Annotated in this window: 57 protein-coding genes and 1 pseudogene; 23 read left to right on the forward strand and 35 right to left on the reverse strand. The window is 66.7% G+C overall.

Translation table 11 applies throughout. From position 1 onward, the window contains the following. From Q8M82_RS04980 to Q8M82_RS04995, 4 genes and pseudogenes are all read left to right on the forward strand, one after another. Positions 1–141: pseudogene (locus Q8M82_RS04980) on the forward strand (IS5/IS1182 family transposase); the annotation flags it as partial. Between the two features lie 35 nt (positions 142–176). Further along, positions 177–674, forward strand: coding sequence for a MaoC family dehydratase (locus Q8M82_RS04985; RefSeq protein ID WP_305690274.1), 498 nt, complete (start codon positions 177–179; stop codon positions 672–674). Between the two features lie 4 nt (positions 675–678). After that, positions 679–1,557, forward strand: coding sequence for an HpcH/HpaI aldolase/citrate lyase family protein (locus Q8M82_RS04990; protein WP_305690275.1), 879 nt, complete (start codon positions 679–681; stop codon positions 1,555–1,557). A gap of 19 nt (positions 1,558–1,576) precedes the next feature. Beyond that, on the forward strand, positions 1,577–1,783 hold the full coding sequence (locus Q8M82_RS04995) for a heavy-metal-associated domain-containing protein (protein ID WP_305690276.1): 207 nt from the start codon (positions 1,577–1,579) through the stop codon (positions 1,781–1,783). A 124-nt stretch (positions 1,784–1,907) separates the two neighbouring features. Here the strand turns inward: Q8M82_RS04995 and Q8M82_RS05000 are convergent, their stop codons facing one another. Together Q8M82_RS05000 and Q8M82_RS05005 are read right to left on the reverse strand one after the other, a co-directional pair. After that, on the reverse strand, positions 1,908–2,513 hold the full coding sequence (locus Q8M82_RS05000) for a flavin reductase family protein (protein WP_305690277.1): 606 nt from the start codon (positions 2,511–2,513) through the stop codon (positions 1,908–1,910). A 4-nt stretch (positions 2,514–2,517) separates the two neighbouring features. Next, the gene (locus Q8M82_RS05005; protein ID WP_305690278.1) at positions 2,518–3,087 is read right to left on the reverse strand and encodes a nitroreductase family protein; all 570 of its coding nucleotides are present in this window, start codon (positions 3,085–3,087) and stop codon (positions 2,518–2,520) included. Positions 3,088–3,191: 104 nt separating this feature from the next. Between Q8M82_RS05005 and Q8M82_RS05010 the strand changes: the two genes are divergently transcribed. Continuing rightward, positions 3,192–4,142 carry a hypothetical protein gene (locus Q8M82_RS05010; protein ID WP_305690279.1) on the forward strand — a complete coding sequence of 317 codons (951 nt, stop codon included), beginning with the start codon at positions 3,192–3,194 and terminating at the stop codon, positions 4,140–4,142. A 26-nt stretch (positions 4,143–4,168) separates the two neighbouring features. On the opposite strand, the gene Q8M82_RS05015 is transcribed toward Q8M82_RS05010, so the two are convergent. From Q8M82_RS05015 to thrS, 5 genes are all read right to left on the reverse strand, one after another. After that, positions 4,169–5,011, reverse strand: a complete 843-nt coding sequence (locus Q8M82_RS05015) for an SGNH/GDSL hydrolase family protein (protein ID WP_465248070.1) — start codon at positions 5,009–5,011, stop codon at positions 4,169–4,171. Further along, positions 4,933–6,141, reverse strand: a complete 1,209-nt coding sequence (locus Q8M82_RS05020; protein WP_305690281.1) for an OpgC family protein — start codon at positions 6,139–6,141, stop codon at positions 4,933–4,935. The genes Q8M82_RS05015 and Q8M82_RS05020 overlap by 79 nt, the downstream gene beginning before the upstream one ends. A gap of 220 nt (positions 6,142–6,361) precedes the next feature. After that, the gene (locus tag Q8M82_RS05025) at positions 6,362–6,994 is read right to left on the reverse strand and encodes a GDYXXLXY domain-containing protein (RefSeq protein WP_305690282.1); all 633 of its coding nucleotides are present in this window, start codon (positions 6,992–6,994) and stop codon (positions 6,362–6,364) included. Further along, positions 6,991–8,280 carry a DUF2157 domain-containing protein gene (locus Q8M82_RS05030; RefSeq protein WP_305690283.1) on the reverse strand — a complete coding sequence of 430 codons (1,290 nt, stop codon included), beginning with the start codon at positions 8,278–8,280 and terminating at the stop codon, positions 6,991–6,993. Before Q8M82_RS05030 ends, Q8M82_RS05025 begins: the two co-directional genes overlap by 4 nt. Before the next feature lie 196 nt (positions 8,281–8,476). Further along, complete coding sequence (gene thrS, locus Q8M82_RS05035; protein WP_305690284.1) at positions 8,477–10,486, reverse strand: threonine--tRNA ligase; 2,010 nt, start codon at positions 10,484–10,486, stop codon at positions 8,477–8,479. Positions 10,487–10,761: 275 nt separating this feature from the next. On the opposite strand from thrS, the gene Q8M82_RS05040 reads away from it, so the two are divergent. Continuing rightward, positions 10,762–10,998 carry a cysteine rich repeat-containing protein gene (locus tag Q8M82_RS05040; protein WP_305690285.1) on the forward strand — a complete coding sequence of 79 codons (237 nt, stop codon included), beginning with the start codon at positions 10,762–10,764 and terminating at the stop codon, positions 10,996–10,998. Here the strand turns inward: Q8M82_RS05040 and yidD are convergent. Continuing rightward, positions 10,982–11,347: a membrane protein insertion efficiency factor YidD gene (yidD, locus tag Q8M82_RS05045; protein WP_371126236.1), complete on the reverse strand. Its 366-nt coding sequence runs from the start codon at positions 11,345–11,347 to the stop codon at positions 10,982–10,984. The two genes, Q8M82_RS05040 and yidD, sit on opposite strands and share 17 nt — an antisense overlap. Before the next feature lie 34 nt (positions 11,348–11,381). Between yidD and Q8M82_RS05050 the strand changes: the two genes are divergently transcribed. Beyond that, positions 11,382–12,128 carry a phosphatase PAP2 family protein gene (locus Q8M82_RS05050; RefSeq protein ID WP_305690287.1) on the forward strand — a complete coding sequence of 249 codons (747 nt, stop codon included), beginning with the start codon at positions 11,382–11,384 and terminating at the stop codon, positions 12,126–12,128. A 16-nt stretch (positions 12,129–12,144) separates the two neighbouring features. Here the strand turns inward: Q8M82_RS05050 and Q8M82_RS05055 are convergent, their stop codons facing one another. Continuing rightward, positions 12,145–12,594, reverse strand: coding sequence for an iron-sulfur cluster assembly scaffold protein (locus tag Q8M82_RS05055; protein ID WP_305690288.1), 450 nt, complete (start codon positions 12,592–12,594; stop codon positions 12,145–12,147). A 185-nt stretch (positions 12,595–12,779) separates the two neighbouring features. On the opposite strand from Q8M82_RS05055, the gene folE reads away from it, so the two are divergent. From folE to Q8M82_RS05070, 3 genes are all read left to right on the forward strand, one after another. After that, entirely contained in the window at positions 12,780–13,421 is a 642-nt protein-coding gene (gene folE / locus Q8M82_RS05060; RefSeq protein ID WP_305690289.1) for a GTP cyclohydrolase I FolE, read from the forward strand. 89 nt (positions 13,422–13,510) lie between these two features. Continuing rightward, the gene (gene hisI, locus Q8M82_RS05065) at positions 13,511–13,915 is read left to right on the forward strand and encodes a phosphoribosyl-AMP cyclohydrolase (protein WP_305690290.1); all 405 of its coding nucleotides are present in this window, start codon (positions 13,511–13,513) and stop codon (positions 13,913–13,915) included. 95 nt (positions 13,916–14,010) lie between these two features. Next, the gene (locus tag Q8M82_RS05070) at positions 14,011–14,982 is read left to right on the forward strand and encodes a patatin-like phospholipase family protein (protein WP_305690291.1); all 972 of its coding nucleotides are present in this window, start codon (positions 14,011–14,013) and stop codon (positions 14,980–14,982) included. A gap of 12 nt (positions 14,983–14,994) precedes the next feature. Here Q8M82_RS05070 and Q8M82_RS05075 read toward each other — a convergent pair whose 3' ends face one another. Both Q8M82_RS05075 and Q8M82_RS05080 read right to left on the reverse strand, forming a co-directional pair. Continuing rightward, the gene (locus Q8M82_RS05075; RefSeq protein WP_305690292.1) at positions 14,995–15,426 is read right to left on the reverse strand and encodes a CBS domain-containing protein; all 432 of its coding nucleotides are present in this window, start codon (positions 15,424–15,426) and stop codon (positions 14,995–14,997) included. A 162-nt stretch (positions 15,427–15,588) separates the two neighbouring features. Further along, on the reverse strand, positions 15,589–16,410 hold the full coding sequence (locus Q8M82_RS05080; protein ID WP_305690293.1) for a rhomboid family intramembrane serine protease: 822 nt from the start codon (positions 16,408–16,410) through the stop codon (positions 15,589–15,591). Positions 16,411–16,820: 410 nt separating this feature from the next. Between Q8M82_RS05080 and Q8M82_RS05085 the strand changes: the two genes are divergently transcribed. The 4 genes from Q8M82_RS05085 to Q8M82_RS05100 all read left to right on the forward strand — a co-directional run bounded on the left by Q8M82_RS05085 (position 16,821) and on the right by Q8M82_RS05100 (position 19,711). Further along, complete coding sequence (locus Q8M82_RS05085) at positions 16,821–17,393, forward strand: PAS domain-containing protein (RefSeq protein WP_305690294.1); 573 nt, start codon at positions 16,821–16,823, stop codon at positions 17,391–17,393. 62 nt (positions 17,394–17,455) lie between these two features. Beyond that, entirely contained in the window at positions 17,456–18,070 is a 615-nt protein-coding gene (locus Q8M82_RS05090; RefSeq protein ID WP_305690295.1) for a PilZ domain-containing protein, read from the forward strand. An 83-nt stretch (positions 18,071–18,153) separates the two neighbouring features. Beyond that, positions 18,154–18,906 carry an HAD hydrolase-like protein gene (locus Q8M82_RS05095; protein WP_371126237.1) on the forward strand — a complete coding sequence of 251 codons (753 nt, stop codon included), beginning with the start codon at positions 18,154–18,156 and terminating at the stop codon, positions 18,904–18,906. 175 nt (positions 18,907–19,081) lie between these two features. Further along, entirely contained in the window at positions 19,082–19,711 is a 630-nt protein-coding gene (locus Q8M82_RS05100) for a transglutaminase-like cysteine peptidase (RefSeq protein WP_305690296.1), read from the forward strand. 167 nt (positions 19,712–19,878) lie between these two features. Here Q8M82_RS05100 and Q8M82_RS05105 read toward each other — a convergent pair whose 3' ends face one another. Together Q8M82_RS05105 and Q8M82_RS05110 are read right to left on the reverse strand one after the other, a co-directional pair. Further along, complete coding sequence (locus Q8M82_RS05105) at positions 19,879–20,409, reverse strand: gamma carbonic anhydrase family protein (RefSeq protein ID WP_305690297.1); 531 nt, start codon at positions 20,407–20,409, stop codon at positions 19,879–19,881. A gap of 59 nt (positions 20,410–20,468) precedes the next feature. Further along, the gene (locus Q8M82_RS05110) at positions 20,469–20,795 is read right to left on the reverse strand and encodes a DUF6949 family protein (RefSeq protein ID WP_305690298.1); all 327 of its coding nucleotides are present in this window, start codon (positions 20,793–20,795) and stop codon (positions 20,469–20,471) included. Positions 20,796–20,966: 171 nt separating this feature from the next. Between Q8M82_RS05110 and Q8M82_RS05115 the strand changes: the two genes are divergently transcribed. Then, on the forward strand, positions 20,967–21,737 hold the full coding sequence (locus Q8M82_RS05115) for a hypothetical protein (RefSeq protein WP_305690299.1): 771 nt from the start codon (positions 20,967–20,969) through the stop codon (positions 21,735–21,737). 139 nt (positions 21,738–21,876) lie between these two features. Here Q8M82_RS05115 and Q8M82_RS05120 read toward each other — a convergent pair whose 3' ends face one another. From Q8M82_RS05120 to Q8M82_RS05140, 5 genes are all read right to left on the reverse strand, one after another. Continuing rightward, positions 21,877–22,089, reverse strand: a complete 213-nt coding sequence (locus Q8M82_RS05120) for a DUF3126 family protein (protein ID WP_054141925.1) — start codon at positions 22,087–22,089, stop codon at positions 21,877–21,879. Positions 22,090–22,313: 224 nt separating this feature from the next. After that, positions 22,314–23,033: a Crp/Fnr family transcriptional regulator gene (locus tag Q8M82_RS05125; RefSeq protein WP_305690300.1), complete on the reverse strand. Its 720-nt coding sequence runs from the start codon at positions 23,031–23,033 to the stop codon at positions 22,314–22,316. Between the two features lie 1,049 nt (positions 23,034–24,082). Then, positions 24,083–24,595 (reverse strand): hypothetical protein, encoded by a 513-nt coding sequence (locus tag Q8M82_RS05130; protein WP_305690301.1) that lies wholly within the window; start codon positions 24,593–24,595, stop codon positions 24,083–24,085. Then, a complete protein-coding gene (locus tag Q8M82_RS05135) occupies positions 24,574–25,950 on the reverse strand; it encodes an HD domain-containing protein (protein WP_305690302.1) in 1,377 nt (458 codons plus the stop codon). The genes Q8M82_RS05130 and Q8M82_RS05135 overlap by 22 nt, the downstream gene beginning before the upstream one ends. Before the next feature lie 806 nt (positions 25,951–26,756). Beyond that, a complete protein-coding gene (locus Q8M82_RS05140; RefSeq protein ID WP_305690303.1) occupies positions 26,757–28,079 on the reverse strand; it encodes a serine hydroxymethyltransferase in 1,323 nt (440 codons plus the stop codon). Positions 28,080–28,207: 128 nt separating this feature from the next. Here Q8M82_RS05140 and Q8M82_RS05145 point away from each other — a divergent pair, with 128 nt between their 5' ends. Next, entirely contained in the window at positions 28,208–29,098 is an 891-nt protein-coding gene (locus tag Q8M82_RS05145) for a LysR family transcriptional regulator (RefSeq protein WP_305690304.1), read from the forward strand. 207 nt (positions 29,099–29,305) lie between these two features. Here the strand turns inward: Q8M82_RS05145 and cysE are convergent, their stop codons facing one another. Together cysE and Q8M82_RS05155 are read right to left on the reverse strand one after the other, a co-directional pair. After that, positions 29,306–30,154: a serine O-acetyltransferase gene (gene cysE / locus Q8M82_RS05150; protein ID WP_305690305.1), complete on the reverse strand. Its 849-nt coding sequence runs from the start codon at positions 30,152–30,154 to the stop codon at positions 29,306–29,308. 177 nt (positions 30,155–30,331) lie between these two features. Continuing rightward, positions 30,332–31,099, reverse strand: coding sequence for an alpha/beta fold hydrolase (locus Q8M82_RS05155; protein ID WP_305690306.1), 768 nt, complete (start codon positions 31,097–31,099; stop codon positions 30,332–30,334). Between the two features lie 96 nt (positions 31,100–31,195). Here Q8M82_RS05155 and Q8M82_RS05160 point away from each other — a divergent pair, with 96 nt between their 5' ends. The 4 genes from Q8M82_RS05160 to Q8M82_RS05175 all read left to right on the forward strand — a co-directional run bounded on the left by Q8M82_RS05160 (position 31,196) and on the right by Q8M82_RS05175 (position 34,397). Further along, entirely contained in the window at positions 31,196–32,179 is a 984-nt protein-coding gene (locus tag Q8M82_RS05160; protein ID WP_305690307.1) for a heparan-alpha-glucosaminide N-acetyltransferase, read from the forward strand. A gap of 284 nt (positions 32,180–32,463) precedes the next feature. Beyond that, the gene (locus tag Q8M82_RS05165; protein ID WP_305690308.1) at positions 32,464–32,715 is read left to right on the forward strand and encodes a zinc-finger domain-containing protein; all 252 of its coding nucleotides are present in this window, start codon (positions 32,464–32,466) and stop codon (positions 32,713–32,715) included. Between the two features lie 96 nt (positions 32,716–32,811). Further along, on the forward strand, positions 32,812–34,005 hold the full coding sequence (locus Q8M82_RS05170) for an FAD-dependent monooxygenase (RefSeq protein ID WP_305690309.1): 1,194 nt from the start codon (positions 32,812–32,814) through the stop codon (positions 34,003–34,005). A 74-nt stretch (positions 34,006–34,079) separates the two neighbouring features. Next, positions 34,080–34,397: a hypothetical protein gene (locus tag Q8M82_RS05175; protein ID WP_305690310.1), complete on the forward strand. Its 318-nt coding sequence runs from the start codon at positions 34,080–34,082 to the stop codon at positions 34,395–34,397. Positions 34,398–34,407: 10 nt separating this feature from the next. Here Q8M82_RS05175 and chrA read toward each other — a convergent pair whose 3' ends face one another. The 3 genes from chrA to Q8M82_RS05190 form a co-directional block, all read right to left on the reverse strand. Further along, complete coding sequence (gene chrA / locus Q8M82_RS05180) at positions 34,408–35,802, reverse strand: chromate efflux transporter (protein WP_305690311.1); 1,395 nt, start codon at positions 35,800–35,802, stop codon at positions 34,408–34,410. Continuing rightward, positions 35,799–36,632 (reverse strand): sulfurtransferase/chromate resistance protein, encoded by an 834-nt coding sequence (locus tag Q8M82_RS05185; RefSeq protein WP_305690312.1) that lies wholly within the window; start codon positions 36,630–36,632, stop codon positions 35,799–35,801. Before Q8M82_RS05185 ends, chrA begins: the two co-directional genes overlap by 4 nt. Before the next feature lie 131 nt (positions 36,633–36,763). Continuing rightward, the gene (locus tag Q8M82_RS05190; protein WP_371126239.1) at positions 36,764–38,026 is read right to left on the reverse strand and encodes a hemolysin family protein; all 1,263 of its coding nucleotides are present in this window, start codon (positions 38,024–38,026) and stop codon (positions 36,764–36,766) included. A gap of 131 nt (positions 38,027–38,157) precedes the next feature. Here Q8M82_RS05190 and Q8M82_RS05195 point away from each other — a divergent pair, with 131 nt between their 5' ends. Continuing rightward, positions 38,158–38,832, forward strand: a complete 675-nt coding sequence (locus tag Q8M82_RS05195; RefSeq protein ID WP_305690314.1) for a DUF938 domain-containing protein — start codon at positions 38,158–38,160, stop codon at positions 38,830–38,832. Positions 38,833–38,995: 163 nt separating this feature from the next. Here the strand turns inward: Q8M82_RS05195 and Q8M82_RS05200 are convergent, their stop codons facing one another. The 11 genes from Q8M82_RS05200 to Q8M82_RS05250 form a co-directional block, all read right to left on the reverse strand. Beyond that, the gene (locus Q8M82_RS05200) at positions 38,996–39,487 is read right to left on the reverse strand and encodes a hypothetical protein (protein WP_305690315.1); all 492 of its coding nucleotides are present in this window, start codon (positions 39,485–39,487) and stop codon (positions 38,996–38,998) included. 289 nt (positions 39,488–39,776) lie between these two features. Then, positions 39,777–43,961 carry a phage tail tip lysozyme gene (locus Q8M82_RS05205; protein ID WP_305690316.1) on the reverse strand — a complete coding sequence of 1,395 codons (4,185 nt, stop codon included), beginning with the start codon at positions 43,959–43,961 and terminating at the stop codon, positions 39,777–39,779. Positions 43,962–44,049: 88 nt separating this feature from the next. Then, positions 44,050–44,424 carry a hypothetical protein gene (locus tag Q8M82_RS05210; protein WP_305690317.1) on the reverse strand — a complete coding sequence of 125 codons (375 nt, stop codon included), beginning with the start codon at positions 44,422–44,424 and terminating at the stop codon, positions 44,050–44,052. Positions 44,425–44,503: 79 nt separating this feature from the next. Continuing rightward, positions 44,504–45,487 carry a hypothetical protein gene (locus tag Q8M82_RS05215; RefSeq protein WP_305690318.1) on the reverse strand — a complete coding sequence of 328 codons (984 nt, stop codon included), beginning with the start codon at positions 45,485–45,487 and terminating at the stop codon, positions 44,504–44,506. A gap of 42 nt (positions 45,488–45,529) precedes the next feature. Further along, entirely contained in the window at positions 45,530–45,802 is a 273-nt protein-coding gene (locus Q8M82_RS05220) for a hypothetical protein (RefSeq protein ID WP_305690319.1), read from the reverse strand. A gap of 145 nt (positions 45,803–45,947) precedes the next feature. Next, positions 45,948–46,100: a hypothetical protein gene (locus tag Q8M82_RS05225; protein WP_305690320.1), complete on the reverse strand. Its 153-nt coding sequence runs from the start codon at positions 46,098–46,100 to the stop codon at positions 45,948–45,950. A gap of 312 nt (positions 46,101–46,412) precedes the next feature. Then, positions 46,413–47,048: a hypothetical protein gene (locus Q8M82_RS05230; RefSeq protein WP_305690321.1), complete on the reverse strand. Its 636-nt coding sequence runs from the start codon at positions 47,046–47,048 to the stop codon at positions 46,413–46,415. A gap of 155 nt (positions 47,049–47,203) precedes the next feature. Then, positions 47,204–47,491, reverse strand: a complete 288-nt coding sequence (locus Q8M82_RS05235; RefSeq protein WP_305690322.1) for a hypothetical protein — start codon at positions 47,489–47,491, stop codon at positions 47,204–47,206. Positions 47,492–47,598: 107 nt separating this feature from the next. Further along, positions 47,599–47,913, reverse strand: coding sequence for a hypothetical protein (locus Q8M82_RS05240; RefSeq protein WP_305690323.1), 315 nt, complete (start codon positions 47,911–47,913; stop codon positions 47,599–47,601). Between the two features lie 259 nt (positions 47,914–48,172). Then, a complete protein-coding gene (locus tag Q8M82_RS05245) occupies positions 48,173–48,484 on the reverse strand; it encodes a MarR family winged helix-turn-helix transcriptional regulator (protein WP_305690324.1) in 312 nt (103 codons plus the stop codon). A 210-nt stretch (positions 48,485–48,694) separates the two neighbouring features. After that, complete coding sequence (locus Q8M82_RS05250; protein ID WP_305690325.1) at positions 48,695–49,339, reverse strand: recombinase family protein; 645 nt, start codon at positions 49,337–49,339, stop codon at positions 48,695–48,697. 100 nt (positions 49,340–49,439) lie between these two features. Here Q8M82_RS05250 and Q8M82_RS05255 point away from each other — a divergent pair, with 100 nt between their 5' ends. Together Q8M82_RS05255 and Q8M82_RS05260 are read left to right on the forward strand one after the other, a co-directional pair. Beyond that, complete coding sequence (locus Q8M82_RS05255; RefSeq protein ID WP_371126238.1) at positions 49,440–49,889, forward strand: BRO-N domain-containing protein; 450 nt, start codon at positions 49,440–49,442, stop codon at positions 49,887–49,889. Positions 49,890–49,953: 64 nt separating this feature from the next. Further along, positions 49,954–51,063, forward strand: a complete 1,110-nt coding sequence (locus Q8M82_RS05260; RefSeq protein ID WP_305690326.1) for an FRG domain-containing protein — start codon at positions 49,954–49,956, stop codon at positions 51,061–51,063. Positions 51,064–51,089: 26 nt separating this feature from the next. Here the strand turns inward: Q8M82_RS05260 and Q8M82_RS05265 are convergent, their stop codons facing one another. Continuing rightward, positions 51,090–51,587, reverse strand: coding sequence for a site-specific integrase (locus tag Q8M82_RS05265; protein WP_305690327.1), 498 nt, complete (start codon positions 51,585–51,587; stop codon positions 51,090–51,092). Between the last annotated feature and the right edge of the window lie 254 nt (positions 51,588–51,841).

Raw genomic sequence — 51,841 nt, forward strand, 5'->3', positions numbered from 1 at the left:
GCCGTCGAGCGCTTCTTCAACAAACTCAAACACTTCAGGGCCGTCGCCACCCGCTACGACAAGCGAGACGACAACTTCCTCGCCTCAGTCCAACTCGCTTCAATCCGAATCTGGCTGCGAAGTTATGAGTCGGTCACCTAGAGTGCCGGAATCGATCGGGGCATGGAGACGCCAGGATGCCAGAGCTGAAGCGCCATAAGCGCGGCGGAATCTATTTCGAGGATTTCGAGGTCGGCGCCGTCATCGAGCACGGCCTGACGCGCACCGTCACCCAGATGGACAACATGCTGTTCTCCAACATGACGCTGAACCCGCAACCGCTTCACATCGATGCGCATTTCTGCGCGACCGAGACGGAATGGGGCCAGCCGCTGATGAACTCGCTGTTCACGCTTGGTCTGATGATCGGCATTTCCGTGAACGACACCACGGTGGGCACCACCATCGGCAATCTCGGCATGACCGACGTCACCTTCCCGGCCCCGCTCTTCGAGGGCGACACGATCAACGTCACGACCGAGATCGTGGCCAAGCGCGAATCGCGCTCGCGGCCGGATGCCGGCATCGTCGAGTTTCACCACCGCGCCTACAAGCAGGACGGCACGCTGGTCGCCCAGTGCCGCCGCCAGGCCTTCATGCGCCGGCACCCCGCCCCCGTCGCTGTGGACGTCTGACCCGATGCGCTCGCTCCTCTTCGTTCCCGGCGACAGTCCCCGCAAGCAGCAGAAGGGCCTCGCCAGCGGTGCGGATGCCCTGATCCTCGATCTCGAGGATTCGGTCGCGCTCGACGCCAAGGCTCAGGCGCGGGAGATCACCCGCGCCTTTCTCGCCGAGGCGCGCGCCGTGCAGCGCCGTCCCCGCCTGATCGTCAGGGTCAATGCGCTGACCACCGGACTGACCGAGGCCGATCTCGATGCCGTCATGCCGGGCGCGCCTGATGCGATCATGCTGCCGAAATCCGAGAGCGGCAGCGATGCCGGCCATCTCGCTGCCAAGATCGCGGTGCGCGAGGCCGAGTGCGACCTGCCCGACGGCGGCACGCGGATCATCCCGATCGCGACCGAGACGGGAAAAGGTATCTTCGGGCTCGGCAGCTATGCCGGCGCCACCCACCGGCTCGAAGCCCTGACCTGGGGCGCGGAGGACCTCTCGGCCGATCTCGGCGCCGAGACCAACCGCCTGCCGGACGGCCACTACACCGATCCCTACCGGCTCGCCCGCTCGCTGACGCTGTTTGCGGCGGCCTCCGCCCAAGTCGACGCGATCGACACCGTCTTCACCGCCTTCCGCGACGCCAAGGGCTTCCGGGCCGAATGCCTGGCGGCGCGGCGCGACGGGTTCACGGGCAAGATGGCGATCCACCCCGATCAGGTCGCGACGATTAACGAGGTCTTCTCGCCCTCGCCGGAGGCTCTTGCCCGGGCCCAGGCGATCATCGCACTGTTCGAGGCCAATCCGGGTCTCGGCGTGATCGGGCTCGATGGCGAAATGCTCGATCGTCCCCATCTGATCAGGGCGCAGCGCCTCGTCGCGCGTGCTCGCAAATGGGATGAATGAACCGCTGGAGGCGATTCGGATGACTCAGGTTTTCGAAGTTTCGGGCATGCACTGCGGCGGCTGCCTGTCGCGCGTCCAGACGGCGGCCGACAAGCTCGCGCCGGGCACCACGGTAACGCTGGAACCACCGCGGCTGACCCTGCCGCAGAACGCGACGCTCGACGCCACCGCGATCAACGCGGCGCTGGCCCCGCTCGGCGACTATCGCGTGAAGCCGGCAGGCTGATTGGGCCTCACGCCAGCCCGACACGTCATTACGAGCGCAGCGAAGTAATCCAGGGGCGGCAATGCTCGACGTCCCCCTGGATTGCTTCGCTGCGCTCGTAATGACGGTAAACGTATCGCCCCCCTCAGCCGCCCGGCGGGCGCTGGATCGAGAACAGGTGGTCGACCTCGGCATAGTCGGCATAGCCGCAGCGCGCGACGGGATGCGCCGCGGCGGTGTCGAAGCGGCCGTCGCGGATAAAGGCGTCGTCCATGAAGATGCCGACGACCTGCCCCAGAACCATCCAGCGCTCGACGCTGCGGCCTTCGAGATCGACGAGCTGCTGCACCGAGAGCAACTTGCATTCGAGCGCCGCCGGGCTGCCGGCCACGCGCGGCGGCTTCACGAAGCGCGACGGCGCCATCTCCAGCCCGGCATGACCATATTCGCTGGTGCCGCGCGCCAGCGGCGCCGAGGTCAGGTTCATCGCGCCGACCAGCGCCTTCGTCACCATCGAGCAGGTGAACTCGCCCGTCTCCTCGATGAAGGCGATCGCGTCCTTCTTGCCCTCGGACGAGAACATCACGATATGCGGCCGCGTCGAGACGGCGTTGAAATAGCTGTAGGGCGAGAGGTTGACCTCGCCCTTGGCGCTCAGCGCCGTGATCCAACCGATCGGGCGCGGCGTCACGATCGCCTTGAACGGGTCGTGCGGCAGGCCGTGATCCTGCGCGGCGGGCGAATAGATCATGGGCTCAGGCTCCGTAATGGCTGACGATGTCGGCCAGCACGGGCCGCTCGCGATCGGCCGGCACCGACGACGCCGTGCCGAGATGGATGAAGCCGGCGATGCGCTCCTCGGCTTCGAGCCCGAAGGCGGTCAGAACGCTGCGGTCGAAGGAGAACCAGTTCGTCAGCCAGCAGCCGGCAAATCCCATCGCCTGCGCCGCGACCAGCATCGTCATGCAGACGGCGCCGGCCGTCAGCTCCTGCTCCCATTGCGGGATTTTCACATGGGGCGCGGCGCGGGACACGACCGCCACGATGACGGGCGCGTATAGCAGTCGCTTGCGCTCGAAGGCGACCTGATCCTCGGCAGCCTCGGGAGTGCGGTTGCGGAAGGCCTGCGCCACCACATCGGCCGCAGCCTCGCGCGCCGCCCCGGAAAAGACGATGAAGCGCCAGGGCACCAGCTTGCCGTGATCCGGCACACGGGACGCGATGGTCAGCAATTCGTCGAGCTGGGCGCTGTCGGGGCCGGGTGCAGCGAGGAATTGCGGCGGCACCGATCGGCGCAGCTTGAGCAGGGAGAGCGTATCGGTCATGAAGCATCCGGATGCGAGGAACCCGACCAGACCTAGTCACTCGCCATGATCGCGACAAGCGAACCTGCTGAGACATGGGCGCAAGGGTACCGAGGGCTGGGATCATGTTTGAATTCGAGGGTTTCGAGAGACGACGGCTGGCGATCGGCCTGCTCGCGGTCGCGCTGACGCTGCCGTTCGGCGCCGCACGCGCGCAGGCCCCTGCGACACCCGCTCCTCTGCCCATCCCGGCTCCCGCGCCGACACCGACCATCGGCGGGACGGTCGACCCGATGCCCGTCCAGCCCGGCCCGGCTCCGTCGGCCCGCCAGGCCGCCCTGCGGGTTGCCGCCCAGTTCGCCGGCGATCGCAAGCCGATCCGCTCCGGGCTGGTCTGGCGCGTTCTGAGCGAGTCGGCGGACGGCTCGCCGCCACGCATCGTCGCGCGCTCGTCCGAGCCCGAGCCCGCCTTCACCCTCGATCCCGGCACCTATCTGCTGCACGCGGCCTATGGCTTCGCCAGCGGCACCAAGCGGGTCACGCTCGGCCCGCTGGGGCTGCGCGAACAGGTCGCGATCAGCGCCGGCGGCCTGTCGCTCGCGGGCTCGATCGGTGACGCGCCGATTCCCCCCGCCCAGCTCGGCTTCCAGATCTTCGTGCCGCTCCAGGGCAATTCGGAGGGGCGCCTCGTCACCAATGCTCGCGGCGGCGAACTCATCCGGCTGCCGGAGGGCACCTATCACATCGTTTCGACTTACGGTGATTCCAACGCGATCCAGCGGGCCGACGTGAAGGTCGAATCCGGCAAGATCACCGACGCCACGCTGCATCACCGCGCGGCCCGCGTAACGCTGAAACTCGTCGCGGCGGCAGGCGGTGAGGCCTTCGCCGGCACCGCCTTCAGCGTGCTGACGCCGGGCGGCGACGTCATCCGCGAGGCGATCGGCGCCTTTCCGCAAGTGATCCTGGCCGAGGGCGATTATGTCCTGATCGCGCGCCAGGAAGGCCAGGTCTTTTCGCGGGACTTCAAGGTCGAATCCGGCCTCGATCGCGATATCGAGGTCCTGGCGCGCTGAGGGTCGGGCGCGCCGACCCGGCTCTGTCAGTGGCTGGCGCCGCGAACACCCGGCTCGCCGCTCCCCGAACTCGTCAGCGCGCTTGCGATGCCGTCGGCGATGCGGATCGCCAGGCAGCGATAGCCGGCTTCGACCAGCTCCGTTCCGCGCATGCCGATCAATTCCTCGGGCGTGAAGCGCCGCGACAGCGCCCACTCCTTCATCACGCCATAGCGCGGAAACACCGGGACGCCATATTCCTTCGCGGTCACCTTGAGGAGCGTGCGGTACGACTCGTAGTGAGGATAGCGGCCCTCGCGCGGAAGCCAGAGCAGATCCATCATGATCATGTCGATCCCGGCGCCCTGGACCTTGCGGATGCCCTTGCGCAGAATCTTGGCGAGCTTCTCTTCCCCGATGTCGCTCACCGCCTCGTTGACGACGGTCTGCCAGATCACGATCGACGGTTTCTGCTCGATCACATCGGTGTCCATGCGCAACACCATGTCATAGGCCGACTGTCCGCCGACGCCCTTGTTGACGACGTTGACGTTAATCTGCGGCAGACGGCGGCGCAGTTCCTCCTGCAGCACGGCCGGATAGCTCTTGTCATCCGATCCCGCGCCGGCGCCGGCCGTCGTCGAGGACCCGATCGCGACGATCGTCAACGCCCCCGTTTCGCGCATCGCGGCTTTGGCGGTCGGAAGCGACGGCTGAAACGGATGACGAGCCGCACCCGCGCGACAGCGCAGATCGGCGGTATCGGCGAGTCCGAGCGGCCCGGCCGAAACGGCGGAGCCACAGGCCAGGGTCAGCGCGGCGAGGGCGAAGCCTGCTGCGCGGAGACCCGCATTTCTCGAGCGCCGGAGAGCGTGATCGATTGATACCACGTCAAGAACATCCCTAGCCCGACCAGCAAGGTAACGCCGGCGAGACTGTAGAGCAACTGGGGCAGCAGCGCGAAGCCGGTCTCCGCCAGAACGATCTGTCCCAGGATCGACAGCACCGTGCCGGCACAGAACACGTCGAGCGCGTGACGGCCGACTGCCGCCAGGCCACGGCCGATCGCTGGGCGCAGCAGCGCGCCGCCCGCCGGAAGCCAACGCATCGCCAGCCATGCGAGGGCGAGCACATGCATCAGCCGGCTCCAGGCCAGGTTGGTCTTGTCGGTCCCGAGCTGCACGGAGTCGAACCAGTCGTTCAGCACGGCGAGACCGAGCGGGTTGCCGGACGAGACCTTGGCGACCAGAGACAACAGGACGTAGCCGAGCGCCACCGCATCGAGCCACCACAGGCGCGGCACCGAAACGCCGCGCTGCACCCCCAACCCCAGCACGACCCCACAGGTGAAGATGACCTGCCAGGCGAACGGATTGAAGAACCAGCCTGCCGCATGCGCGTTCGGCAGGTTGAGGCCGAGCCCGACGGCTCCCTGCCACAGCGCGATCGACGCCACCAGCGTCAGGGCCGGGCTCCGGCGGGCGGCGCAATAGATCAGCGGGAACCCTGCCAGCAGGACGATATAGAGCGGCAGAATGTCGAGATAGGATGGCTGGTAGCGCAGCAGCAGCGCGTCGACCAGAGCCGAGAATGTGTCGCTGAAGAAGGGCTGGATGTTGATCGCTTCAACATAGACGGGATTTTGGGTCCGCGTCACCGCCGCCGCCACGACGCCGCAGACGATGATGAACATCGCGATATGAGCGATGTAGAGCGTCCAGAGCCGCGCGCCGATCCGCAACCCTGCGATGGCCAGCCCGCGCTTCTCCACGATCCCGCCGAAGGCCAGGGTCGCCGACACGCCCGCCAGCAGCACGAACACATCCGCGGCATCGGAGAAGCCGAAATTATGGGGCGTGTATCCCGCCAGCACGTTGCCGGGCATGTGATTGATGAAGATGATCAGGAGGGCGAGCCCCCGGATCACGTCGATCCGCGCATCCCTCTGGACCTCGACGGGACCTTGGCCGGGTCCGCGACCCAGCAGCAGGAAATGCAGGATGGAAAAAGGCGGTGTCACCAGTGGCACCCGGCAAAGGATTGCGACGCGCTTTGTGAACGTCCGATGGCGGACCGGGTTCCCCCGCGGCGGCGCCCGGCATCGATTTCGTTCATGTGGCGTTCATAAAACCGGCGCGGTTAACCGTCACTAAATATCGCATCACAAGCCTGTGTGAGCGATGCAAGCGTGCGTGCGGAAGGGGTCTGCGAGGGCGCCCGCGGGGCCGCGGCGACACGCCTCAATAAGGCGGCTCGGCATAGACCAGTTGGCTGTCGATCAGCAGGCGCTTGATCGCGGCCGCTCCGTCAGCGGACACCGCCGCCACCACCTCGATCCGCGCCTTTGGCGTGGTCTCGATCCGGCGCCCCTCCCCCTGAGGCACGAAATAGCTTTCGAGCCCATAGGCGACGCGCAGACGGCCCGCTCCGGCGCCGCAATCGGCCTGCCCGGCCTCGTTCAGCGCGCAGGCGCCGGTGGACTGGACGCGCCCGGCGATCACCACCTCGCCCTCGCCGACAGCGGGACGCATCGCAGCGACGGCCTTCGCCTGGGCAAAGCCCTCGGCATCGCGCGCCAGCGTCACATAGACCCTGTCGCCGCGCCGCAGGCCTTTCGCCTCGCCGGCAGCGGCGGCGACGGTGCTCATCGGATAGGAGAGCACGACGTAATCTCCGCGGAACAAATCGCGCGGATCGACCGGCACCGTCCGAAGCCGGATCTCGGTGCCGCTGCGCAGGATCGCGGCGCGGCTCTCCACCAGCGCCAGCAGTCCGCCACAGAGCAGCAGCATCGCCGCCAGCATGCGGCCGATGAGCGGAACACGTCTCAGCAGCAGATCTGCGTTCGGCAACTTGGAAGCCGTCGTCTTCATGACGAAGCCTCCCCCGCCGGCCGGGCCAGCTTGGCAAAGAGCCGCCGCGCGCCGCTGGCGAGGCCGAGTAGCACACCGCCCGCCACCAGGAAGAACAGCGACTGGTCGAGCAGCGTGCCGATCGTCTGCCAGAGCAAAATCAGGATCGCGAGGCCGAACATCCCCGAGCCCGCCAGCGTCAGCCGCCTGACCCCGCCGGTCACGCCCGCCACGACGAGTGCGATCGCCGAGGCCAGCACGAGGCTCGCCACCACGACCTTGCCCGGCAGGCCGACCGCAAGCCCGCTCCAGAACACCAGCGGCACGGCGAGGCCGAGCACCAACGACAGCGCCAGCGGCCAGGCGAAACGCCGGTCGCGGGCGAAACCGGCGCAGGCGGCGATTGCAGCCAGCGCCGCGGCATAGGCCGCGTAATTCACCCACAGGGCCCGCCCCGCACGCGAGCCATATGTATCGAGGATGCGGATCAGTTCGAGATCGAGCATCAGCACGAAACCGAACAGACCCCAGGGCAGGCAGCAGCCCAGCAGCGCAGGTCCGCCGCGATCGAGCGCGATGGCCCCCAGCGCGACGAAGGCGGCCGCGACGGCCAGTCCATAGGCGAGCAGCCCGTAATCGAAGCCGCGGGCGATCCAGTCTCCCGGCAGCACCGCCAGCCACAGGCCCAGCGCCAGCACGGCGAGGTGGTGAACCAGCCGGTTGCTCCGGTTCGCGGCCAGCCACAGCGCCGGCAGATAGATCAGGAAGAACGGCAGGTGGAGGGCGCCCTGGCTTTCCTGCCAGCGCCCGCCGCTCCAGGCGCAAAGCGCGACGAAGGCCACCACCAGTGCGCCGTTCGAGCCCATCAGCGCGGCGACGGCGAGCCCGCCGAGCGCCACCATCAGCGCCCCCGCCGGCCAGTCGGCGGGCAGATGGTACATCTGCCCGATCAGCGCGATTCCGGCGGCGAAGATGAGCACGCCGCAGGTCGCCGCGGCGTCGGCCCCGGCGGCGGAACCCTGGCGCTCCAGCCGCGCCGCGATACCGAGCGCCCCGACGACGCCGGCCAGGATCATCGCGAGCTTCAGAAGCCGCGGCATCGCCTCCCAATTGGCGGCGACGAAGGCGGAGACGCTGGCGGCGATCAAAAGCCCACCGAACAGACCCAGCAGCGCCGGCAGGCGAAAGCCGCCTTCGGCCGCAACAGAACGGCGAATGGTGCCGGCAGCTTCCACCGTTACCAGACCCTCCCCGACCCAGCGTGTCAGGTCGGCCTCGAGCCGCTTGCGATAGGACCCCGTCAGCATGGCCGGCAATCTGGCATGGGAGGGTGACGTCTGGCGAGGGGGCGGGTCTCACGAAGCACAAGCCGCGTCATCCCGGACAAGCCGCGAAGCGGCACAGATCCGGGATCCATCGTAGAGCGCAGTGCCTTCCGATGGATCCCGGCGCTCCGCTTCGCTAAGGCCGGGATGACGCGGTGTTTCAGAGGAGAACGGGCTATCAGCCCGCCGCCTTCGCCGCCCGCACCGCCTTCACCCGCTTCAGGTCCGGCGGCGTCGCCTCGTCGGTCATCGCGGCCAGCATGGCGTCGAGGCTCATCACCGTCTGAGCCTGGCTGCCGAGACGGCGCACGGTCACGGTCCGCTCCTCCGCCTCGCGCTTGCCGACGGCGAGGATCACCGGCACTTTCGCCAGCGAGTGCTCGCGGACCTTGTAGGAGATCTTCTCGTTGCGCAGGTCGGCGCGGGCCCGCAGGCCGGCCGAGAGGCAGGCCATGGTCACGTCCTCGGCATAGGCATCCGCCTCGGAGGTGATCGGGCAGACCAGGATCTGCTCGGGCGCCAGCCAGAGCGGGAAGTGGCCGGCGAAGTTCTCGATCAGGATACCGGTGAAGCGCTCGAGCGAGCCGCAGATCGCGCGGTGCACCATGACCGGCTGCTTCTTCTCGCCGTCCGAGCCGATATAGAAGGCGCCGAAACGCTCCGGCAGGTTGAAGTCGACCTGCGTCGTGCCGCACTGCCAGTCGCGGCCGATGGCGTCGCGCAGGACATATTCGAACTTCGGCCCGTAGAAGGCGCCCTCGCCCGGATTGACCTCGGTCTTGATCCGGTTGCCGGACTGCTTCGCGATCGTCTCCAGCACATGGGTCATGACGTCCTCGGCATGGTCCCAGACCGCGTCGGAACCGACACGCTTCTCGGGCCGCGTCGACAGCTTGATGACCAACTCCTCGGTAAAGCCGAAATCCTCATAGACCGAGAGGATCAGGTCGTTGATCGCCAGGCACTCGGCGGCGAGTTGCTCTTCCGTGCAGAAGACATGCGCGTCGTCCTGGGTGAAGCCGCGCACGCGCATCAGCCCGTGCAGCGCGCCCGAGGGCTCGTAGCGATGCACATTGCCGAATTCCGCCAGCCGGATCGGCAGATCGCGGTAGCTCTTCAGCCCGTGCTTGAAGATCTGCACATGGCCGGGGCAGTTCATCGGCTTGAGCGCGAAGACCTTTTGGTCCTTGGTCGCATCGTTCGGATTCTCGAAGGCCGAGGCCGATTTCACCGCGAACATGTTGTCCTGGTACCAGCCCCAGTGGCCCGACGTCTCCCAGAGCGACTTGTCGAGGACCTGCGGCGCGTTGACCTCCTCGTAATCGGCGGCGAGCCGGCGACGCATATAGGTCAGGATCTCCTGGAACAGCCGCCAGCCCTTGGAGTGCCAGAACACGACGCCCGGCCCCTCCTCCTGGAAGTGGAACAGGTTCATCTCGCGCCCGAGCTTGCGGTGGTCGCGCTTCTCCGCCTCCTCGATCTGGTGGAGATGCGCGTCGAGCTCTTCCTGCTTGGCGAAGGCCGTGCCGTAGATCCGGGTCAGCATGGCGTTGTTGCTGTCGCCGCGCCAATAGGCGCCCGCCACCTTCATCAGCTTGAAGGCGGTGCCGACCTTGCCGACCGAGGTCATGTGCGGGCCGCGGCAGAGATCGATCCACTCGCCCTGCTTGTACATCTTTAGGGTCTGGTCTGCGGGAATCGCATCGACGAGCTCGACCTTGTAGGCTTCGCCCTTCGCCGCGAAGAACGCCTTCGCCTGGTCGCGGCTCCACTCTTCCTTGCTGAAGGGCGCGTCCCTGGCGATGATCTCCCGCATCTTCTTCTCGATGACCGGCAGGTCGTCGGGCGTGAAGGGTTCGTTGCGGGCGAAATCATAGAAGAACCCGCCCTCGATCACGGGGCCGATCGTCACCTGCGTGCCGGGCCAGAGCGCCTGCACGGCTTCCGCGAGCACATGCGCGCAGTCATGCCGGATCAGTTCGAGCGCACGCGGATCCTCGCGTGTCAGGAACTCGATCTTCGAATCCGTCGCGATCGGATCGCCGAGATCGACGACCACGCCGTCGATGGCCATGGCCACGGTGCGCTTCAGCAGGGAGGGGGAAATGCCGCCGGCGATCTCCTTTCCGGTGATGCCGGAGGGAAATTCGCGCTTCGCGCCATCGGGAAAGGTCAGGGAGATCGTCATCGATCGTCGCTCCTGCTCACTCGGGGATACGAACCCCGTAAGACAAGGCCGGATACTGGGGATGGCTGGACCAGGGCTGGACCGGCACGGCGCTGTCCGTATCCGGGGGAGGACAGCGCCGGGAGCGCTCGGCCTATACGAGCGCGCCGCGGCAGGCAATCGCGGCGTCGGGCGGAACCTGCCAGTTTGGTCATGTTTTGCTCATCACCCGGCAAGGTCTCGCCGCCATGATGGAGACTGCCCTCATCACACTCGTGCCATCGGGAGCCGCCAGCATGAACCGCCTTTTCGCCTCGGCCTGCGCCGCATCGCTTTTCTTGATCCTCGCCGCGCCGCCGGCCTCCGCACAGGACCGCGCCGCCGCGCTGCGCGATGCCTGCGGCAAGGACATTGCAACCCACTGCCCCGATGTTCAGCCCGGCGGCGGCCGGATCGCGGCCTGCTTCAAGCAGAACGCCGCCAAGCTCTCAGAGGCTTGCCGAACCGCGCTGAAGTCTAGCGCGGCGGACTGACGCCGTCGGGCGGCGCGTTGACCCCGCGCCAGCGGCCATAGGACCAGGGCCGGTACCAGGCGGCATCGGGCGGCAGTTCCTCGCAGACGAGATCGATGCCGCTGGTGCCCAGCGGGGTGCAGCGGCAGATTCGCGCCACGCCGACCCAGCCGCCGCGCCAGAGGCCGAAACGCAGGATCGCCTCGTCGGTATAGGCCGAGCAGCTCGGCCAATGCCGGCAATGGCGCCCGATCAACATCGAAAGACTGAGCTGATAGCCGCGGATCGCCCAGTGGGCGGCCTGCCGCGGCGCCTGCTTGACTGACGCCGCCTGAGCGAAAAGACGTGACAAGCGCTGCTGCGATGCCATTTCATCCGGCTCGTCATCCAAGCCGAGATTCGCCATGCCCCGCCCCGTTTCGCGACCCCGTTTCATCCGTCTGGGCGCCGCCGCGTTGGGGCTCGCTGCGGCCCTTTGCCTGTCGTCGGCACCGGCGGCCGCCCAGCAGCGCGCCAATCTTCTGTGGCTCGAGCCGGGTAAGGTCGACATCGCCTCGCTGATCGGCCTGCCGCCGGCGATGAACTCGCCCGAGCAGAAGCGGGAGTTCGACGAGGTGCTGCAGATCACACTCGCTCGCACGCCCGAGCGCGAGAAGGCGGCGATCGCCGACCAGTACCAGACGCTCGCCCGCTTCCTCGAAGGGGCGGACATCCCCTTCGCCGGCAACGAGCACCGCGAGGTCCGCCTGCTTTATCGCGAGGCGCAGATCGAGATGGGCATCGTGCTGCTCGGCGTCCGCCGCCTGACCAACCGGCAGAGGCCCTTCACGGTCTGGAACAAGGTGCGGGTCAAGCCCTGCCCCGGCGGACGCCCGGAAGGGACGTCCTTCCCCGCCGGCCATGCCGCGACCGCAGCGCTCTACGCCGAACTCCTCAGTGTCGCTGCGCCGGAAATGGCCGCTCGATTCGAGGAGCGGGTCAAGGACTATGGCGAGAGCCGTCTCGTCTGCGGCTTTCATTATCGCAGCGACCTCGCGGCGGGGGACAAGGCCGGCCGCGCCGTCGCCCAGGCGCTGCTCGCCGACCGCGCCTTCAGGGCCCGCTTCGACGAGACCCGCGCCGAGACCCGGCTGGCGCTCGGCCTGAAGTGAGCCGGCGCGCCGCCGCTCACGCGACCGCGGCGGCCTGGCGCCGCTGCTCGATCTGGCCGATCGCCTCCACCACCGCGTCGAAGGTCAACATCGTCGAGGCATGGCGCGCCTTGTAGTCGCGCACCGGCACCAGCACCGAGAGATCCGCCCACTTGCCCTCGGGCGGCTCGGCCTGGTCCTTCAGGATGGCGCGGGCCTGCTCGCGTACGCGGCGCAGTTCCTCGGCCGTCGACCCGACCACATGCCGCGCCATGATCGACGACGAGGCCTGCCCCAGCGCGCAGGCCTTGACGTCGTGGCCGAACGCAGTGACGACGTCGCCCTCCATGGACAGGTCGACGGTCACGGTCGAGCCGCAGAGGCGCGAATGTGCCTTGGCGGTCGCGTCCGGCTGCGGGAGCCGGTCCAGCAGCGGGATGTTTGCCGCGAGTTCGAGGATGCGCTTGTTGTAGACGTCGCTCAACATATCGTGCTCTCCACCGGCTCTGGAGTGACCGGCGCCCGGCGTCAATATAGGATGCTTGCTCCCCCGGCGGGAGAGCATCCGCGGTCGCGCCCCGCCCCAGCGAAAAAAAGCGCGTCGTCGTGCCGGCCGCGTGGTCCAACCGGGATCGCGCGACGTAACGGAATTACCATAACGGGAGGCACCACATGAACCCTGTGGTTAAGTCCTTGTCGGTCGAGCGGGCTCTGGGGCCCTCCGCGGACAAGTTTCTGATCAAGCAGCCGACGCAGGAGCAGGCGGAGGAGGCGGTCCGGACCCTTCTTCTCTGGGCCGGGGACGACCCGTCGCGCGAAGGCCTGCAGGACACGCCGAGGCGCGTCGCCAAGGCCTACAAGGAATTCTACAAGGGTTACCAGGAGGATGCGGCCGAGATCCTCGACCGGGTCTTCGAGGAGGTCGAGGGCTATCGCGACATGGTCCTCGTCCGCGACATTCCGTTCTACTCGCATTGCGAGCACCATATGGTGCCCTTCGTCGGCAAGGCCCATATCGGCTACTACCCGGCCAAGGGCGTTGTCGGCCTGTCCAAGCTCGCCCGCGTCGTCGATGTCTATGCGCGCCGGCTGCAGACGCAGGAAACTATGACGGCCCAGATCGCCGACGTCATCGACCGCGTGCTCGCACCGCGCGGCGTCGCCGTCCTGATCGAAGCCGAGCATATGTGCATGTCGATGCGCGGCGTGCAGAAGCAGGGCTCCTCGACCATGACGACGCGCTACACCGGCCTCTTCAACGAACCGGCCGAGCAGGTGCGCTTCTTCACCATGGTGAAGTCGCCGGGCCTCTGACCGGGGCTCTTTGCGATTGGCCCGCGCCGCGGGCGCCTCTACAAGGGCGCATCCTTCTGGATGCGCCCTCATTCGTTCCGGAGCCCGGCATGCCGCCCTTCCCCGCCGCCCCCGACAAGCAGGCCCTCGAGGAGGGCACGACCTTTGCCCCACGCTTCGACGCCAGCGGGCTCGTGACCTGCGTCACCACCGATGCCGACACCGGCGAAGTGCTGATGGTGGCGCATATGAATGCACAGGCGCTGGCCCGCTCGATCGAGACCGGCGAGGCCTGGTACTGGTCGCGCTCCCGCGGCGAGCTCTGGCACAAGGGCGCGACCTCCGGCCAGGTCCAGACCATCGTCGAGATGCGGGTCGATTGCGACCAGGACGCGCTCTGGCTGAAGGTGCGGGTCGCCGGCGATGGCGGCTGCTGCCACACCGGGCGCCGCTCCTGCTTCTACCGCGTGCAGCCGCTGCGCGAGGCGACTGGCGCCCCGCTGCGCTTCGTCTGACGCCGGGATGGCGCCGCCGTCACGCGGCGGACACGAAGCACTGGCAGGCGAATTGCCTCACCGTCGCCAGGGCGAGCGTGGCAGGGATCCGACCCATGAACGATGCCGGCATGTCGAAGGTCAACGGGAACGGCCGGCCCAAGATCGGCCTCGCGCTCGGGGGCGGCGCCGCGCGCGGCTGGGCCCATATCGGCGTGCTGCAGGTTCTGACCGAGGCGGGGCTGCAGCCGGACGTGATCGCCGGCACCTCGATCGGCGCCGTCGTCGGCGGCTGCTTCGCCGCCGGCAAGCTCTCCGAACTCACCGATTTCGCCACCAGCCTGACCAAGCGCCGCGTCGTCGGCCTGATGGACTTCCACATCGGCGGTGCCGGATTGATCGGCGGCGGGCGGCTCAGGCGCCTCCTGGAGCGTGACCTCGCCGGGCTGCGAATCGAGGACCTGTCGACGCGCTTCGTCGCGATCGCGACCGAACTCGGCACCGGCCACGAAATCTGGCTGACGCAGGGCGCACTGGTCGATGCGCTCGGCGCCTCCTATGCCCTTCCGGGCGTGTTCGATCCGGTGAAGCTCGGCGGCCGCTGGCTGATGGACGGGGCGCTGGTCAATCCCGTCCCGGTCACGGCCGCCCGCGCGCTCGGCGCCGACATCGTGATCTGCGTCAATCTGAACAGCGACCTCGCCGGCCGGGGCACGATCATCCAGCAGCACAGCGCCGATCCCGATCCGGAGATCGTTCCCGAGCTCGACGTCCGGCCGACCTCGCGCTGGCTCGGCGGCATCACCGGCGCCGCCCGTCGGGTGCGTGGGCTCGTCGGCCGCCAGAGCGAGACGCGGCCGGGGCTCGCCGGTGTGATGATTGACGCCTTCAACATCACGCAGGACCGGATCTCGCGATCGCGCCTGGCGGGCGATCCGCCCGATGTGATGGTCGGCCCCAAGCTCGGCCGCACAGGCCTGTTCGATTTCCACCGCGCGCAGGAGACGATCGAACTCGGCCGCCAAGCCACGCTGCGCTGCCTCGACGACATCGAGACGGCCATCGCCGGCAGCCGACTCTCCCTCTGAAGCGCGGTCGTCTCAGGCCATGGCGATATAGTCGCGCATCGCCCGGCTCTCGGCCTCGATCGCCGCGACGCGGTGTTTGACGACGTCGCCGATCGAGACGAGGCCGACGACGCGACCGGCCTCCACCACCGGCACATGCCGGAAGCGGCCAGACGTCATGATTTCCATCAGCTCGTCGACGCTGGTCTGGGCCCGGCAGGTCACGACCTTGGCCGTCATCACCCGGGAGACCGGGCTGTCCAGCGCGGCAGCGCCGCTCTCCCCGAGTGCGCGGATGATGTCGCGCTCGGAGAGGATGCCCACCAGCGCCCCGTCCGCGCCCATCACCACGACGGCACCGATCCGCTTCTCGCTCAGTGTCTTCACCGCCTCGCCCAGCGTGCGATGCGGCTGGACCGAGATGACCTCGCGTCCCTTGTCCCCCAGAAGCTGCTCGACATTCATGGCGTCGTCCTCCTTGCGGTGGCGCCGTTAGCCGGCGCGCGAACTCGTCCTGTTCCCACCATCGGGGCCGGACGAGACCGCCCGGCGCGACCGCGGAAACGAGGCTAAGGCGAAGAGTGTGGGCGAAGACGCAGGCGCAAGCAAGGCGACCGCGGGGCAGCCTCAGCGCCGCGTCGCGCCCCGGTCGAACAAGGGAAACAGCAAGAGTCCCACGAGGAATCCGCCGATATGCGCCTCCCAGGCGATGCTCGTCTCCTCGCCCAGGATCGGCACCAGCCCCGCCCCGAACAGGATGTTCGTGGCGAACCAGATCACGATGAAGAGCACGGCGCGCGAATTGCGCCAGAGTTCGCCCAGCGGTTCGGCGGGAATCGCCCGCACCACCGTATCGTCGGCGAGCGAGCCGAAGCGCAGGCCCGGCGCGAAGACGAAGCGGATCGCCGCCGCCGTCGCACCTGACACCGCCGCCGAGGCGCCGACCAGCGGCAGCACGTCGAGATCGCGCGCGAACCAGTGCAGCAGCGCGCCGCCGATCGTCGACAGGCCCATCAGGCTGAGGAAGCGACCGCTCCCGAGCCGGCGCGCCACAGGGCTGCCGAAGGCCGCGAGCCAGATGACATTGGTGATGAGATGCACCCAGGAGCCGTGCAGCAGGCCGTAGGTCAGCAGGGTCCAGAGCCGCGGCCCGCCATCGGCCAGCAGCAGCCGCACCAGTTGCAGCCGGTCGGCCACATTCTGCCCCGCCGCGGAACCCGCCACCGCGGAGACCATCTCTTCGAGGCGATCGGGCGCGAGCCAGAGGCTCAGCCTCGCCGGAACGAAGGCGAACCAGGACAAAAGGACGTAGTCGTCATAGGCCGACAGCAGCTCCCGCCCGCCCTGGATCAGGGCGAGGAGTGCGGTCAGCCAGACGATGACGGCCGGGAGATTGAGGATCGGCTCGCGCTGGACGGGAGCGGGATGGCCGGGAGCAGGATGGGACATGTGCGCCAACCCTTGCCGAAGCCGCCTCCGCTGGCAAGCGAGCGCGCAGGGCGGCGATGAAAAAAGGGGAGCGGCCTTGCGCCGCCCCCCTCGCCCCGGCCGATCGGGCGCGAGCCAGCCGGCTCGACGCCACGTTCACATCCCCGCCGGCCCCTCCGTCTGCGGGGCTGAAGCCGCCCCACAAAAACAGACAATTTGATAATCATTTTAGTGGGTTATCCACAATCGAAAGGTCTTGTTAACCCTAACGCACCGTTTACCCGAACAGCCAACGGCCGGCATGGCAAGACGGCATGGCGCCTGCGTCCTTCGCCGATCGAAGGGCCGATTCGTCCCGCCTCCTGACGGTTCTGCGCCAACGCGGGACGGCGGGTCGGCAGTGGCGGCGGCCGGCAGCACTGGATACCGGAATGAAGAATTCAAGCACGCGCCTCGTCTTCGAGTACTGGGACGCTCTCCGTGGAGAGCGTTCGGCACCCGAGCGCGGCGAGATCGAGCCGGGCGCCCTGCGTCATGCACTGGCCGACACCTTCGTCCTGGAGAATGAACCGATCGGACCTGTCTTCAGGCTTGCGGGCACGCGGCTCTGTGCGCTGCTCGGCCACGAGCTTCGCGGTCGCGCCTTCACCGCGCTCTGGTCCGACGTCGAGTCGCAGGCCGAGATGCGCCGCCTCGCCCAGACCGTGATGGACGAGACGGCCGGCGCGGTGGCGGGCCTGACCGGCGAAACCCGCACAGGCGCGCCGGTCTATCTCGAACTGCTGCTGCTGCCGCTGCGCTACCGCGGCCGCACCCATGCCCGCATGCTGGGCTCCCTGTCGGCTGCCGCAACCCCGGAATGGCTCGGCCTCGACACCATCGAGTCGATGCGGATGATCTCGCTGCGCATGCTCTGGCCCGGCCTCGCACCGCGCCAGCCGACCCCCGTTCCGGCACGCGGGCGGCCACCGAAATTCATGGTCCTGCCGGGCGGACGCGCCTGACGAACACACCATGCGTTAACCAGATGGCTTATAGGATCGGCCCGAAAGCAGGCTGACCCTTGATGTTGAGCGCCCTACAACCGCCCCGGACGGCTGCACGCACTGCCGAGCGCAGGCGCCATCATCGCATGAAGGTCGTCCTTCTGGGCCGCTACATGCTGCCCAACCGCATGGAATACCCCTGCCAGTCGATCGATATCTCGCCCGGCGGCGTGCACCTGGCCGCTCCGGCCCGGGCCAACCCGGGCGATCGCGTCATCGTCTATCTCGAACATCTCGGCCGCATCGAGGGCACCTGTGTCCGCACCACGATGGAGGGCTTCGCGATGACGATCACCGCGACCAGCCGCAAGCGCGAGAAATTCACCGCCCAGCTGACCTGGCTCGCCAATCGCGAGGAACTCGGCCTGCCCGAGGATCGCCGCCACGAGCGCATCGTGCCGCGCAACCCGCGCGCTGTCGTGGCGCTCGAGGACGGCACGGAACATGTCGTGCGCCTGATCGACATCTCGCTCTCGGGCTCCGCCTTCACCAGCGATCTCGACCTGCCGATGAACACGCCGCTGCGCATCGGCTCGACGCCCGCGAAGATCGTGCGTCGATTCGACGGCGGCTATGCCGCGGAATTCCGCTTCCCCCTCTCGGCCGACCTCCTCGACGAAAACCTCGAGCTCTGACGCAAGACGACCGCGCCGCCGCTGCCGACGCCGCCTTCGGCACGAACCCTGCTTGCGCCGGCCAACCGCAGCCGCCATAGCCTGTGGGTTCTGCAACGCTGCGCCGGCCGGGCATGCCCTACAAGCTGATCATCTTCGACTTCGACGGAACGCTGGCGGACACCTTCCCCTGGTTCACGGGCGTGTTGAACGATGTCGCGGCGCGCTACCGCTTCCGCCGCGTCGAGCTGCACGAGGTCGAGCGGCTGCGCGGCCTCAGCGCCCGCCAGCTCGTCGTTCATCTCGGCATCCCCGCCTGGAAGCTGCCCTTCATCGCCCGCCACATGCGCCGTCTCGCCACGGATGACGGCGAGCCCGCGCCGCTCTTTCCCGGCAGCGAGGCGATGCTGCGCGACCTGCGCCAGGCTGGCCTCGTGCTGGCCATCGTCAGTTCCAACACCGAGCGCAACATCCGCCGCGCGCTGGGCCCGGAGACGGCCGCGCTGTTCAGCCACTATGCCTGCGGCGCCGGCCTCTTCGGCAAGGCGGGCAAATTCCGCCAGATCGCCAGACGTGCGGGCGTCGAGCACAGGCATTGCCTCTGCATCGGCGACGAGATCCGCGACTTCGAGGCGGCGTCCGATGCCGGGATGGACTTCGGCGCCGTCACCTGGGGCTTCACCAGCCGCCCCGCCCTGCAGGCCCTCGATCCGGCTTTCCTGTTCACGCGCATCGACGAGATCGAGGCGCGACGGCTGGTCGACGCCGGTCTGCCCGAGCAGCCCGAAGGTGCCGGCCGCCGCAAGGCCCCCCTGCCACGCATGGTTAAGCAGACCCTACCCGAGGCTGATCGATAGTTAACAGCCGCTGAATTGATCCTGCCGATTTGCTGACGACTGCTTTCTTGGCGATTTAGACTAAGATTCATTGCCGGGAGACATCGGCGAATTCACTAGAATTGTTCGCTTTCATTTCAAGTCAAATCCATGAGCCGACGGCATCGTCCTCCCCAGGGACCAGAAAGGGGACGACATGCCTTCGAAGACCACGACCACTCTCGGCGTTGCTTTTGCCTGCCTGCTCATGACCGGCCTCGCATCGGGCGCGTCTGCCCAGACGGCGGGCGTGCCGGTCGCCAGCCTGCCGGCGGCGGCGTCCGGCGATGCCCGGGCTCCTTATGCCTGGAACGATCTCTGCCGCCGCACCCCTGCGGAATGCCGGGTCGACCTCCGCGAGCCCGAGATCGTCGAGATGACGCCGAAGCTCTGGAAGACGATCGTGGCGGTGAACACCCGGGTCAACCGCGAGATCGAAGCCGTCACCGACGAGGACCATTGGGGCGTCGTCGACCGCTGGGACCTGCCCACGGACGGCAAGGGAGACTGCGAGGATTTCGCGCTGCTGAAGCGCAAGCGCCTGGCCGAAGCCGGCGTCCCGCGCCGCGCCATGGTGATGACCGTGGTGATCGACGAGGAGAATGCGGGCCATGCCGTGATGATGATCCGCACCGACCGCGGCGACTTCATCCTCGACAACAAGCGCAACGCCGTCCTGCCCTGGAGCCAGACCGGCTACGTCTACGTCAAGCGCGAGTCGCAGATGCGGACCGGCTGGACCTCTCTCGGCGGCGCGCAGACCTCCACGGTCGCCTCGGTCCGCTGAGATTCTGTCGCGCCGGGACGAGCGCGACGGCTGAACACGGACCGGGTCCCGGTCCGTCTGGACGGCGAGACTTGGTCACGTCCCCACCCACCCGTCCCCAAGGCCGGGTTTCGCCAAGGGCCGGCTCCTTCCCCGGGGGCCGGCCCGCTTCGTTTCCGCAAGATCGTTCAGTCGAGCCGCACGAGCCCCGCTGCGAACTGCTTCCAGCGGGCGGCATAGCCCCGCGCCGAGGCGGCGATGCCCGCCGCTGCGGCCTCGTCCAGCGTACGGATCGCCTTCGCCGGCGCCCCGACGATCAGCGAATTGTCCGGGAACTCCTTGCCCTCGGTGACCAGGGCATTGGCCCCGACCAGGCTGTTGCGGCCGATCTTGGCCCCGTTCAGCACCGTCGCGCCCATGCCGACCAGGCTGTTCTCGCCGATCAGGCAGCCATGCAGGATGGCGCGATGGCCGATCGTGCAGTTGTCTCCGACGACGAGCGGAAAGCCCATGTCGGTGTGCAGCACGCAGCCTTCCTGGATGTTGCTGCCGGCCCGGATCTCGATCCATTCATTGTCGCCGCGCAGCACGGCGCCGAACCAGATGCCGACATCGACGCCGAGCCTGACACGGCCGATCACATGGGCGTCGGGCGCCAGCCACCATTGCCCGTCGCCGGGTGTCTCGGGCGATTGTCCGTCGAGGGCATAGAGAGGCATGGCCGGTCGTCCTTTCGCGCGGTGACGCGCTCAGAAGTGGCCGCCGGCCGCTGGCGCCGTCAAGAGGCGAGCGCGTTGAGCAGATCGAGAACGACGCGGCCGGACAGGATGCTCCAGACCGACGCGATCATGCTGGCGATCATCACGAAGACGATGGGGCGGCCCTCGATACGGCGGCCGCGCACCGTATTGCGCAGGATCAGGAAGGGCGCGCTGAACACCACCACCGGGACGCTCGCGACTGCGACCAGCCCGCCGGCCTGCAACAGCCGGAAATCGGCCCGCTGGGCGGTGAAGAGCTCGAAGGCCGAGGCGAGCAGCCCCGCGAAGGCGAAGCCGATCACCAGCGCCTTCAGCACTTCGATGGCGGCGGGTTCGATCGTCAAGGAAGTCTGCTCCGGCGGTCTCGACGCCGGGACAGTGCCGCATGGTTTACAAACTGTGAAGGAAAGCCTGAAGTAGTGGTTAACGCTGCGGCGTGCCTCGCCGGCCGCCATGGTTTACGCGGCGTTAACGGCCGGATGCTTGACTGGCACGACAGCCAGACGGAATTGGACGTGACCGCCTATCATCCCCAGGATCCCGCCGTCGATCGCGCGCAGCCGGCGCACCACGCTCTGGCGGCCGCCGCGCTCGCAGAGGCGGTACGCACGCGGCTGAAACGCCCGCCCCCGCCGCTGCCGCGCGCCGATGGCGCTCTGCTGAAGGCAGCCGTCGCCATCATGCTGTGCGGCGCGGGCGCGACGGGGCTCGCGCTCTATCTCGGCCATCGCGAGGTCCCGCTCGAGCCGGTGATCTCGCCAGCCCGGATCGGTGCAGTCTCGCTGATGGTGCCGCAGGATCTCACCGGCACGGAAGCCGACGATTCCAGCCGCCTCGTCGGCATGGTCCGCCTCAGGCTCGACTGGCCGAGCCTCGGCCCGGCCCAGACCGGCCCCGGCGCGCTGCAGAACCGCCAGCGCCTCCTCGTCACGCTGAGCCCGCCAGACAAGGTCAACGAGCCGCAGACGCAGCTTTCGGTCTATGCCCGCTTCCTGACGCCGACCGTCTGGTCGAACCCCGGCGGGCTGGTCGTGCGGGGCTTTCGCAAGGGCTCGCCCTATGAAGGCGACGAACTCTATGTCTCGGTGCCCGACGGGCGCGGTTTCGCCGCCCGCTGCCCGATCGAGGCCGCCCGCACCGGGACCCACGATCTCGACGAGCCCTGCCGCGTCACCTTCCGGCATCGCGGCCTGGACGTGAACCTCCGCTTCCCCCGCGCCATCATCGCCGACTGGGAGCTGATGCTCGGCGGCGTCCGCCGCACCATCGACGGCCTGATCCGCTGACGGTCACACGCAACGCCGGGATTTCGCCAGGACGAGCCGGCTGGCGTGGCCGGCGAGAACCGTAAGCGCAGCGGACATCTGTCGGTGAGCACCGGAAGCGCAGGCGGTCGCGTCGGACGGCCGCCCTCGCGAAATCCCGTCAATCCTCGAGGTCGACGTCCAGGATCGCCATGGTGAAGTTGAACGAGCGGTCGCCATCCTCGTCGTCGACATGGATGATGCCGATGAACTCGTCGGCGAGATAGACCTCGGCCGAATCGTTCTTCTTCATCCGCGCGCGCACGCTGATGCCGTGATTGTTGAAGGTGCGCCGCAGATAGCCCTCGAGCTTGGCGAGTTCGGTCTTGTCCATGGGACGGATCCTTTCAAAGTGGCCGGACGGATGCCATGGCCGGCGGGTGAGGGCAAGCCGGCAAGCCGCTTCATCCCCTTCTGCCGCAAGGGCCCGGCGGCCGCGACGCGGCTCGTGCCGCCATGCCGAAGGCCGATCGCCGGTCGGGAACAGGCTGGAGGCGGTTCAGGGCCCGTGCCGCGCAACCCCCTCTCTGCCAGCCGCCGAAAGAAGCGGCGACAGGGTCAGCGCGGCAGCTTGATGAGGTTGAGATAGGTCCCGTCGAACTGGGCCGTCCGGACCAGCTCGGCCCAGTCGTGGATGACGACCTCGTGGCTCTCCCAGTCGACCAGTCCGCGCGCGCGCAGTTCGCGCATCGACCGGTTGATGTGGACGGGCGACATGCCCAGGCAATCCGCGAGCTGGGCCTGGCTCAAGCCGAACTCGAACCGGTCGCCGGAGGCCTGCCCCACCATCCTCATGCGGAGATAGATCTCGCACAGCACATGGCTGAGGCGAGCCAGCGCGTCGCTGCGGCCCAGGGCAGCGATCCAGGCGCGCTGGATCGACCCGTCCACGACGGTGCCGAGCCAGAGCAGCCGCGCCAGATGGGGCGAGGCTTCGGTGATCCGCTTGATCTCGCCATGGGGGATGAAGGCTGCCTTGCACCGGGTCAGCGTGACGACGGAATGGTCGATCTGCTTGAGGATGAAGGATGGGGCGTCGACGATTTCGCCGGCGAAATGCAGGGCGCTGATCTGCCGCGTGCCGTCGGCCTTCGACAATTCGCGGCCGGCGATGCCTTCCACCAGGAGGCAGCTTTCCTTCGGCCAGCTCTGGGCCTGAACCAGTTCATGGCCCTTGTCATAGGACCGGACATGCAGCGGCAGGGAGCGCAGGAGCTGGACGTCCAGCTCCGTCAGATCGTCGCGCGCCGACAGATGTTGGATCATCGGTTCGATCATGAGCCTGCTCCCGATCACGATGTTCGGTGGGACTCCGCGTTTGCGAGCGAAAGCGAGGGTTATCATCGATCCCTGATGGCTGCGAGAGGTCCGGGAAACCGGAGCACCCACGCTGGCGCGGGCGAGCCATGCGCGCCGCGCCCGAGCGCCAACGGTCCACGGCACAGCCCTCCTCCCTGTGGGCAAGGGGGGCGCGCGGCGTGGGTCATGCACCCAGCCGACATCTCCGCCGGCGCTTCCACGCAGGCGTCGTGAGTGAGGGGCAGCGGAGCGCCGCGAGGCGCGTAGCCTGAAATCCGCATCCGTTGAGCCAGGATGCGGCGCGGATGGATTGAGCCACCATCCGCACGCCCCGTGGCGCTCCGCTTGTCGGCGTTTTTCGTCTCCGGGCCGCGCTTATCGGGTCGAAGGCCATCCTCCGCCGCGAGCCCTAGACGCCAGTTCCCCTCATCGGGTTGTCGCGCCGTCCGGCATGGGACGAAGGCGTGATGCCAGCCACCTTTCCAGCGAGCTCCTCGCACAGGGGCCGTAGTACCCCCAGGGCGGTGCCCCGAAGCCTCCCGAGTCCAGCTTGCAAGGCTGGCCGCAGGCGCCGCACCCATCCCCACCATGGCTGTGCCTTCCGGATGGCTGCCCCTCGGGTATGAGGTGGGGCGATTATGAGAAGGGTTTGGATTGCGGGGATAAGTTTGTGCGGAGGTGTTGCGCCACTTGCTGACGGTTGCTGCCAAGTCAGCAGCGATACGCTGCTGCGCGTGGTCCGTCAGAGTGCGTGTTGACAAGTCGCACATCGCGTCATTCTGCGCGGACGCATTGACGAATGCGCTAGCGGCCGCGGTGCGGCTTTGGCTGGTCGTCGTAGCGATGCACGTGCCGCGGGGCATGCGCGGCGGCGTCGTCCTGGAATGGTATCAGCCCGCCTGGGAGGCTGCAGCGGCGTTGGCGCCAGCCGCCACGCAGATCGCCGCAGCGCGCTGATTGATGAGCGAGTTGTAACCGACAAGGCCTCCGGAGAGGCCAAGGCGACGAGATGAGGCAGAAAGCCGGGGTCAAGCTAACGCGGGCAGCGGCGTGGGCGTCTGAATGCTGGCAAGTGTGCGCAAGAGCACCTTTGCACGGTCTATCCTACCGTTGACAGCCTTCTCCGGCTTGCGGCGGGCGGTCTCCTCCCACGGATTGCCATAACCTTCCCGAGAGAGAAAAACAGCCGTTGCCGCCAATTCAAGCTCTACCGCATCAGCACTAGCGGCTGCGCGCGCCAATTCCTGCCGGGCTCCCACATGCGGGACAGCCGGGGCAGCAGAGACATATGTTGAATACGAACCTCCCCAGGAGGTCGGCTGCTCGAACTCATTGAACAATCCGAGCAAAGCACCAAGTTGGGCTGAAGAAGCCAAGTCCTCGCTAAACGGACCGTAATGCTTGTAGCTGAAAGACAAATCGGTTTCTAAACCGGCGACGGTCAGCAGATAGGCAATTTTCTGCAGCCTGGTACGGCCGACGACACGCCCTCCAGCGTCTGCAATTATTGCCGCAACCTTCAGTGGGTCATTGACCGGCATGCAGCTACCTCCGAGTCTATAATTTGGGTGATCGCCGAGCGCGCTTCAGAATCGGACTCGTTGTAATAAGCGCGAAATAGCCGAAAATCGGCCAAGCCTGCTACCACCCGGGAGCGCATTTTTAGATCCACAAGCTGGCCGCCTTCAGTCCGAACATTAATCCGCTCCGCGGGCCCTTTAGAGCCCTCTCCCACCTTGTATGGCGAGCGTGCTGCCTCGTCCAAAATGACACGAGGAGAATCGCCGCCCTTATCGTTAATCCATTCACTTAATTTCTTATTAACATTTGCGCAACATGTTTCAATACTCATTATATACTGAGAATCACCAGTGCTATCAGGGTCAAATTCATGCACAATCCTGCTTCGAACGTCGATGCATTTGTAAAGCTTGCGATCTCTCAACCGTGTTGCGAGCTCACTAATCATGGCGTCACTCGCTTCAGCCATTAAGGACAGCGCACCCCAAACGACAGAATCATCAAGACAAAGAGCGCTTTCTAGACTTTCAGCATTGAGGGCGAAGCGGATGAGAGGATGCCCGACCGGCAGGCCGGTGGCATGAACTATGCCCCCACGCGCCAAGTTGACCATGCGCACGAGCAGTTCGGTGAAAATTTTTTCTGCCCCTCTGGTAGCTTTATGAAAATATACCGTCGGGTAAAGCTGAAACAAACCAAGGACGTAGGCCTCAGCCGCGTGAATAGCTTTAGGCCCGATCACGAATGTTTCGATTGAACCAAGCGGAGCATCATCCAAACCGATTGGAACCGAAGCAATTTCTAGGTTCGCCATCAGCCATGCGAAATCTATTGCCGCATGCTGAGTGCCGCTCATAAGCCGATCTCGACGCATGTAGTCAAGCCGATCTGCATCAAACTGACTAGAGACGACCGCATTATGAACGGTTTTTCTGCCTTCTTTCTTCACCATATCAGCAACATCGATAGCAAACGCACTGCTTATTTCGTTCAGAATCTCGGCAACTTCTCCATTCCTAATAAGAAGATCGCTAACATGCTCATGATCGGCGAGTTTTAAACCTAACCTCTCACCAACTTTCTCAAATGCGTGACTGAAGGGACCATGGCCGAGATCATGAATAAGAGCAGCTGACAAAGCCATTTTCTCGCGACTGACTTCCCTATCTCCCTTTATTCTATGAACCACATCGAGTAGCTGACGAGCCGTGTGAAAAACGCCGATGCTGTGCGCGAAGCGCGAATGACTGGCACCTGGATAGACCAAATCAGAAAATCCGAGCTGCTTTACACGACGAAGACGTTGAAAAGGTCGCGTTTCAAGAACCCGCCAGAGCACGTTCTCTACTTCGAGATCAAGATCGAACGTGATCAAGTCGTGTAGTGGGTCGCGGATGCGCTATTTGACCATGGGGCGATGTAAGCACGATTCGCAAAGTCCAGCATCCGGCCAAGCGATGCCTGCAATCGGTCCTTCCACACCGTTTGTTGAAACCGGAGATTGTGCCACCCCTATAGTTTACCAAATGGGGCCACGTCCCACCCCGCCAACCACTAGAACAAATATAGAACATATCGCAGCATCTGACTAGCGAAATTCCTGGGTCATTACGAGGAATTGCCCATTCGCCCGCATGCAGCCGCAAAACATCGCATCCGGCTGCATCGCCGAGCCGGGAACTCCAGCACGCTAGCCTCTTTCGACCGGCCGCCGCCCTTGTGATCGGTGGCCTTGGACAGAACTATCGGCGAGCCTCGATGTCGGGGTTGCCGGCGTCGGCCACGACGCCTGCCTGCTCTCCGGTTGGGTGCGTTGCCGCGGATGTACCGGTCGCATCAGCGGGAGAGCCGAAGGGCGCACCAAGCGTAGCGTAGCACGGCATAACCGCCCTAACTGCAGCTCTGCTGCGCGGATTCGCCGTCGGCCGCGGCAGCTAGAGCAAGCCCTTTCTCCCATTTCCGCTCGGCGCCGACGGTCCCGCGCAGGGCGTTCCGGTCCCGGCTTGCGCCGCTGATCACAAAGGTTAACCTGTCGCTCTGACCGCTGGATGGCCCGCGCTTCACACGATCCCGCCGACCAAGCCGCGCCGAAAAATCCTTGCTATCGCGGTCGTCGGTTCTCCACGCCAGGTGGAATGCCGAAAGCGGACCTTCTAAGCGTCAGCTAAGGGCCCTCCCCCCTCACCGCATAAAACACAGCTCCCGGAACTTCCCCCGGAACGCCGTCACGTCCCGCGCGATCGCCTCCGCCGGGCGCGAGCCGTTCAGCCCTTCGGCGATGTAGGCCGCGAGTTCGGGCATGTCGGCTGGCGTCATGCCGAAGCGGACGATCTCGGGGGTGCCCAGCCGCAGGCCGTTGACGTCTCCCGCCACCTCCGGGAGTGGCAGGCCGATGCCGCAGCTCAGGATGTTGATGGCGCGCAGCTTTTGCGCCGCCGCCTGGCCGCCGCCATAGGCATGCGCCTCGATCGCGAACTGGTGCGAGGTGGTGATGCCGCGCTCGCGGGCATAGACCGGCACCTGCCGCTCGCAGAGCGCCTCGCCCAGCGCCTTGGCGGTGGCGGCCATCATCTGCGCGTAATCGCGGCCAAAAGCCTTCCAGTCGAGCAGCGTGATCGCGAGCGAGGCCGATTTCGCCGCGTCGAAATTCGCCGTCAGGCCGGGATAGGCGATGGCGTCGAGCCGTTCCGCGATGGCGGCGTCATTGGTGACGATCAGGCCCGAGGGCGGGCCGCCGAGGCTCTTATAGGTGCTCATCGTCATCAGATGGGCGCCCTCCTCCAGCGGCTGCTGCCAGGCCTGGCCGGCGATCATCCCCGACATGTGGGCCGCGTCGAACAGCACGAGCGCGCCGATTTCGTCGGCGATGGCGCGGATTTCGCGGATCGGATGCGGGAACAGGTTCAGGCTGGCGCCGATAGTGATCATCTTCGGCTTCAGCCGCAGCGCATCCGCCCGCAACTGCGCGACATCGACGGTGTAGTTGACCGGATCGACCGGGGCCGGATGGGTGACGATGCCATAGAGCCCGGCCGCACCGGCGCCGTGATGCGTGACATGCCCGCCGATCGAGGGCGGCGGCGCGATGATGCAGTCGCCGGGCTTGGCGGCGACCATGAAGGCGTAGAGATTGGCGATGGCGCCCGAGGGCACGCGGATCTCGGCATATGTCGCGCCGAAAACCTCGGCCGCGAGCTCGGCGGCAATGACCTCGATCTGCTCGATCGCCTCCAGCCCCATCTCGTATTTCTCGCCGGGATAGCCGAGCGAGGGCCGCGCACCGAGCCCGGACGCCAGCGCCGCTTCGGCGCGCGGGTTCATGATGTTGGTCGCGGGGTTGAGGTTGAAGCAGTCGCGCTCATGGATGTTGCGGTTTTCCGCCGTCAGCTCCGAAAGCCTGGCCTCGATCGCGTCGAGCGGCTGGCCGCTGACGCCGGCGGCAATTCCGAGCACATAATCCTCGCTCGCCGCGGGAACCCAGTCGCGCCTGCCCAGTGCCGTCATCGCCATTCTCCCGCCCCGACGGGGCCTGCCTGAAACCGAAGCCATAGGAGCGGTTTGCGCCGCCTGGCGCAAACGAGTATTCGTCGCGCGAAGGCGGAGAAAATCTCAGCCTCCCGCCGGACCCTTCCATGGCCGTCAAGCCGCCCCGCCCCCGCCTGCCCTCACTCAAGGCGCTCCGCGCTTTCGAGGCCGCGGCGCGTCTGGAAAGCTTCACCGAGGCCGCCGCCGAACTCGGCGTCACGCCCGGCGCCGTCACCCAGCAGATCCGCCAGCTCGAGGCCGCTCTCGGCCTGCCGCTTTTCCGCCGGCTGCCGCAGGGCGTGGTGCCGACGGTCGCCGCGCGCGAGGCGCTGCCAAGGCTGACGCGCGGCTTCGACATCCTGGCCCAGGCCGCCCAGAGCCTGCGCGAGAGCGAGAGCCAGCGCGCGCTCACCATCGCCGCTTTGCCCTGCATCGCCCAGCTCTGGCTCTCGCCGCGCCTGCCCGCCCTGCAGCGCGCCTGGCCGGATCTGCAGGTTTCGATAGCGGCCATGGAGTCGCCGCCCGATCCGCGCCGCGAGCCGCATGACCTCGCGATCTTCTACCGCGAGCCTGGCTCGACTCCCGACGCGCTGACGCTGCCGGGCGAGGATGCGATCCTGCCGGTCTGCGCGCCCGCTCTCGCGGAGCGCATCGGCACGCTCGCCGATCTCGCCGGCCAGACCCTGCTGCACGATGCCGTCTGGCAGAGCGACTGGGCGCGCTGGCTCGCTTATGCCAGCGCGGCGCGCACCCTCGATGCGTCACGCGGCCCGCGCTTCTCGCTCTACAGCCTGGCGCTGGATGCGGCGCTGACGGGTTCCGGCGTGCTGATGGGACGGCTCTCGCTGGTCGCGCCGCTGCTGGCGCAGGGCCGGCTCGTCGCGCCGCTCCGGCCACCGCTGCCGCTCAGCGAACGGCTGACCGTGGCGCCGGCGACGGCGGAGCGCCCGCATCCGCGCCAGGCCGAGATCGCCGCCTGGCTGGTCTCACAGGGGTAGGACTGTCGGTCTCTCGAACGAAACGCGTTGTCATCCCGGACGAAGCCCTCGGGTCCGATCTTCGATCGGCCCAAGGATGAACTCCGCGAATATCCGGGATCCATTCCGGGGCACGTCCCGGTGAGGTTCCGGAATGGGTCCCGGGCCAAGCCCGGGACGACCGCGTGTTTCAACATCACGAGCGGGCCTGCGCTGAGGCCGCCAGCCTCAGATATAGGAGCCGCAATCGCCGCCGAGGATCTGGTCCATCGAGCGCGAGGGCTCGGCGCAGCCGGCCTCGCCGACCACCTTCGCCGGCACGCCCGCGACCGTCTTGTTGCGCGGCACGCTTGCCAGCACGACCGAGCCCGCCGCGACGCGCGAGCACTGGCCGACCTCGATATTGCCGAGAATCTTGGCGCCGGCGCCGAGCAGCACGCCCTTGCGGATCTTGGGATGGCGGTCGCCGCCCTGCTTGCCGGTGCCGCCCAGCGTAACGCCGTGCAGCATCGAGACGTCGTCCTCGATCACCGCCGTCTCGCCGACGACGAGCCCGGTGGCATGGTCGAGGAAGATGCCCTTGCCGATGCGCGCGGCGGGGTTGATGTCGGTCTGGAAGACCTCGGAAGCGCGGCTCTGCAGATAGAGCGCGAAATCGCGCCGGTCCCGCCGCCACAGCCAATGCGCCAGCCGGTGGCATTGCAGCGCGTGGAAGCCCTTGAAGAACAGCACCGGCTCGAGCACGCGGTAGCAGGCCGGGTCGCGGTCGAGCACGGCGACGACATCGGCACGCATGCCGGCGCCAATCGCCTCATCGGCAGCGAGCGCCTCGGCGAAAGCCTGTTCGATCAGATCCGCGGTCACGGCGGGATGGCCGAGCCGCGCGGCGACGCGGTGGCCCACCGCCGCCTCGAAGCTCGGCTGGTTGAGCACGGAGGCGACGATCAGGCTGCCCAGCGCCGGCTCGGCGGCGACGGCGGCTTCCGCCTCGCGCCGGAGCCGGGACCAGACGGGATCGAGCCGTTCGAGCCCGCTCTTGGGGTCGCGGGCTTCGACGACGGAGCGTCCTGACGACATGGTTGTTCTCCGCGAAAGTCGTTCGGCGATGCCGATCCTAGCATCCGAGGCGGCATCGACGCCAAAGCTGTTTGCGAGCCGCACGCGGTTCCGGATGTGGTGCGCCGGATTCACTTTGTCAAAACCGTTCCGCAAAGGCTTGTCATCAGGGGATTTTCGAACCGCCCCCCGGCAACCTCACAAACGCGACAGGAAGTCGAGCACCGCCTGCTTGTGGGTCTTGTCGCCGACGGCGAGATTGTGGTCGCGGCCCTGGATGTCGAAGGCCTCCGCACCCGGGATCAGCCGCGCCAACGCCGGGCCCGAGCCCGCGACATCGTCCGTCGTGCCGACGCTGACGAGCGTGGGAACCGCGATCCGGCCGACCTCGGCCTCGCTCAGCGTCTGCCGCGAGCCGCGGATGCAGGCGGCGAGCGCGTTCAGGTCGCTCTTCGTCGCCTCGGCGAAGGCGCGGAACATGCGCTGCATCGGGTCGGTCAGGCCATCAAGCGAGGGCGCCTCCATCGCGTCCGCAATGCCCAGCGGCAGGCCGACGCCCTCGACGAGATGGATGCCGAGCCCACCGAGCAGGAGCGCGGTCAGCCGCTGCGGATGCGCCAGCGCCAGATGGGCGGAAATGCGCGCGCCCATCGAATAGCCCATCACCACCGCGCGGGGGATATCGAGATGGTCCATCAGCCGCCGCACATCCTCGGCCATGATCTGGGATGAATAGGCGGCGGGCTCGTAGAGCTTCTGGCTCTGGCCATGGCCGCGATTGTCGAGCGCGACGACGCGGTAGCCGGCATGGGTCAGCGTCTTCGTCCACTGCGTGTTGACCCAGTTGACCATGTGGCTGGAGCCGAAGCCATGGACCAGGACCACGGTGGCATGGCGGTCGACATCGCCGGTGGGGGCGAGATCGATGAAGGCGAGGCTGACGCCGTCGGAAGAGAAGCTCTGCATGGCGCACCGTTACCGTCGCGGGAATTGCGCTCTCCCATGCCACCAACGCCTCGGCTTGGGTAGCGGCCGCAGCGCAGCCTGCCTATGAAGGCCGGCATGAGCGCCGTCCCGCCTCCCCCTGCCGCCCCCTCGCCGCGCCTGCGGCTGGAGGCCGTCGACCTCGCCCGGGGCCTCGCGCTTCTGGCGATGTTCGTCTTCCACTTCGCCTATGATCTTTCCTATTTCGGGCTGATCGAGACACATGTCCCCTCCGAACCCGGCTGGCGCTGGTTCGCGAGGCTGATCGCCGGTTCCTTCCTGACGCTGGTCGGCATCAGCCTGGTGCTGGCCACCCGGACCGGACTGAACCGGCCCGCCTTCCTGAAGCGGCTCGCAATGGTTTCGGGTGCCGCCGCGCTGGTGACGCTCGCGACCTATTTTGCGATGCCGCGCAGCTTCATCTTCTTCGGCATCCTGCATCATGTCACGCTCGGCAGCGTGCTCGCTCTGCCCTTCCTGCGCCTGCCGGTTGCCGCCGTGGCGGTCGCTGCGATCGTCGCCTTCGCCCTGCCGGTCCTCGTCGCCCATCCTCTGCTCGACCAGCCTGCCCTCGCCTGGCTCGGATTCTCGCGCGCGCCGATCGTGACCGCGGATTTCGTGCCGGTCTTTCCATGGTTCGGCTGCGTGCTCGGCGGCGTCGTGCTGGCGCGGCTCGCTTTGCCGCGACTGGTCGGCAGCCGCTTTGCCGCCTGGCGTCCGGCCTCGCTGCCGGCCCGGATCGTCGCCTGGGGCGGCCGCCATAGCCTTCTGGTCTATCTCGTCCATCAGCCGGTCTTCATCGGCGCGCTGATGCTGGCCCTGCAGCTGTCCCCCTCGCCGCCCGCCTCGCAGGAGCGCGGCTTCATGCTGTCCTGCCAGAGCAGCTGCGCCGCCGGACCGCTCGGCGCGGAGGCCTGCGAGCGGCTCTGCGTCTGCACCGCCGATTCGCTGAAGCGGGAGGGGCTGTGGGCGGCGACGCTGGCGGACCGGCTCGACGAGGTCGGGCGCGGGCGCGTCACCGAGCTCGCCCAGGCCTGCCTGCGCCCGGCGGCACCGCGCTGAGAATTACGCGAGCGAAGCATCGCCGACGCGCCTCCCTCCCCCCGCTTGCGGTGGGGAGGGCCGGAGTGGGGGGCAGTGCCGCTCGGCGCTACGACCCAGAAAAGGGCTCTGGCTTGGCCGCCGCCCATCCCTAACCCTTCCCCACCGCAAGCGGGGGGAACGGGATCGGGCCGCCACTGGACCGAGCCCGCGCCCGGCGGCACCACGCTGAGACAATCGCGCACTGGCGCGCAGCCGCCCGGCGCGATAGTTTGATGCCACATCACGAAGCAAGAGCGACAATCATGGCCGATCACGGCATTCCGCATTTCCACAACGACAAGGGCGTCGCCGTCATCCATGTCGGTGCGCGCGAATTCATGTGCATCGGTGCCAAGCCGCCTTTCGACCACCCGCATGTCTATCTCGACATGGGCGCCGACCATGAGATCGTCTGCCCCTATTGCTCAACGCTCTACAAATTCGACGCGAACCTGAAGGCCGGCACCTGCTCGCCGCCCGAATGCGCCCATCACGAGACGGCCCAGGCCGCCTGACGGCACCCTTCCCCTGAGCCGGCCGCCCCGGCGGCCTTGCGGCACGCCTCGCGCAGGGGGCTGCCGTCCCGCCTCGACGACGAAGGCCTGAGCCGCGTGCCCGCTCCCCATGTCCTGATCGCCGGCGCCGGCATCGGCGGGCTCACCGCCGCGCTGGCGATGGCCCGCCGCGGCATCGCCGTCACCGTGGTCGAGAAGCGCACCGGCTTCGGCGAACTCGGCGCCGGACTGCAGATCAGCCCGAACTCCGGACGCGTTCTCGACGGCCTCGACCTCGCCCTGCCCTTGCGTCGCGTCGCCGTCTCCTCGCATGGCCTGGCGGTCCGGCGCTGGCGCGACGGCCTGGCGCTGCTGGAGATGCCGTCCCATCCCGAGCGGCTGGCGACGCCCTACCGGCTGCTCAAGCGCAGCGACCTCCACACCGTCCTGCTCGATGCCGCCCGCAGCATGCCGAATATCCGCCTCGTCGTTGGCCGCGGCCTCGAGAACGTGACGCAGGAGGCCGACGGCGTCTCGACCACGCTCACCGGCACCAGCGGACAGTCGGAGCACTTGTCGGGCCTCGCTTTGATCGGCGCCGACGGGCTCTGGTCCCGCCTGCGCGATGCCGTAGGCGACACCTCACCCCCGGTCTTCACCGGCTTCGAGGCCTGGCGGGCGCTGGCGCCGGCCAGTGAGCGCGGCCCGGCGCGGGTCCAGCTCCATCTCGGCGACGGCCGCCACGCCGTGCATTACCCGGTCGCAGCCGGGCGCGAGACCAATCTCGTCATCATCCGCCGCAGCGCGGAGGCCCGCGAGGGCTGGTCGCGCGAAGGCGATCCGCGCCTGCCAGCCAGCACCGTCGCCCAGGCCTCGCAGGGACTGCGCGATCTCGTCGCCGTGGCCTCGGGCTGGCAGGTCTGGTCGCTGTTCGACCGCAAGCCGGCCGCGATGGCGCAGGGCCGCATCGCGCTGCTGGGCGATGCCGCCCATCCCGTGCTGCCCTTCCTCGCCCAGGGCGCCTCGCTGGCGATCGAGGATGCGGCAGTGCTGGCGCGGCTCCTGGCCCAGGCGCTGGAGACGGAGGGGCCGCAAGCCGTTCCCGCCGCCCTGTCCGCCTATGCCACGGCTCGCGCCGCCCGCGTCGCCCGTGTCCAGGAGGCGAGCCGCGGCAATGGCCGCAGCTTCCATCTCGGCTGGCCGCTCGCCATCGGGCGCGACCTCGCCCTGCGCCATCTCGGCGCCGAGGGTCTGAGCCGACGCTATGCCTGGCTCTATGATTGGCAGGATGGCGACCGGAGCGAAGGCTGAGCCGGCGACCACGGGTGATCTCGCCTTCGCCGCAATTCGGACCTAGCTTGGGGAGAGGTCAGGAACGAAAGCAGATGATCCGGGTCAATTTCTCTGAGCAGATCGGCGGCCGCGCCGCGGCGATGCCACGCTGGGCCGCCTGGCTGGCGATGGCTGCGAGCCTGGTGATCGGCGTCGTGCTCTTCCTGCTGGCCGCCAGCCTGGCCCTGATCCTGCTGCCGGTCGCGGCGCTGGCCGGCGCCATCGCGATCTGGCGCCTGCGCCGCCGCATGAAGGCCGCGGGCTTCGGTGCGCCCGGCGCCTTTTCCGAGCGTCCGCCCTCGCCCGCGCGCGGCGAGATCGTCGACGCCGAGTACAGGATCATCGACTCCGGCGAGCCTCCACGCCGCTGAGCGAAGTCGCTCAGGCCGGCAGGCGGCTCAGGAGGACGCCGGCTGCCGCGCAGACGGCGAGCGTCGGGATCATCCCGACCTTGAAGCGCAGCATCGCGACCATGGCGCCGGCGCTGAGCAGCGCGGTGCGCCAGTCGAGCGACGCCAGGACCGAAAAGTCCGGCGAGAGCCCGAGAACGGCGACCGGGCGGACCTCCCTGAACAGAACGTGCAGGCCGAACCAGAGCGCGAGGTTCATGATCACGCCCACCACGGCGGCCGTGATCGCGCCCAGCGCCGCCGACAGCGCCCGGTTGCCGCGCAGAGCCTCGACATAGGGACCGCCGAGGAAGATCCAGAGAAAGCAGGGCGCGAACGTCACCCAGAGCGTCAGAAATGCGCCCAGGCTACCCGCCAGAAGCGGCGACAACGCGCCCCCGCCGCGGTAGCCGGCGAGAAACCCGACGAACTGCAGCACCAGGATCAGCGGACCCGGCGTCGTCTCGGCGAGACCCAGCCCGTCGATCATCTCGCCGGGCCGCAGCCAGCCATGGGTCTCGACCGCCGCCTGGGCGACATAGGCCAGCACCGCATAGGCGCCGCCGAAGGTGACGACGGCCATCGTGCTGAAGAAGCGTCCGAGCTGCGTCCAGACGCTGCTCTCACCCGTCCACAGCCAGAGGAGGAGAACCGGAGCGAGCCAGAGCGGCAGCCAGATCGCGAGCGTCCGCAAGGCCCGACCGGTCGAGGGCCGGACATGGTCGAGTTCGCCGCGCGCAAACAGCGCGTCGACGACGCCCGTGACAGCGGGACCCGCCCTGCCATGGCCCGCCTGCGCGTCGAACAGCGCCGGGCTCAGCCGGTGGCCGGCCCAGCCGACCAGCCCGGCAGCCAGGATGATCGCCGGAAACGGCACCTTGAACAGGAAGATGGCGAGAAAGGCGGCGATGGCGAGCACCACCATCGCCCGGTTCTTCAGGGCGCGGCGGCTGATCCGCAGGCCCGCCTCGATCACCACCGCGAGCACCGCCGCCTTGATGCCGAAGAACAGCCCGTCGACGAGCGGCACCTCGCGATACAGAACGTAGAGAATGCTCAGGCCCAGCATCACCGCCGCGCCCGGCAGGATGAAGAGCAGCCCGGCGATCAGCCCGCCGAGGGTGCGGTGCATCAGCCAGCCGATATAGACGGCGAGCTGCTGTGCCTCGGGGCCGGGCAGAAGCATGCAGTAGTTCAGCGCATGCAGGAACCGCTCCTCGCCGATCCAGCGGCGCTCCTCGACGAGCTCCTTGTGCATCAGCGCGATCTGCCCGGCCGGTCCGCCGAAAGAGAGCAGGCCGATGCGCGCCCAGACGCGCGTCGCCTCCGCCAGCGTCGGAAGTTCGGCCCGGGCAGCGGAGGCGTCGTTGGATGAGAGGGAAGTCACGATGTCGGCCCTTTGGCAGTGGCGGCCCCGATCGGCCAGTTATGGGTTTCCTCGCTGGCATCCCGGCACCAGCGATACATCGCGTCATAGAGCAGCATGCCGGCATCCAGCTGCGCGAGATCGTCCCGGAACATGCGCGAGAGACCCAGCGACGCCGCCAGAAATCCCGCAGCCTCGGGCACGCTCTCCAGGGTCGCGGTATCGGCGGCGCGAACGATCGCCGCAAGCCGCTCGAGCGCCGGGCTGGCGAGCCCGAATTCCTCGATCATGACGTCGAAGCTGCAGCGTTCGCCCCGGTGGCTCCAGAACACGCCCTCGATGTCGAAGGGCGTCGCGGCGAAGCGCTCCGCGACGGCCGCGACCTCCGAGGGCGACACGAACAGGAAGACGGCGTGGCGGTCGACGAAACGCCGGATCAGCCAGGGGCAGGCGATCCGGTCGACCTTCGGCCGGGTCCGCGTGACCCAGACGCTGCGGCCCGCGGCATCGCGTGGCGGCAGCGCCGCGCTGCGCAGCAGGAGGCCGCCCGCGTCGCGCCAGGCCTCGAAGCCGCCCGCGAGGTTTTCGGCGGAGACGCCGTGGTGGCGCAGCCAGGCCGCGACGCCCTCGCTGAGCTTGAGGCCGCGCTGGCAGGACACCACCACGCGCTGCCCGGCATAGGCCTTGGCCCAGACGCTGACATCGCCGTGGGAGCGGCTGTCCGAGCCCGGCAGCCCGCGCGGATCGGCCGCGACATCGTCGGGGATCCGGACATCGATGATGACGGGCGCATCGGGCAGGCCGACGAGCTTCGACAACTGGGCAGCGCTGATCGAGATGTTGGAAGACATGGGCGTCCATCCTGAAGCTGAGGATATTGGACGCGAGCCTTGGGCCGAAGCCTCACGGGGTCGTCGCGGTGAACCCCTGAACCGCCTTAAACCACAGGCCACCGCCGGACGTCAAACACCGCAAGGCCGGATCAGTCGATCCGGCTGACCAGGACCTTGTCGATGCGGCGACCGTCGAGATCGACGACCTCGAAGCGCCAATGCCCCTTCTCGAAGACCTCGCCCACGACCGGCAGATGGTTCAGCTCGGCCAGGATGAAGCCGGCGACCGTCTGGAAATCGGCGTCGCGCGGGATCGGAATGCCGAGTTCGTGCGAGAACTCGTCGACCTGCATCCAACCCGCCACCAGCCAGGAGCCGTCGGCGCGCGTCACGATCGGCGGCTCGTCCTGCTCTTCCTCCTGGAAGGCGCCGATGATCGCCTCCAGCACGTCGCCGGGCGTGATGATGCCCTCGAAATGCCCGTACTCGTCGAAAACCAGGGCCATATGGACCCGCGAGGCGCGGATTTCGCGCAGCACCTGCAGGGCGCCCGCCGTGTCCATCACCACTGGCGCCTCGCTGACAAGCCCGCGCAGATCATGCGTGCCGCCATCTGAGAGGAAGTCGATCATCTCCTTGACCAGCACGACACCGATGATCGAATCCCCCTCGCCGTCCTGCACCGGCAGGCGCGAGCGGCGCGTCGCGCGCAGCTGCTCGCGGATCTCGTCGGCACTGTCGGCGAGATCGATCACCTCGACCTCGCGGCGCGGCGTCATCAGGGCGCGGGCCGAACGGTCGGCCAGGCGCATCACGCCCGAGATCATCTCGCGCTCGTCGCGCTCCAGCACGCCGGCCGTCTCGGCCTCGGCGATGATGGTGCGGACCTCCTCCTCGGTGACCTTCTCCTCCGACTCGCCCCTCTGGCCGAGCAGCGCGAGCACCGCACGCCCCGAGATATCGAGCAGGAAAACCAGCGGTGCGCCGACCTTGGACAGCAGCAGCATCGCCGGCGCGACGCGCGCCGCCACCCGCTCGGGATCGCGCAGCGCGATCTGCTTGGGCACCAGCTCGCCGATGATCAGCGAGAGATAAGTGATCGCGACAACGACGAGGCCGACGCCGAACCCGTCCGAGACCACCCGCGAGAAGCCCTGCCCGGCCAGGAATTCAGACAGCCGCGCGCCGAGCGTGGCGCCCGAGAAGGCGCCCGAGAGCACACCGACGAGCGTGATGCCGATCTGGACGGTCGAGAGGAAACGGCCGGGATTGTCGGAGAGCCGCAGCGCCGTCGTGGCGCCCTTGCTGCCCTGATCGCTGAGAACCCTGAGGCGGGCCGGCCGGGAGGAGACGACCGCGAGCTCGGACATGGCGAGCAGACCGTTGATGACGGTCAGGGCCACGACGATCAGAATTTCGGTTAACAAAACCAGTCCGTATCATGCAGAGCCGCAGCGATGGCGGCCTGCTTCCTCGCCCCTTATAGCGGATGTCGCGCCGCTGGCGATGGTTCGGGGCGAAATTTTTGCGAGGAGGACGCGCGATGACCCAGCAAGAGCCCGCTCCCTGGGACCCGGCGTTGGCGCCCGCCGACGCCGACCGGCGCCTTCACGCTCCCGCCGCCGCGCGCAACCGCGACGCCATCCTCTCCGTCCTTCGTTCCGTGCTGCCGCCGGCGGGAACGGTGCTGGAGATCGCCAGCGGCTCGGGCGAGCACGCGATCCACTTCGCCTCTGCCCTGCCGGACCTGACCTTCCGGCCGAGCGACCCGGCGCCGGAGGCGCTCGCCAGCATCGCCGGCTGGACGACGCAGGCGGGCGCGACCAACGTGCTGCCGCCGCTGCGGCTCGACGCCACGGACTCCGCCTGGCCGGGGACCCTGCCGCCCGGCGAGACGCCGGCCGCGATCCTCTGCATCAACATGATCCACATCGCCCCCTGGGCGGCGACGGAGGGGCTGTTGCGCGGCGCGGGCGCCCTGCTCCCCACGGGCGCGCCACTGATCCTCTACGGCCCCTTCCGCCGCCCCGGCCGCCCGCTCGAACCCGGCAACGCCGCCTTCGACGCGAGCCTGCGCGAACGCGACCCGGCCTTCGGCCTGCGCGACCTCGGCGAGGTCACGGCGCTGGCGGCGGCGGCGGGGTTCGGCACGCCGGAGGTGATCGAGATGCCCGCGAACAATCTGACGGTGGTGTTCGGGAAGCAGGCCGGGCGCTGAAACGGCGATGACCGAGGTGGTGCGGACGGCGGGGGACCGCGCAGGCAACAGCTAACCATTGAAATTGCTTGTCTTTTTCGCTCGCTAGACCGCACCTCTGTAGCGGTCTTTGTAGCGGCTGGCAAGCGTGCCTCGCGGTGCTCCCTCGGTCGCCGCCACTGGATTACGCCCGTTCTTCCGATGGCGATGGCGCAGCTGCTTCGCTCCCAACTAAAGCCGGCGCCCAAACGTCCAGTAAAGCATCTGAAATTGCTCGCCGTTCAAGCCACACCGCTGCAAGGGTAGCGCCATCGATGGCGTGCCACATGATTGAGCCCCTGCTGGATAGGCCAGTAGGCATGATGTGGCCGCGCTGGGGGTCCTTCCTATCATAGGTATAGAGGTCGCTTGCGTCGCCGTTCGGCGGATTGCGCTGCATCTGGAGAGGCTGCTTCAGCCCCGGCCCATTTGCGATCTCGTGCTTATCAATAGGCATCCGCAAAACATGCAACTGGCGGGCAACGGCATGCTCCGGGCCATCTTCCAAAACTAGCCCGCGCTCTTTCCGAAGCCGCGTTATCTCATAAACCGACCCGACCCAGATCTCCGACAGCATCATTTGATAGTGGAAGGCCATGAACTCGATATTGGTCTCCTGCAAATCCTCGCTCGACATGGGCTCATCCTCCATCGCTCTCAGCAGCATGTCGGCCTCACCACACCTTTGGACTGAAACCATCAAGATGCTGTGAGGGAGCTGACCGCCTAATCTTATAGAAGCCGTCACCCAGCGCCGGTGGATGTCTGGATAGCGCGCTGCAGCCATCCGAAACCCCAGCGAAATTGCAGCTCTGACACGCATGGCACCGTTCCAGCCGAGTGACCCCACTAGACGACTTTGCGCGATGTTGGCCAAAAAAACAGGGGGAGGCCTCGGTTGCCCGAAGTCTCCCCCTGAGGGACCGCTAGAACGCCCTCTCAGGCGCCTCGCGGCGTGGTCGCTTGTCGTATTCCGGCAGCTCCCTCACGAACGTGTTCATGAGGTGGACGAAGGGCACCCAATTCCCCCACGGGAACGCCCGCGCGACGTTGCGCACATCCTGTTGCGACAGGTTGTTGTCGCGGGACAGGAGGTTCCCGGCCATACCCCCGAGGCCCTTCTGGACGTCGTCGATAAGGCCGAACGTGGGGTTACCTGTGACGAGGTTGGACGGCTGCGAGGTCATCCGATAGCCGAACACAGGATCAACCCCAGCGGCAGCCAAGGCGGTGTCCGCAACTGCGGGCATGAACGATGACCAGCTAGCCCGCTGGAAACCACCGGCAAGCAGGCCCTCCCACGACAGAGCCTTGTCCAACCGCTCTTCCCGGCGCGGGTCCGTGGCATAGCGGTAGTGGCTGTACGCGATGTGCGTCAGCACGCCGCCTAGCCCGGTCAGCAGGAAGGTCGTTGCCGTCTCCCAATCCCGCATGTGGATGTTGTGCGCGAGGTGACGCGCCCACGCTCCCATGACGAAGGACCGGAACTGGAGCACCGTCTTGCCCAGGGCATCGCCCATGACCCGCGACATCGCGCCGGGGTCGTTGGCCAGTACGGCGTACTCGGCCCACCGCGTCACGCCCATCTGGAAAGCCGAGGCAGCCTCTTGGTCAGCCCAGCTTTCAAGGTTCATCCGGGGCAGCTTCCGGCCCGCGACGCCGCCGTCGATGAGGGTCCGGTTCTCGCGGATCGACTTGAAGATGCGTTCGCCCATCTCCTTGTCGATGCCCATGGCCGTCAGGCGGTCCCAGTTCACACTGTCCCCATCTGCCATGTGGGCGAACTTGGCGTAGACGCCGCGCGCCGCGAAGCGCTGGAGCCCGGTGTTGATCGGCGCCATCAGCGAAAGGGCCGTGGTGGCCCGCTTCAGCTTCGCCATGCCGGCGTCGTAGCGCTCCCCAAGGCTGCCTGTGTGGGCGCCGTCGATGGTGTCCCCTGAGGCGCCGATGCGGGAATGCACGCCGCCTCTGACCCAATCGGTCCCGTAGTTGGTCAGGTACTCCAGATCACGCGCCAGCTCATCGTTGAGCTGCCCGGTTCGGGCGTCTCTCAGGATGTGCCGGAAGGCGGGCATCGCCGACAAGCTGGCTTTGAGCCCCACGGACGCCGCGACGTGGAAGAACTCGTTGACCTGAGCGAAGCCAACGTTGCCCATCACGCGGATGAAGTTGTAATCCCTCAACCGCCGCAGAGCTTGCCCCCATGCTGTCTGGTCGTACCGGCCGCTGAGGCCGAGCACCTGACTGCGGAGGAAGTCGAGGTTCTGGCGATCAAGCTCCAGCCCCTTTACGCGCTGCTCCTGAGACGCCCTGCCCTCCACAACCGCGTCGTCCCACGTCTGGGCAAGGCGCTGCATCATGCGCTCCCAATCGGCCTGTTTGGACAGGCCCGAGACCAGAAATTCCGGCTCGTTGGTCGGCGGCTTCCACTCCCCCGAGATTTCGAAGACGGGGGAGCCGTCCTTCGTTTCGTTGACCTTCATGCCGCCAATGGTGCGCCTGCGGCCGAGCGGAGCGTGGACCTTCCAATCGCCCTTTAGGGACACCAAGAGCGCCGCCAAGGCGTCGTCCACCTTCGACCCCGAGACCAGCTTGTGACCAAGCGTCGAAGCATAGTCCGCAGCCGCCTCGACCAGCGCACGAGCCGCTTCAGGGTCGGCGGACGTGATTGCCGCCCGGTCGATGACAAGCGCCCCACGTTCAAGCCTGAGGTCGATTTCGCCCGCAGCCGTAACAATGCTGGGGTTGGTCGCGCTCGGCCTGATTTCGACGTCCGCCCGCTTGATCGGCTGGACGTGCATGTCGGTGAAGAGCGGGTTCTTCACGCGAACCTGATGAAGGCCAAGCAGTCCCGACATCTGCCGGGAGTAGCTCTCGAAGACCTCCAAGGCGTCGTCTTCGAACAGGTCCATCAGCCGGAACTCCAGCGTCTGGCCGTAGCGAGGGTCCGCCTTGTCGGTGACCGTGAGGTGGTCCGTGAAGGTCTCGTCATAGAGGGCGCGGCGCTTGGCGCGTGGCGAGGCGCCAGCGGTCTTGTCAGCCTTCGGTTTCACCGCCGTCAGGACAGTTTCGACTTCGTTCGGGGAAAGCGTGCCGAACTCCTCCAGCATCTCGCGCAGGGCGTCTTGGTCCTGCCCCGAGATGGCGCGGTCTCCTTTCAGGTCAGCATCGGCTGCCAGCATGCGCAGGCGCGTCACATACCCTTCTGCCCACTTCCGAGCCGCCGCATCGTCCACCTCGGGGTGCATCGCCTTGAAGCCCTTGGCGTAGGCCGAGGCGATGGCGTGGTCGCCGAAGAGCCTGGTCTTCTCTGCCACCCGAACGTTGGACCGCTGCCGCATGAGATAGTTGGCATGCGACTGGACCTGTTCGAAGCCCGGCAGTGCCTCCAGCGAGCGCCCCGAGAGTTTGCCGGGGTCAGCGGCCAGTTCCGCGAAGCGGGCATGCAGCTTGCGGATGGTCGTCGCCATCTTTGTTGCTTGAGGCGAGAACTCCGCTTCCCGCGTCGGGTCGGTGTTACGGATTGCTGCGGCGATCTCCTTGCGGAGGGCCGCCTCGGCTGCCGCTCGTTCCGACCACCCGATATCGCGGTCACGGTGGTAGGATTTCAGCGTCGGCTGCCAGTCGCGCGCCAGTTCGCTCATCATGGAGGTGTGCGTATGGCGCTGGTATTCGGTGGCCGCGAAGTCCACCGCGATGGATTTGTCGCTGTTGCCCACGGCGTCCAACCCCAGCTTGCCGCCAACCGCCCGCGCCACTGGGCTTTGGCTGGACTTAAGCTGCCCCACGGCGTCGAAGCGCATCTTGCCCAGTGCGGTCTCCGGGGCTTCGGCCTTCATCCACGCTTCCACCTCAGGATGGAGCACGGACGGCCGAAAGGCGGCAGCGGCGCCCACAGAACCGGAGCCCAAAGCGGTGCCGGTGTGCAGCTCGCCACTCTCCTGCTGGAGGTTGCGCCCGATGCTCCTGAGGGCGTCTGCCTCGGATTGCGTCGCCGGGTTCCTGCGAAGCGCACCGAACGCACCGCCAAGGACCATGCCGGTGCCCGCAGCCCAAAGGAGGTCGCTCGTCTCCGCCGTCTCCTTGGATACGAAGCGGGGGATTTCCAACGCGACGTTGGCAGTTGCCGCTGTTGCGCCGCTCGCAAGGATGCGTCCCATGCGGCCGAGCTTGGCGATGCCGGCTGCCTCAGGAATGGCGAGCGACGCCGCCAAGCCGACAGGCTCTAGCATTTCCCCGAGAATGGCCCCCGCCGTTCCCCGCCATCCCGATGCGCCGATGCGCTCTTGCATCGCGACTTGGGACTTTATGCGGTCCCTGATGGTGCGCGCATGGGCCTCTGAGGTGGCATCCTCGAAGTTGTCCCAATACTGGCGCGGGACGTCCTTCGTCAGGTCGGTCAGGAGCTGCTGCTTCTGCGACCACCGGAAGTCAGGGTCGGGCTGGTGATCCTCCATCCCCCGGAAGGCCCAGGTCAGCGGGCTGGCGTCCTTGGCCGACTCGTAGGCCGAGCCGAAGAACCCGATAGGCTCGACGCTGTCAGCCGCGTTGCGGCGCTCGATGTCCGTGACGGGACTCTGCGGGCGGATGTTGTTGTCCCCTACCCGGCCCGGTTCGATGGTGGAGCGGACATCGGGGAGGCTGCGGGCCGAGGAGCCCGAGAACTTGTTGAACACGTCCACCGCCGTCCGGCGCCGGCCAGCCCAGTTGTGACCGCCAGCGGGGTTCGCTGCGGTCCAGCCTGCGGGGCGCTCGAAGCTGATGAAGGCGAGAGCCGCCTCGTCGGGCGATTGGGACTTCATCAGGCGGTCGTACACGCCGCGCTCGCTCGTCTTCAGCTCGTGGTCGAGGAAGTCGAGCTGGGTCTTGAGGGCGTAGACGTCGGCGCCGCGCTCGCGGGCGAAGTTCATCAGGTTGGTCTTGCGGCCCGCGCCCGGCTTGGGATCACGCCAGCCGGCGATGCCGAGGCCGGTGCCGCTGTCGTGGATGGCGCGGGTGTTGAGGCTGTCGCCGCTCTCGTTCTGGAGGTTGCCCAAGATACCGGAGACGGCGTTGTCGGAGTAGCCGAGGCCCTTAAGGTAGCCGTAGGCGTTGAATGAGGCGTCGCTCATGAGGGTGTCCTTGAATGCGAAAAGCCCCGCGCGGAGGTGGTCCGAACGGGGCCGTGAGATTGATGGGGCGAGTTGACGCGAGAGGAGTCTAAGCGGCCATCGGCAAGGCGGCGTTCTGCCGCTGCTCTAGCGCCGCAAACGCGCGCCGCATGCTGCGCTGAGCTTTCCGAACGGTGCTGGTGGTCTTGCCGGCCGCAACGCGGAGATTGTCCCGCCGCAGGTTGAGCGAGTTGCCGTCCACCATTTCCACGACCTCCGATTGGCCGAGCTGCTTCAGCAGCAACACCACGGGGAAGCGCTCGTCGGTGAAGGGGCATAGGATGTTGACGCGGCCGGTCATGACGCTGACGTGCCATTGGGCTGCGTCGGGATACCCGAGCGCGAGAAGAGCGTCATAGTCGGCAGGCGAGATAGTGGCCGCATGCAGCTCGCCAGTTGGATGCGCCTTGATCTGGAGTTTCATGGTCCGGTTCCATCAAATGAAAAGGCCCCCGAGAGGTGATCTCCCGAGGGCCTGCTGAAGGGGCTGAGGTGGTGGGGCGTTAACCGCGCGAGAGCTTGACCAGCCCCTGCCGCACCGCTGCCGCGTAGGACATCGTGCCGATACCCGGCAGATCGAGAACGACCTGACCATCGACCTTGCGAACCACAACCCCGGTTTCGGACGTGGCTTCCATCAGGTCAGCGGGGATAGAGCTTTCACCGCTCGCGAGGTACTTGCTGACCAGCTTGGCATAGGCCTTCGGATTGCGGTCCATGACATGCTGGCTCATGGCGTCCTTGAACTCGCCCCGGTGGTGGCGTTCGGCCCATTCCACGAAGCCATCGGGGTCCGTCACGCCCGCCGCGCGGAAGGCCTTGGCAGCCTGTCCAGCGAAGGCGTCCTGCACCTTCGCAAGGTCAGCTTGAAGCGTCTGCGGGCTGACCCTAGCCGCATCGGCCATCGCCCTGATGGTGTCGGTCGAAACCTCCCCCTTCGCGATGACGTCCGTCATGGCTCTGATCTGGGCGCCCTCGGGAGTTCCGTGGACGATGTGGCCGAACAGGTTCTCTGCGCTGCGGTCATCGAAGGCCGTTTCGTTGCCCGTGTAGTCCGGCTGAACGTCCGATTTGGGGGCGTCTTGGGCGCCGGCCCCTCCCGCCTCTTTGGCGGCAAGACCCGTGTCCTTGAAGTCACCCGCCTTGCCGGAGAGATAGCCGAGGCGAAGGGCCACCTTCACGGTCGTGGGGTCGCCGTTGATGGTGACGAGGTCGTTCAACCCCAGCTCGGCCGGCGCCCGCTGGAAACCCGACTGCGTCCGACCCGTTGCGAGGATGTCGGCGTTCGACGGGTCAAGATGGCTGTCGATGGTGGGGCCGTGACTGGCCGGCGCGGTGATGGCCGTGACGTCCGGCCCAACGGCGATCCTCGGGGAAAAACTGAACGGGTTCGTCTTGGGGGCAGGTTCGTGGGCGGCGTTGGCTGCGGCGCGGACCTGAGCTTCGCGCTGTTCGAATACGGCAACGCCGTCGATGAGGTCGGTCATGTTGATGTCCTTGGAGATGCGGAAGAGGGAGGAGCCGCGCGGTCAGCGGGCGAGGTAGTCGTAGGAGTTGCTGCGCGAGGCGGCGGCGGCTTTGGCGTAGGCCAGGGTAAGGACGGCCAATTCGAAAGCGGCCTCGGCTTCCACTTCAAGGGCCCGAATGTGGGCAGTGAGGGTCGCCCGGACGGGGTCGTTGTGATCCCGCGCCGAGAGCGTTTCGTTCTTCGCCGCAACGAGCCGCATGGCCTCGGTGTAGGCGGCATTGGCGTCCGCGAGTTCGGCAGCGGTCAGGGACGCGCGGATGTGTTCGAATGACATGTGATTGGTCTTCCGTGATTAGAAATGGAAAGGCCCCGCCCGGAGGTGATCCGAACGGGGCCGAGATGGGTTTGGAGCTGCACGCAGCCGGGTTTGGCGAGGTGTCAGCTATGCGTGGTGCTGAGGCGGTGCTTCGCTGCCGGGTTCAGCCCCGAGTTTTGGAGAGCGCCTTGGGGCCGTCTGCGATCCAGCCGAAGGTCGGCGTCCAGGCGACTTGCGCGCGCCCCTTGAAGCCGGCGATGAAGCCGCCAGCGTCGTAGGCGATAAAGAGGCGACCGAAGTTGAGAGCAAAGTCCATGGCGCGATGGTCCTAGGCGAAGTGGATGCGGGCGGCGGCTGCCGTCTGCGGGGCTTGGATTAGCTGCGGCTGGAGACCGCGCCAATGCGGCCAAACGACTCCTTGTCGATCTGATGTAGGACCGGTAACATCCTGAAATACCTACCCAATACTGGGATTGTCACACCTGCGGGCCACTCCATGGCTAGGCCCAACGGGGCAGTGGTCAGCACCATGAGAAGCACGACCATGCCCGGCTCTGCCGGTGTACGACCATCGAACTGAGGTCGTTTTTCAGGGTGTAACGGTCATGGGTAATCTACTCGGAACAACCTAGGCCTGCTCATCGTGGAACGGCATCGGGCCGCTGTCGGTCAGGCGCATCAGCGGTGATGATCCCGAACCATCACCTGACAGGGCCTCCGCTTTCCTCCGCTCCCGGTAAGCACGACCCTCAGTCCGCTTCTTGGCGTAGCGGATGACGAGCGCCGGGGAGACCTCGAGAATTTCCGCGATGGTGCGGTGAGGCTTGTCTCTGAAATGGTCCTCGATCCAGCACACCTCCTCCTGCGTCGTCATTGCCCCCCTGCGAGCGGCCTTGAAGTTGTCCAGTGCCGCCCTGATGAGGGGCACTTCGCGGTCTTTTCGGCAGTCCGCATCGTAGTCATCGACGGTCTCAGCCCAGATCGAGGCGATGAGGTCTTGCCCCTTGGGGCTGATGACGTCGAAGGCATGTCGTGAGCGCGTCCAGTCGAGGCGACGGCCGATGCCGATATCGACGAGATGGCGGGGCAGACGATAGTTGCGACCTTCAAGGGCGAGAACGCCCATGTGGTGAAGGATGGCGCGGACCTTCTTGGGACCGACCCCGTGCCTCTCCCCCAGCTCTGTCACCGTCAGCCAATTTCCAATGCTCTGGGTTGTCAACTGGCCGGTTGTCCGGTCCAGCACTTCTTGGGTGTATTCCATGATGGTCCTGCAGAACGACAAAACCCGCCGTGAAGCGGGCCTCAAAGGGGAAGTGGAGCTGTGGTGGAGGTGGCGCGGGGCTTCGCGCGGGGAGTTCAGGTCAGGGCCATCGCGCGCTCGGTCTTCTTGGTCGTCCTGGCCTCAATGAACGTGGGCTAACTCGCCAGAGCAGCGGCAGCAGTCGCGGATACGGCCAGCCCCTCGCGGCGCTCCAGCTCGGCTAGATGCCGCATCAGGCCAGCCTTGGAGCGGAAATGATGCCGGCCATACCAACGGGTCTCCCCGCCATTGCGTCTGCTCGTCTGGACGATCCACTGGACGCCGTCGCGGCATTCGATCAGTCGCCGGCCATCCGAGAGCTGCGCCACGATCCACGCGTAATCGTCGCTGCCTTCCCGGTGGTCCGTGGCCTTGGCCGTCTTGGTCATCGTGTCTTCGATCATGAGATGGAGTTTCCTTGCGTCTGGGGTTGAACGCAGCCGAGGTCAGGCGTCTGCCGATGGTATGGTGACCATCAGGGGCCTTCGGCATCAGGTTCAGGTTGGGAGGATCAGCGGCGAAGCGGGCGGATGAGGTTGGCTCTCCGCAGGTTGAGGCTGTCGCCATCGTGGCATCGGACGGCGCCGCGCTCGATGCCGAGCAAGAGCCGGGCAATCATGACGTTTCGGGACGATGAAGCGTCCCAAGCGCGAACGTATTGGTGACCGTTGCCGCTGGAGTTGAGGAACCACGAGGCGTGGCCGATGGCGGCGATAACGCGTTCGTAGTCGGTGAGATGAAGGACGGCGTGGGTTTGCGCCTTGGCGAACTGAACGCGCACCAAGGCTGTCCCGCAGGCGTCCGCCGCGAGTTCGATAGGGTTCATGTTGGGGGTTCGTTTGCTGTGCCGGTCGAAGCCGGACGTTGGGGAGTGGAGGCCTACAAGGAGGCCAGAAAAGAGATGGGACCCGGACGCTAACGGGCGTTCCTATTTCCTAGGGTGGGTGGTAACCGGCGCGGCTGCTGCTCTGGGTTCTCTGGCCAGCCGGTCGGCAGCCCGGACTACAAGCCTCGGAGCCAATGGATACGACCCGACCGCAACCGCGCTCTGGTCTCCTAGTGTGAGGGGCAATCGCTCCGGCGCCTCAGAGAAGGGAAATCAGGCCCTTCACCGTCGTCTGTCCGCGAGTCGTCAGGGTCAGGATATTGACGCGGCGATCCTCGAAATCCTCGCGCGAGTTGACGAGCCCTAGCCCCCCTCGATCCGACAGCCGGTCCACTATGCGCGCCGCCGTGGACTGCGATAGGGGCACGAACAGCGGCAGCTCGCGCTGATAGATGCTCGGCTTGCTCGCGATCCGCAGGAGCACGAGAGCAACGTTGATCTGCATGCCCTCCTCGACCTCGGTCAACGCTTCAAGGAACTGGATAGCTCGGTGCAGCGCGGGCGTAGGCAAGGCGTCGTCCTGTCGGTAGCGGCGGGTGGATCAAGTGTGGGAAAATCCCGCCCCTGCCGTCCAATGACAAAAATGACTCGATGGACCTCGACTGAGTCACGAAATTGATGAGTTCGGCCCCTCGGCCCTGACCTGCCTGCCCTTCGGGGTCCGCGAGAGGATCAGTGCGGAGGTCGGCTTAGACGGCCTCAGGTTCACCTTCAGGCGCCTTCAGGATGCGATGTCCTGACCCCTTGCCGATGCCTGGGCCGTCTCTTTCGCAATCTTCGCCACCTGTCCCCGGCTGCATCCGGTGATGGCCTGCACCTTCGCCCAAGGCATGCCCGCCTTGAGCAAGGAGGCGATGTTGCCGTTGCGCTCCGCATTCGCCGGGCGACCCTGATAGCGGCCCTCTGCCTTCGCCTTGGCCTGCCCCTGCGCCTGCCTGCGGCGGCGGTCCTCATAGTCCTTGCGGGCAATGGCGGCGAGCATGTCCAGCATCATCGCATTGATGGCGTCGAACATACGTACCGTAAACTCGTCAGCCTTGGGGTCCGCCATGGCCCAGCTAGTAGGTAGGTCGAGGGCTACGACGCGGACGTGACGGGAGGCCAGCTCGGCCTTGAGCTTGGTCCAGTCCTCCGCGTTGAGGCGAGACAGGCGGTCCACCTGTTCAATGAGCAGCACGTCTCCCGGCCTGCTGTCGGACAAGAGCCGGAACAGCTCCGGGCGCTTGAGGGAAGCCCCGCTCTCATTCTCCGCGTAGGTGGCGGCGATGTTGAGGCCCCGCTCGGTGGCGAAGGCCTCGACCTGCTCACGGGCTCGGGTGGCGTCCTGCTCTGCGGTCGAAGCTCTGAGATAGGCACGAATGAACATGGATACCGCCTCCGGTCTCTTTTGGATAGGTCGATATCTATCGGTCCTCTAAGGATAGGTCAATAAGTCTTTTCGGGCGTCTGCCGGCCCGGTCTTCCACATGTACACCCAAAGTGACCGCCCTAGGCACAGCACGCAGCGCCGCGTCTGGAAGCGGGACTGCCCAGAAATTTTCTGTGGAGGTACCGTCCCATCTTACACGCTCATCTCCGAGAGCGGCCTGTTCAAACTCCTCATGCCGAGCACCAAGCCGCAGGCGAAGCCATTCCAAGACTGGATCACCCGCGACGTGCTCCCCTCGATCCGCAAGACGGGCGGATACCAGCTCGGGACCGGCGAGACGCTGCCCCTTCCGGCCAACTTCGCGGACGCCCTGCGCCAGCATGCGGCGACCCGAGCGCTGGACGAAAAGCGGCACCCGATGTTTCGCGGAAGGGGCGCCACGGGGGGAAGTCGCACTTGCCCATTCATCGATGGCCCCTCGGATTTTTCCGGCAAATCCAAGTGCGCGCAGCGCCCGTCCGACAGCTCGCGCGATTTGGTCGGATAAGTCGCCGGTGACCGTTGCTGCAGCGGTCGATCTGTGGCGTCGTAATCGAAATCGGAGCTAGCGAATGGACGGGCAGTGGATAGGTCGGTTCAGTGGATCATCGTCAGGGGTATTTGTTGCAGACCTAGACGACCACCAGACCCATGTCGAAGGGCACGCCTTCCTATTTCAGGACGACGCCAATATCCCCAACACCGTTGCCTTCGTCCGGACCGAAAGTAAGGCTCCTCAGCAGACCTTGACTGTTAGGCCAGCGGCATTGGGCCATGACGGCATCGCAATTCCACCAGAAGTGCTTGTTCAACGGTACCCAGACGCAGATTTTCCAGAGACTGCGATGGTGCAGCTACAGCTTAAGGGCCGTGAACTGCGCGTGAAATGGAGCACCCCAATCGAGACAACCGGCGAAGCAATCTGCAAAGCGAGTTTGTCTGATAGACCGTCGGCTCTCAAGGCGGACCCAGAAATTACAAGCTGGGCTCAATTTCGTCAGTTTGTTGTCAGGCTACCTGCCTATAAATATGTTTTTCGTGGACAGCCATCTCGATGGCGATTGCGTACTGCATTTCATCGAACGCACCGCAAGGATCTTGTTCGATTTACACACAAAGACATGAGCGAGTTGCACCGCGTTTTATCGGCTCGGACGAGGCATTACTTTCAGTTGGGTGACTCTATACAAAACGGAGCATTCTGGCATCTAGCCCAGCATCACGGATACCCTACTCCTCTTTTAGACTGGTCGGCATCACCCTTCGTCGCTGCCTATTTCGCGTTCAGGCCCGACGCTTATAGACCGATGAACCAAGAATATGTGCGAATTTTTATGTTTGACGCCGAGGCGTGGACAAATAGATGCCCACAATATCTTCGAACCTCAGGTATCCGACCTCACTTCTCTCTGCTCGACGCTGTAACTGTTGGCAATGAACGGGCTCTGCCTCAGCAAGCCAGGTCTTTCCTGACGAACGTGGATGACATCGAAGGCTATTTGAAGGGCGTCGAAGAGGCCCACAATGCGGAGTACTTGAGGGCCTTTGACCTGCCGTACAATGAGCGGCTCGATGTCCTGAATGAACTCACTCTGATGGGCGTCACGCCGGGATCGCTGTTCCCTGGACTCGACGGAGCATGCCAAGAACTCAGGGCTCGATACTTTGGCTACGGTGGCTGACGCGCCCGGCGAGGGTGGGCGCTCCCCTACGCCGCAGCCTTCAACAGATACCGAGGGAACTTGCTCATCTCGGCTGCCAAGTCCTCGACTGTTGGCACCTCGTAGTCGTCCCCCACGTCCTTGGACGAGTGACCGCACATGGCCCAGCGTATGCGCTTCTCAATCTGGGCTCGCGCCGCACGCCGCTTGAAGGTGTGACGCCATGCATGGTTCGGCGAGATGCTCGGGTCATTGACGCCGAGGTCGCGGACCCAATCCGCCAACTTCACGCGCGCCTTCACCCAAGGGCCCTGCACCGGGTTTGTCAGGTCGTCTGATTTCTTCCGCTGCCCGTGCGGATCGTAGAACAGCGCCCCCTGCCCTGCCTTCTTCACGAAGTCCAAGAAGCCCTGCTCCACCAGATGCGCATGAACCGGGACCACGCGTGCTTGGCCGCCCTTCACAGCCCCCGCCTCGGGCGTAATCCTGATCGTCCAGAAGCCATCCCGGTGCTGCCTGACGTCCACACCGCGTAGCTGGGTCATCTCGCCCGGTCGGGAGCCGGTGTAAGCACAAAGCCACGGCACCCACCGACGGGCAGCAGCGTTGTGGGCAGCCATTCTCGCGGGCGGGCTGGCGAGGGTTGCAGCGAGGATGCAGGTCGTGTCCCTGCTGGTGGTGTAGCTTCGCGGAGCCACCTCGGTGCCGGCTTGGCCGGGCTGGTCAGGCGGCCACGGCTGGCAGGCTGACGATGGGATCATCGCTGATCGGCGCGATGCTTTCCAGCGTGATGTAGCGG

This window comes from Allobosea sp. (genome assembly GCF_030694325.1).
Lineage (GTDB): Bacteria > Pseudomonadota > Alphaproteobacteria > Rhizobiales > Beijerinckiaceae > Allobosea.

Coding starts and splice junctions, on each gene's coding strand:
- Q8M82_RS04985 (WP_305690274.1), top strand. CDS start 177: ATGCCAGAGCTGAAGCGCCATAAGCGCGGCGGAATCTATTTCGAGGAT.
- Q8M82_RS04990 (WP_305690275.1), top strand. CDS start 679: ATGCGCTCGCTCCTCTTCGTTCCCGGCGACAGTCCCCGCAAGCAGCAG.
- Q8M82_RS04995 (WP_305690276.1), top strand. CDS start 1,577: ATGACTCAGGTTTTCGAAGTTTCGGGCATGCACTGCGGCGGCTGCCTG.
- Q8M82_RS05000 (WP_305690277.1), bottom strand. CDS start 2,513: ATGATCTATTCGCCCGCCGCGCAGGATCACGGCCTGCCGCACGACCCG.
- Q8M82_RS05005 (WP_305690278.1), bottom strand. CDS start 3,087: ATGACCGATACGCTCTCCCTGCTCAAGCTGCGCCGATCGGTGCCGCCG.
- Q8M82_RS05010 (WP_305690279.1), top strand. CDS start 3,192: ATGTTTGAATTCGAGGGTTTCGAGAGACGACGGCTGGCGATCGGCCTG.
- Q8M82_RS05025 (WP_305690282.1), bottom strand. CDS start 6,994: ATGAAGACGACGGCTTCCAAGTTGCCGAACGCAGATCTGCTGCTGAGA.
- Q8M82_RS05030 (WP_305690283.1), bottom strand. CDS start 8,280: ATGCTGACGGGGTCCTATCGCAAGCGGCTCGAGGCCGACCTGACACGC.
- thrS (WP_305690284.1), bottom strand. CDS start 10,486: ATGACGATCTCCCTGACCTTTCCCGATGGCGCGAAGCGCGAATTTCCC.
- Q8M82_RS05040 (WP_305690285.1), top strand. CDS start 10,762: ATGAACCGCCTTTTCGCCTCGGCCTGCGCCGCATCGCTTTTCTTGATC.
- yidD (WP_371126236.1), bottom strand. CDS start 11,347: ATGGCATCGCAGCAGCGCTTGTCACGTCTTTTCGCTCAGGCGGCGTCA.
- Q8M82_RS05050 (WP_305690287.1), top strand. CDS start 11,382: ATGCCCCGCCCCGTTTCGCGACCCCGTTTCATCCGTCTGGGCGCCGCC.
- Q8M82_RS05055 (WP_305690288.1), bottom strand. CDS start 12,594: ATGTTGAGCGACGTCTACAACAAGCGCATCCTCGAACTCGCGGCAAAC.
- folE (WP_305690289.1), top strand. CDS start 12,780: ATGAACCCTGTGGTTAAGTCCTTGTCGGTCGAGCGGGCTCTGGGGCCC.
- hisI (WP_305690290.1), top strand. CDS start 13,511: ATGCCGCCCTTCCCCGCCGCCCCCGACAAGCAGGCCCTCGAGGAGGGC.
- Q8M82_RS05070 (WP_305690291.1), top strand. CDS start 14,011: ATGAACGATGCCGGCATGTCGAAGGTCAACGGGAACGGCCGGCCCAAG.
- Q8M82_RS05075 (WP_305690292.1), bottom strand. CDS start 15,426: ATGAATGTCGAGCAGCTTCTGGGGGACAAGGGACGCGAGGTCATCTCG.
- Q8M82_RS05080 (WP_305690293.1), bottom strand. CDS start 16,410: ATGTCCCATCCTGCTCCCGGCCATCCCGCTCCCGTCCAGCGCGAGCCG.
- Q8M82_RS05085 (WP_305690294.1), top strand. CDS start 16,821: ATGAAGAATTCAAGCACGCGCCTCGTCTTCGAGTACTGGGACGCTCTC.
- Q8M82_RS05090 (WP_305690295.1), top strand. CDS start 17,456: ATGTTGAGCGCCCTACAACCGCCCCGGACGGCTGCACGCACTGCCGAG.
- Q8M82_RS05100 (WP_305690296.1), top strand. CDS start 19,082: ATGCCTTCGAAGACCACGACCACTCTCGGCGTTGCTTTTGCCTGCCTG.
- Q8M82_RS05105 (WP_305690297.1), bottom strand. CDS start 20,409: ATGCCTCTCTATGCCCTCGACGGACAATCGCCCGAGACACCCGGCGAC.
- Q8M82_RS05120 (WP_054141925.1), bottom strand. CDS start 22,089: ATGGACAAGACCGAACTCGCCAAGCTCGAGGGCTATCTGCGGCGCACC.
- Q8M82_RS05125 (WP_305690300.1), bottom strand. CDS start 23,033: ATGATCGAACCGATGATCCAACATCTGTCGGCGCGCGACGATCTGACG.
- Q8M82_RS05130 (WP_305690301.1), bottom strand. CDS start 24,595: ATGCCGGTCAATGACCCACTGAAGGTTGCGGCAATAATTGCAGACGCT.
- Q8M82_RS05140 (WP_305690303.1), bottom strand. CDS start 28,079: ATGACGGCACTGGGCAGGCGCGACTGGGTTCCCGCGGCGAGCGAGGAT.
- Q8M82_RS05145 (WP_305690304.1), top strand. CDS start 28,208: ATGGCCGTCAAGCCGCCCCGCCCCCGCCTGCCCTCACTCAAGGCGCTC.
- cysE (WP_305690305.1), bottom strand. CDS start 30,154: ATGTCGTCAGGACGCTCCGTCGTCGAAGCCCGCGACCCCAAGAGCGGG.
- Q8M82_RS05155 (WP_305690306.1), bottom strand. CDS start 31,099: ATGCAGAGCTTCTCTTCCGACGGCGTCAGCCTCGCCTTCATCGATCTC.
- Q8M82_RS05160 (WP_305690307.1), top strand. CDS start 31,196: ATGAGCGCCGTCCCGCCTCCCCCTGCCGCCCCCTCGCCGCGCCTGCGG.
- Q8M82_RS05165 (WP_305690308.1), top strand. CDS start 32,464: ATGGCCGATCACGGCATTCCGCATTTCCACAACGACAAGGGCGTCGCC.
- Q8M82_RS05175 (WP_305690310.1), top strand. CDS start 34,080: ATGATCCGGGTCAATTTCTCTGAGCAGATCGGCGGCCGCGCCGCGGCG.
- Q8M82_RS05185 (WP_305690312.1), bottom strand. CDS start 36,632: ATGTCTTCCAACATCTCGATCAGCGCTGCCCAGTTGTCGAAGCTCGTC.
- Q8M82_RS05195 (WP_305690314.1), top strand. CDS start 38,158: ATGACCCAGCAAGAGCCCGCTCCCTGGGACCCGGCGTTGGCGCCCGCC.
- Q8M82_RS05200 (WP_305690315.1), bottom strand. CDS start 39,487: ATGTCGAGCGAGGATTTGCAGGAGACCAATATCGAGTTCATGGCCTTC.
- Q8M82_RS05205 (WP_305690316.1), bottom strand. CDS start 43,961: ATGAGCGACGCCTCATTCAACGCCTACGGCTACCTTAAGGGCCTCGGC.
- Q8M82_RS05210 (WP_305690317.1), bottom strand. CDS start 44,424: ATGAAACTCCAGATCAAGGCGCATCCAACTGGCGAGCTGCATGCGGCC.
- Q8M82_RS05215 (WP_305690318.1), bottom strand. CDS start 45,487: ATGACCGACCTCATCGACGGCGTTGCCGTATTCGAACAGCGCGAAGCT.
- Q8M82_RS05220 (WP_305690319.1), bottom strand. CDS start 45,802: ATGTCATTCGAACACATCCGCGCGTCCCTGACCGCTGCCGAACTCGCG.
- Q8M82_RS05225 (WP_305690320.1), bottom strand. CDS start 46,100: ATGGACTTTGCTCTCAACTTCGGTCGCCTCTTTATCGCCTACGACGCT.
- Q8M82_RS05230 (WP_305690321.1), bottom strand. CDS start 47,048: ATGGAATACACCCAAGAAGTGCTGGACCGGACAACCGGCCAGTTGACA.
- Q8M82_RS05235 (WP_305690322.1), bottom strand. CDS start 47,491: ATGATCGAAGACACGATGACCAAGACGGCCAAGGCCACGGACCACCGG.
- Q8M82_RS05240 (WP_305690323.1), bottom strand. CDS start 47,913: ATGAACCCTATCGAACTCGCGGCGGACGCCTGCGGGACAGCCTTGGTG.
- Q8M82_RS05250 (WP_305690325.1), bottom strand. CDS start 49,339: ATGTTCATTCGTGCCTATCTCAGAGCTTCGACCGCAGAGCAGGACGCC.
- Q8M82_RS05255 (WP_371126238.1), top strand. CDS start 49,440: ATGTACACCCAAAGTGACCGCCCTAGGCACAGCACGCAGCGCCGCGTC.
- Q8M82_RS05260 (WP_305690326.1), top strand. CDS start 49,954: ATGGACGGGCAGTGGATAGGTCGGTTCAGTGGATCATCGTCAGGGGTA.
- Q8M82_RS05265 (WP_305690327.1), bottom strand. CDS start 51,587: ATGACCCAGCTACGCGGTGTGGACGTCAGGCAGCACCGGGATGGCTTC.